Below are 57,671 nucleotides of genomic sequence, written 5' to 3' on the forward strand. Positions count from 1 at the left end.
CCTAGGTCTTATTGCTCCGGCGCCTGCAGGATGCGGGTGTGCAGCCTTTGCCGCAGGACGCGGCGATATTGGGCTGCCTTTCATTAGTGTCGCTCCTTCGCTAGATTTGTTCGTTATACTAGTGAGGTATACCACCTAGTTAATTCTAAATAAATAGTGCCGAATATAAAGACGACTTTCGCACATGCGGAAGTCGTCTTTACTTTTTGTACACAAGTCGCAAACAAGGTAACCACATACAGATTGTGGTACTATACTTTAGTGACACGAAACAGTTTGGAAAGTTGGGATACTTATGGCAGTCAAATCTAATAATTTTGCCTTATACGTTTTAATGTTCAATATGTTCATCGCCATGGCTGGCATCGGTCTTATCATTCCAATTATGCCAGAATACCTGGGCACGTTTGGCGTTGCCGGTCAGGCTCTTGGCTTTCTGATTGCCATGTTCTCATTTGCACAATTTATCTTTTCTCCGATTGCCGGCGATTTATCCGATAAACATGGTCGTAAAAAGTTAATTATTATAGGATTAATCATTTTTGGTCTATCACAACTTGCATTCGGACTATCCACCGAATTATGGATGCTGTATGCCTCACGATTCTTTTCTGGTCTTGGCTCTGCATTTATCGTACCGCCTATGATGGCATTCGTTGCCGATATTACAACCTATGAAAACCGAGGAAGAGGAATGGGCCTTCTTGGCGCTTCCATGTCGCTAGGATTTATGATTGGGCCAGCAATCGGTGGATTTCTTTCAAAGGTTAGCTTACAATTCCCTTTTTACATTGCAACAGCAGCAGCCCTTACGGCAGCGCTCATTTCCATTTTTGCATTACCCAACCCTGTGCCACGTAGCGCAGTCGAACCCGGGAGTAAGAACAAGAGGGAAAATCTATTCAAGCAGATGAAACGCTCAGCGACAACTCCTTACTTTGTCATGCTAATTGTCATGTTCGTCTTTTCATTCGGTTTGGCTAATTTCCAGTCCACAATCTCACTTTACGTAGACCATAAATATGGCTATACGCCAGCTCAAATCGCTGTCATTATTACAGTTGGAGGATTTGTTGGAGTTATTGCTCAGACATTTGTCATCAATAAGCTGTTCAATCGATTTGGAGAAATGCGCGTCATCCAGGTAAATCTTATCATCGCAGCTTTTGCAATGATTGGTATTGTGTTCGTCAATTCATTCTTTATGATTCTTTTCGTGGCAACGATTTTCTTCACTGCCACATCTCTTCTGCGACCAGCCGTCAACACGCTCGTTTCAAAACTTGCCGGTGAAGAACAAGGTTTTGCAGCAGGCATGATGACTGCCTACATGAGTCTTGGAAATATGATTGGACCGGCCCTTGCTGGCATCTTGTTCGATATCAATATCATCTATCCATATATTATTGGTACTGTTATCCTACTCATCTGTTTCACCATTGCATCTTATTGGGCAAAACGGAACGGGGATTTGCTATCAAGTTTATGATGATAATAAAAGCGCTATCACACGGGAAAACTTCCAGTGTGATAGCGCTTTTTCGGATGAAATCTATTAAATCATCGCCTCTTCTTAGCCTTCAATAATTCAGTAATACTTTCCCCCGCTGTCGATGTCTCCTTGACAACTTGTTCACGTACCAGACGTTTCTTCGTAAGCCCTTTAAACATACCAAAACGGCGCAATGTGATATCGATAAAGAACAAAATCATCGATACTAAAATTAGCCATTCTGCAATCCGTATCTTTTCGCCACTTTTAAAAGGATGATCGCGGAATGCTTCTGTCGGTGCTTCCAACACTTTTCCACCTGTTCGTTCGGCAATTTTAGTCATCAGTGCTTGGTTCGGAGCTGTCGGTTTATATTCATCGCTATACGGCACTGACAGACCGGCTTCGAACAATCCGCCTTTATCATCCGATACACCGAAAAATACAAGACCCGGTTTGGCATCAACAGTTACACGTACTTTGCCGGGAGCAAGTGGCTCTGAGGTAAATGGCACTTCTTTCCCCGCTTCATCGACGACGGCTATGTCGAGAAATGCTGCCTTACGAGAACTGTCTGTCACCGTATAGGTGCCGCCTCTTTCGTGCGTGATAATATAAGGGACTTCCTCATAAGACGGCAGTAATCGTGCCACCGCGGTATTCCAAAACGCTGGGTAGCCGGCCCATCTTGCTAAGTCACCCGTCCATTTACCTGTTGAATCAGATGTGAATGCAACTGTCCTGCCAAGCCCATACATCCATTCAGCAATGACAGGGTCATCTTTATGGCTAAGCCCCGCAATCGTAGCCGTGGCCTTCGCTGTCGTCGCTATATAGGCATTCATTTGCGGGACCCCTTCGCTAAACAAAGACGTCCATTCAGGAATACCACCCAGCGTCATATAAAACGGATTATCTTCGATATATGTCCGCGTCATCATCGACGTTTCTCTAGCCAGTATTGCAGGTACTGTCGACTCATCGACTACGTCGTAAAACCTTCCGCCACCATTTTCCGCAAGATCTTCTAATAACGACCAGTCCGCATCTGAACCGATAGCAACCGTCGACATCGTAATATTATTTTTTCGACCTTCCGCAATCACATCTTCATAATCCGAAGGCATCGGTGATTGGCCATCTGTCATCAAAATAATATGCTTCCTTTGCAGTTTCAAATCCGCAAGATCATCATATGCTTTTTGCATGCCTGGAAAAATATCCGTCCCCCCGCCAGCTGGTACAGAGAGGATTTGTTCGACTGCTTCCTTCTTATCTCCAAGCTTACCGATTGGAATGACTTCCCATACTTGATCGTCAAATGCAGTGAAACCAAATGTGTCATCATCACGTAGAAGCTCAACCGAACGGGCAGCCGCTTCTCTTGCCAAGATGATTTTCGAACCAGACATACTTCCCGATCTGTCCATAACAATCATTAGACCGAGCGAAGGAAGCGATTCTTTTCCTTTCACTTCCATCTCAACTGGAAGAAGCCGTTCGATCGGAGACTTGAAATAACCGCCAAGCCCGAAACTTTCTTCTCCTCCGACCATCATGAAGCCTGTACCAAAGTTTTTCACTGCCTGTTCAATGACCGTCATCTTATCTTCACCAACCACATGCCCTGGCACATTATCAAAAATGATTGCGCCGTAACCTAGATAACCCGACAGTGTTTCCGGCAATTGTTCCGCATCGACAACATCTACAGTCATCGCATTTTTATCCAGCAGTGCTGGGATGATTGATGGATTTCGGCTCGTCTGTACAATGAGAACACGTGGGGAACGCTCCATCATCGTAACGGACAGCATTCGGTTGTTTTCTAAAAAGCTATCATCCGATACAAGGAGTTTGGCTTCGTATTTCAGCAGTCCACTTCCGGTTGCCGATGTCCGAAATGAAAAAGTATTTTTACCATGCTCAAGCGTCACCGGTTCTTTGATGATTTCCTTATCATTTTGATAAATGAGCAGTTCACCAGTAGTTCGAGTAGATGATTCCACTTCAACTTGTAGCAGCTGCTTCTCGCCTTCATAAGCAGTTAGTGGCGTATCAAAAATCGAAATCGAGGCGTCTGCACTGCCTGGTCGTTCAAGTAAAACAGTGTCAATGATCACACGGCCTTCATTATATTTAGGCAATAATTCTTCGACCTTACCCACCGTTTCCAAACCATCAGACAGTAACACAATCCGTGTCGCACTATCATTTTTAGCCACTGCAGCAGCAAGGTCAATCGCTTTCGCAATGTCGGTTGCATCTTTTGGTTCCATCTGTCCTATTACCGGAAGCGCTACGTCTGCATCCGTCAGCTGTAAATCTGTTCGGAACGTCTCTGCGAATGAATACAGTCCAACTGACTGATTCTCTTGACGGCCTTTCAAACTTTCTGTAATCCATTTATCCGCCATGTTCCCGGCACTTTCAATAGATACAGAGCGGTCCACGACAAACAATATTTGTTCTTTATCTGCACGAAGCGTCAAAAAAGGAGTTGCCAGTGCAAAAATGAGAGCAGCAATTGCAGTACATCTCAAGATAAAGAGAATGGTCCCTTTTCCAACAAGCCGCATGCCCGATGATTTCCATGTATACGCCATATAGAGAGCGATTGGGATGAATAATAATAGCCATAATGGCTGATCAATTCGGATATCCACGTCTTCTTTGCACCTCCCATTCAATTAGTAGAAGAAGCAAAAGTGGCACAAGGAATAACCAGCCAATCCTATTTTTCCCCTCTTCATTCCCTTTCCCATTTTCCGTGCGTCCGATTTTATAGGATGAACCCTGATCTAGCTCTTTTTCTGACCGCTCAAGCTGAACAGCAAACATCTTTTCGACTCCTCCGTCCAGCGCTTTGTAAATACCCGGACGTGCTGGCGCGATGAAACTCGAACCATTCGCAATTGTCGTTACATATTCATCATCTATCGTATAGATTTCCAATCCATTCTCTGTTCCACCTGAAAGAATTGCTTTGCGTTCATTAGGCACAAATAACCCTAATGAATCTGTTTCAGAACGCAATAATTCAGCGGAACTCCAAACAAATAACGGGAAAGACGGATGAAGAGGCCAGTCGGTCAGTTCAATATCAGCAAGTATGACAATGTCGCCACGCTTGGATTTTTGAATGAACGGTTTATCGCCCACAGTCGCGATTGTCGTATACGATTTAAACGGCGGATACAAGGCACTTACGTAGACGTCACTAATATCTGCAATCGTAAATAGTGGATCTGAGGTATTTCTTACAGCGCCTGCAACTGGTTCAGTGGATTTATCGTCCCTTCCAATAATCACCACCGGCTTCGTTCCCTTTTTAAGGAATGACACATCGTTTGTCACAATAATGGATCCGTCCTGTGCGGCTAGCATTTCATTCGTGGAACCAGTTGTAACGGTTAATCCCACAGCTTCAAATGCTCTCTTTACCAACTCATGCAATTGCCCGTCGACAACGGCCTCCCCAGTCTCATTACCTAATAAAACGTAGGCCGTATTATCGGCTTCATAATCGTCCTCAACAACGATTTCGGCACGTAATAATTTACTTTCAGGTAACTCCTTGAACGATAAAAGTACTTCTTCCTTGCCTTCAATAGAAAAAGTTTCGACTTTCAATAAGTTACCGGTTTGTAGATCCTTAATATGTACGGCCCCGATTTTAGCATCTGTGGAATCATTGGTAATCCTGATAATGGCTTCCGTTCCTTCAGGCGTTTTGACAGCACCGAATTGATCGATGGATACATTGACTTTAGGAAATTCATCACCATGAATCGTCCATGAGATGGCGCTTTCTCCTTCTGAAAAAGTTGCTCGGTCTAGTGAATCCGTATAAATATGAATAGCAGCACCACCTGTTGCAGTGATCGACTTTGCGAACTCAATCGCCCGTTCCATATATTCATGTTCATATGTAACGGCTAATTTGTCGATAGCGGCCGTGATTGCATCACCGTCTGTTTCTTCCCGTATAACTATAATGGGCTCTTTCCCAGTTGTCATAATTGTGATTGGTTCTCCCAGGCGACTCGCGACAAGTTCCTTCATCGCTTCCTGATTGCGCGCAAATAATGTAGTTCCTTCATTGCTAGCAAGCATAGTCGCAGACGTGTCCACTATAAGAATAGTATGACCACCGACCGCCTCTTCTTTAGTAAGATAAGGCCCTACTAAAATAAATACTAACAGCAGAAGTGCCGCCATTTGCAGATAAAACAGGGCATTCCGCTGCAAGTTTTTCAAGTAAGGAGACACCCGTGTTTCCCGCATCGATTGTTCCCAAAATAATGTTGATGATATTGTTGTCGTTTCGTAGCGTTTTCGGAAAAAGTAATAGAAAAGGACGGCCATAGGAAAAACCACCGTCCATCCATTCACTAACTTATCAAATCCCACTTAGCCGCCTCCATCTATCGCACCCATCCTGCGTGCCGCATTTTTTTTGTTACGGTTTCCATGACACCTTCAGCAACTTCTGCACGAATGAGTTGAATACCAAATTTGCGGGCTAGCGCTGTCATTTGTGCTTCATGTATTGATTTCTTTTCCAGGTAATCTTGGACCGCACGCCTCGTCATAGTCACTTCAATTCCGTCACCGCTTTCGATGTCGACAAATCGGATATCTCCCTCGTAATTAGGTGCTTCCTCCGCTTTTGAGTGAATCGTTACAACACGTACGTCACCGCAAATCCCAGGCAGACGGCGAAATAGATGTTCCCACTTTCCGACCTCTTCAAGTCCATCTGTCAGGATGAACAACACCGTTACAGCTTTTGGAATAGACGCAAGTGCTCGGTCAGTGAAATTTTCTGTTGACCCCGGAGCGTCAATCGCCGTGATGAATTTCGTCACAGAAGCACGATGCGCGGTGCCTTTCTTTCTAAAAAAGTAATCCTGCCCATCAGTCCAAGTGGAAAACGACAGGGTATCTCCGCTCTTAAGTGCTAATTGCCCAAGCGCTATTGCCAGTTGACGGGCATAATTCCATTTTCCATCTGCCCCCATGGACTTCGTCGGGTCCAGTAAAATATGAATGCGCATCTCTTGTTCATCTAGGAACTGCTTAATATAAGGTTTATCTGTTCGGGCATAAACATTCCAATCGATATGGCGCAAATCATCACCCGGATGGTATTCTCTGAAATCGGAGAAATCAAGGGAGGAACCCGTCTTTCTTGAACGATGTGTCCCTTTGTGATGTCCGAGGCGACCTGACCGAGATTGAATCGATAATGAACCAAGCCTTTTCGCTAACCCGTTAGGAAATAGTTCACCGTTCATTGCACCGATGCCCCTTGCCGTACTTCTTCAAGCAACTTAACAATTAAACCATCAACGTCAACGCCCTCTGCTTCCCCTTCATAGTTGATGAGAATGCGATGACGCAGTGCAGGTTTAGCAACTGTCTTAATATCTGCAATCGATACATGGTAGCGCCCGGCCACAAGCGCACGCGCTTTAGCGAGTCTGATAATAGACTGAAGTCCGCGTGGTCCGCTTCCGTACTGGACATATTTTGCCCAGTCATCCGAAGATCCGCTATTATTGTGAGTTGCTGAAACAAGATCGACCGCGTAATTAATCATTTCATCCGCAATAACAACTTCTTTGACCATCTCTTGCGCCATGACGATTTCTTCTGCATCCATTACTTTTTGAATATCAATATGTTGCGGTCCCGTTGTACGCAGAATTATTTCCTTCAGTTCTAATTTCGATGGATACGGCAAAATTATTTTACAAAGAAAACGGTCCATCTGCGCTTCCGGCAATGGATAAGTTCCTTCCATCTCAATCGGGTTCTGCGTTGCAAGAACGAAAAACGGACGTGCCATTTGTCGTGTCTCCCCTAGTACTGTTACTGTTTTCTCACCCATCGCTTCAAGCAAGGCACTTTGCGTTTTCGGCGTAGCACGGTTAATTTCATCCGCTAATACCATCTGGCTAAAAATCGGTCCTTCTTTAAAAGCGAAGCGCTGCATCCCTTCTTCATTGCGTTCCAAGATGCTTGTCCCCGTTATGTCAGCCGGCATTAAGTCAGGCGTAAATTGAATCCTGGAAAATGACAAATCGAGCACTTCTGAAATCGTTCGAATGAGCATTGTCTTTCCAAGACCGGGCAGCCCCTCCAACAGTGCATGCCCATCTGCCAATATCGAATAGAGTGAAAACTCGACCGCTTCCTGTTGGCCAACGATAAATTTCCCGATTTCCTCCTTAACTAACCCTAGTTTTCCGCTCATTTCTTCAAACTGCTCTGGTGTAAATGGCATATATACACTCCCATTCTGTCTTCATTCGATTGAGGAAAAGTAATCAGAGAGGATGTGCTGCAAATCTGGCGGCAACTTCATCTTATCCGTACTTTTCAAGTAAGAATCTTTATAATCTCCAACAACTTCTTTGTAAGGACGGATGGTCCCTTTGTCAACGGGACCATTTGTTTCACGTTCCTCGATGAAATCTCCTTCACCAAGTTCCCCTCCAACAACGGACGAATCGCCTTTTTCACCTACACGGTCATTCGGAATTGATAGAAGACTCCTTCCTCCCGAACCTTTACCCGCACCGGATCCTCCTTGCCCTTGACCTTGGCCTTGTCCTTGCCCTTGTCCTTGCCCTTGTCCTTGGCCTTGGCCTTGTCCTTGTCCTTGGCCTTGGCCTTGACCTTGACCTTGACCTTGACCTTGACCTTGACCTTGACCTTGACCTTGACCTTCGCCTTGACCTTCGCCTTGGCCTTCACCTTGACCTTCGCCTTGGCCTTCACTTTCGCCTTGGCCTTCACCTAGACCTTCGCCTTGGCCTTCACCTTCACCATTTCCTTCTGATGCACCTGGTTTAGTGTCACTCGCTGTTGCAGAAGAATTGCTTCCTGAACTTGCAAGCGCAGGTAATGCTGGCGCTTTACCAATTTCATTCAACGCGCTATGTGCTTCTCCTGCATTTTGTGCAAGTTTATCCGTAAGTTCCTTAAGCTCGCTAAGTTCCTTTTCTTCCTCATCACTTAACGAATCCGCAGGATCACCAGATGTCTTAGCTATCTCTTTTTTGTCTACTAGACGTTGTTCTTTCAATCGTAATTCCTTCTGTTTCTTAACAAGTTCCTTCAATGCCTCTTCCGACGTTTCCGCTTTCAAAAGCTTTTCAGCGAGTTCCAACAATTCCTTTTTCACTTCAGGAAGTTGTTCCTTTTTAATCAAATCTTGCACTTCTTTTTTCATCTCTTCAATAATCTCTTTTTCCTTTTCAATCGCTCCCGCTTCCAACTGTGCTTCAGATGGAAACGTGACTAATAGAGCCAGACAAGCAGAGACAATAATAAATCCACCTAGCATTTTTGAATTTACATACCGTTTCTCCCTTTTTTTAAACAGCTCAAATGCATTCGCCACTTTTGACTCGGCTGCAACAATGATTGAAGGAGCAAGATGTGTTTCATTAACCTTGACATCCATCGCTGTAATAAGAAGATTATCTAGCATAAATTCGTCAAGCTGCCTTACCGCATCGTCGTTCTTGTATCTTTTGTAGACAATGAAAACGATTGTCGCAATGAGTAGCAATACTGCACCAACAAGCGCGATACGTCCATAATAAGGAAGGACAAATAGTCGAGAAGCGACAACAATAAGGACCGCGAAAAGGGCGGCAGCAAACATTCCAGTCTGCATCGTATAGATTGCTTTTTCAAAACGTAGCCGGTACAAAGTAGCCAGTATATATTTTTTCAACAATGATTTCCTTTCCATTCGCCCAACTCCCTATTATTTTGAACGTTTCATATTTACACGCAGTTTCTTTACTGAAATAAATAGTGAAATAACCGTAAGTGACAAATAGAAAATAAGATAGCCAATCCAAATCGGGAATTTCACTTGCGTCATTTCCGAAATACTATCCCCCATTCCCTGCGAAAGGAATGAAGCGAAGAGGATCGCCGGATTTATGGACGCAAGAATATGCCCAAGTATTGAAGGTGACGGCGTACCTGTTCCCATGTGATTGAACGCAGTCATTTGCAGTACAATCAAGAAGATAAACCCGGTGACAACCGATAGGAACAGCATTGTTCCATACGTTGCTATCATCGAAACAATCGTCCGGCGAATGAGTGTAGAGAACATAACACCCACACTGCCTATTGCAAGAAGCGTAACAAATAAGAAGAAGAACACTTTAACAAAGTCCAGGGGAGAAATACCGCCGAATAAAAATACTAGACTATAGATCGGTAGTCCCGCCACAATAAGCAGCAACAGGAATGCAATTGATGACGACAACTTTCCTGTAATGATTTGAAATGAACTTTGTGATGTCGTCAATAAAATTGACAGCGTTTGTTTTTCTCTTTCCGAGCTAATTGCTCCAGCCGTCAAACCCGGTGTAATGAATAACACAAGTCCTAATTGGATAAATGCTAACAGCCCAAACAAGATGAAACTTTCACTAGGTCTGAAATAAGACGTCCCTGACATCGTCATTGTCGCAAAGATAAAACCAAAAACAAAAATACACATCGCTATCAAGTAGAATAGGATACCTATGAAACTTTTTGGTGAGCGGAACCTTAATTTCAATTCTTTAAAGAGGACCGGATTATTGAAATTCATCTTCATATTAATCGGCTCCTTTCGTAATTTCCATGAACACATCCTCCAGATTGGTCACATGTTCCATGAATGAAAGGATTGGAATACTATTCATGATAGCTCGCTTCAACAAAATGATTTGGTCTTCTTCTGTTCCTTTATATGAAAATCTGATGCCATTATTAGCATCCAACTTTTCGATATTTGACACGTACGGATCTTCTTCGAAAAATGCGATTGCGCTGTCAAGCTGCCCACCCAAACGGACCGTAATGACTCTTTCTCCTCGCAGTTTATCCTGAATTTCAGCAACGGAGCCATGCGCGATGAGACGACCATTATCTATTACCCCGATTTCATCACACATTTCCGCTAGTTCAGGCAAAATATGCGACGAAATTAAAATTGTCTTGCCCATGTTTTTTAACGTTTTTAGGATGTCCCTCATTTCAACACGTGCACGAGGATCAAGTCCAGATGCAGGTTCGTCAAGAATAAGTACTTTAGGATCATGGATAAGACTTCGCGCCAAGCAAAGTCGCTGCTTCATTCCCCGCGATAAAAGGTCTACGTACGCATGACGCTTATGTGACAGATTCACGAGTTCCAGCAATTGCGGAATAAGCTTTTGCCGCTCCGCTTCTGGAATGCCATAGCTCGCACCGTAAAAGTCTAGATACTCATCCGCCTTCAGCTGATCATAGACACCAAAAAAGTCTGGCATATAACCAATCATTTTTCGCACGGCTTCCGGATTCTTCCGGATATTCACTCCGTCGATAAAGACATCCCCCGCCGTCGGTTGCAATAAGGTCGCAAGAATGAGGAATGTCGTCGATTTCCCAGCTCCGTTCGCACCAACAAATCCGAAAACTGTTCCTTCACTTAACGTCAAATTCAAATTATCAAGCGCTTTGAATTGGCCATACTTTTTTGTAAGTCCTTTTATCTCTATCATTGCGACACCTCCCCATTCAGCTTGAGCATTGGTACACGGCCTTGATTGCCATTCTTTTCATCATGAAATGTGATTCGGACAACAACTTTTCCATCAGGTGTTATATAGTCGTTTATATTTTCCGTCTTAACCAATTTCCCTGACTCTGACTGCTCGAATTCGCCAGTCCGCACATTTAATAGGCTGACATCATAAAGCTGTTTTTGTATTTTCGAAAGTTCTAGCGAAGTCCATTTCATGTTCTTCCCTTTTAATCCCTCTGGTAATTGCCAAGTTTGATTGTACATGGGCTCATTAAAGTAATATTCGTCTGTCCCATAGCCCTGGGAATCTGGCTGAAACTGTCCGTCCTCTGACAGCATCGACATCTCCATCATCTCAGGTTCAACTGTAAACGCATCGGTCAACGTTACATCTACCACTGCCGGTTGGACGAGTATCGTTAATGCTGACACAGAAGGTTTTACCTTAAGTAGATCAATAGGAACAATCTGTGTATCCGTATAACCGATTATGGCCGGACTCGAAGTCTTGTTCATATATTCACCGGAAAACGACAGAATGCTATCTTTCCTCATCTTCGTCAGGTCATCCATATTGACTGGTGCAGGATTCATATAGGAATTGAACATCGCTTTTCTTGGTAACAATGTAGAAGTTTTCAACGTTTCATCCACTTGAGCAGTTTCCCCCGGCCCAAGATCACCGATTGGAATCAGTTTTGTTCCTGACCAAATCGCTACATCCGTCAATGCAAACGGAAATTCATTCGTCACTGAACCCGTTAATCTTTTATCCGTGACATTCAACTGGATAGCATAATTCCCTTGCTTTTCAAGCCTTGTTTCTCCAAACACTGTCCCTACATTCCAATAACCGATATTACGAAGATGCATTGTCGTACCTGCTGCATCCTTTTCAACAATCGCCTTTTTATGGATGATACCTTGAGTAGATGTGAATGGATCATTATTTGGCAACGAAGCACCAAGCGTCGTTTCGGTAGGTGCGGAAAATGTAAAGTCCCCAGATTTATTGGTTAGAATTGACTCCGCATAAAACCCCGTCAAACTACCATCCTGTTCAACATTTAATATTGCAGAATGTTGAATTTGTGCTCTTCCAATTCGATCTTTCGCTCCGTATGCAAATATGGCAATAGACGCCAGTATGGCAATGGAAGGAATAATCCACCAGGCATATTCTCGTTTGTCTTTCCGTTTAAGGATTAAGTAAAGCGCTGGTATAATAAGAATAATATAGAAAATAATTATTCCAAAAATTAATGGCGCAGACACCTTAAATGAGGGAAACAATTCGTTGGTACTACCTACCGAATGGACAATCGCATTACTCGGACTGTCATGAGGATTGTGCCCCCATTGATTTGAACGTCCCGTCGAATCGAATAATGTACCCCAGAATGCCGGCATTCCAACCATTTTAGCTATTGGGTCATCGCCAAACGAGAAAGCCGTCTGGACAATCTTTCCCTGGCCCAAATTGGAATAGGCAACGAGGACATTTCCTTCATCTTCAAGTAGGGACAATGCACCCGGATTTAATTCTGATAAATAGGAAGGGATAGTACCTTCAAATCCTTTTGTTCCCGCCCACTTATTGAAAACCTCAGGATTCGCTTCGGTACTTCCCTTCAACGCCAGAGGCAACTGATCGGAAAATACGCCCGTCTCCGCTTTCACGTTGTCAGAACCCCCGATTACTAAGATGCCTCCTGAACGAACCCACCCTAACAGCGCATTCTGTTTCCTTTCAGATAAATCGGCAAGCGGATATTCATCGATGATGATAAAATCTGCCGCTCCCCAACCTGCCGCTTCTTCAGGAAAATTTGGTTCACCCATTTTCGATGCGCTAATGATTTGGCTAGTCGAAGCATTCAAAACCCGGCTATTTTTCAAAGCGCCTAGACGATCCGGATTATCCGTAAACGTTACGATGAATTTCGAATCATCATAATACATCGTCGTTGTTAACTTTTGTGCACCTTTATGTACAATTTCCTTCCCTTTTTCCCATCCACCTTCGTATAGGAATATCGTTTTCGTGTTCGCCATTCCCCCATACATATTATTCATATCAGTCATATTCGGGATAACAAGCGAAATCGTTTTGGTCTCCCCAGCACCGACATCAAGAGGGATTGCTTCCCCAATTCCTGTCGTGAAATAACTCGGTACATCAATTACTAGATCCCCGCTAAATGCAGTTCCACTGTTTTCGATGACAATTATTATGGGTGCACCTTTTCCTTCCTTCGCTTTACCGTCGATGCCTGCCGAAACACTTACTTTTAAATCTGGAGCTGCAAGAGCATTAACTTCTGGAATGAAGACAATCAATCCAATTAGCAAAACCAAAAACAGCGCAAACTTTCTCCACATACCATTCTCCTCCTGTCATGTAGACTTATAGTTTTCATCTTATTAGTACGAACGAGACAGCCTAAAGTTCCTTTATTTCTCAATAATTGTAATCTTTTTGTAATCTTTCGGCATGACTTTGGACAATTTGTGCGAATGCATCCACTTGTTTTAGTGCAAACGAAGATTCATAGCCGATTAACCATGTATCTCGCGTCAATTCAAATTCCTCTTCATTGTTTAACAGCGGCATTTTATTGACATCTTCATCACCGGTCAATGTAATTGACGGTAATATCGCATAACCAATCCCATTTAACGCCAATTGCTTACAAGTCTCAATCTGATCGACTGTAATTTGACGGCCCGGATTTTGGTCAAAATGACGCTGCCACCAACGTTGAATTTCCATATGGTAATTCGAGTCACTCTTGAATTGAATAAATGGCCGTGTCGTATCTTTCAATTCTTCGATAGACGTAATTTCACGATCTACTAAATAGAGGTGGTCTCGGAATAGATACGTTTTTTTACTCTTCCAATCTACCTGGCCACGCACAATTCCAACATGAGCTTCTCCTTCATATAATGCTTTTACAATTTCTGAACTCCATCCCGTTATCAGCGAGATTTTGGCATCTGGATACACTTCAACGTACTCTTTCAATACTTGTGGCAACCACGTCTGCCCTACGATGGACGCACATGCAATTTTCAATGTGCCGTGCACTTTATCCGCCATTGATGCAATCATTTCAAACGTTTCTTCACGTTTCACAATCGCTTCACGTGCATAAGCGATGACTAGTTCTCCCGCCGGCGTCGGCTCAAGCCCTTTCTGCGAGCGGATGAACAATAACGTTCCCCACTCCTTTTCAATTGATTGTAATCGCTGGGAAAGTGCTGGTTGCGATAAAAAAAGGCGTTCTGCAGCTTTGCGCATATTCCCTTCTTCCGCTAACGCTTTAATGATTTCAAGTTCTGTCGTTGTCATTCATATACCCCTTTCCACGTGGAATTTTTAATATAAGGAGCAAGCTGATAACAGCAAAAATAGCTACAGTAATATACACCCATTGCAACGAGCCATCGAGCGCATTTTGTAACAGCTGTACTTTTGTTACAGGTATAGTTTGTCTCATTTCATCCGTCAGCAGTAAATTGACATCATCTAAACTATAATTCAAATCTTCCTGCCTAAAACGAGTTATTAACATGCCATTTAAAATCGCCCCGAATAATGCCGCCCCTACCGTGTTTCCAAAATTCCGCATGAACATATTGGCAGCCGTCGCGGATCCCCGCGTCTCTCTTGGAACCGCCCCTTGAATTGTGACGGTGAACGAGGTACTTGTAAGCCCCATCCCGATGCCCACAAAAAAGCTTGCCATCGCAGCCCACCACGGATCTGATCCTGCATCCATCATGACAAATAAAGAGGTTCCAAAAACGAGTGATACCCCACCCGCAAAGGATACAAGAAACGTTCCATAGCGGATTAACAAATGTCCTGCAACAGATGAAGCAATCGGCCAACCAATTGACATTGCAGTCAGTGTGAATCCCGCGGTAATCGCTGGCTGTTCCATCACGCCTGTTACGAATGTAGGTAAATAAGAGGACACGCCAATCAAGATGACACCAGTCGTTAACGATACGAGGTTGGCATACAAAATGACAGGGTTTTTCCACAGGGCAAACGGCATCACTGGATCTATTGCACGCCGCTCAACCCTTACAAACAATGCCAAAGATACAAGCCCTATTGTTATAAGAGTAACACCGTAAAATGATATACGACCGAATGCCTGACCACCTTCAACGAGCCAAAATAAAATAGTGGATAACGATAGCGTAAGTAAGAAGGCACCTTTATAATCAATCGAAACTTTTTTCTCCCGCTTTGGTTCATGAAGAAACAGACAGATACCGACCATCGCAAGTATTCCAAGCGGCACATTCACCCAGAAAATAAATTTCCAATTCATATAGTGGACAATCAGCCCACCAATAACTGGACCAGATACAGCCGAAATTCCCCAAACACTGGATAAGTACCCTTGAACTTTCGCCCGTTCTTCCCTTGTATAGATATCACCTATAATTGTCGTAGCAATCGGCATTACGGCACCGGCACCTAGGCCTTGAAGTAACCTGAATACGATTAACTGCTCCATTGAAACGGCAAAACCACATAATATAGATCCAATAAGAAATATCGTCAACCCAATAAATAAAATTGGTTTGCGGCCAAATAAGTCCGCCAATTTACCATAAATGAGTACAGTGACCGTACTCATTAGTAAATACGAAGAAAAAATCCAACTATATCTTGAAAAACCACCAAGGTCCGAAGCAATCGAAGGCATTGCTGTCGTCACAATCGTCGCTTCAACCGCACCGACAAACATTGCCAGCATGACAGAAATGAGCACAAGCGGGCGATTCGTTATTTTATTATTTTTCACTCTCTTCATCTCCTTTTAAACAGAAAAGGGCCCCATCTAGGAGCCCGCAATCAAACCATAATAATTATTCAACCGAATAAATATATCTTTTAAATTGTTTCAGTATTACTCTTCGCGTTAATATGCCTGCAAATGTGCCGTCTTCTTCCGTCACACAAAGAAATGTATGGTCAATTAATAAATCAAGCCCTTTTTGGAATCGATCCGTCGTTTTTATGGATGGCAAATCAGTTTGCATAATTTCATCAACCTTTAGATTGGCTAGACGTTCATATTCAATACGTTCAAGGCCCAAAATAGAATCAGTAATCATCCCCATACTGAGCAACCCTTTTAAACGGTATTTCGCATCAAGGACAGGTATAGCTGAATAACCAGTTTTCGTTAGAACAAGGAGGGCGTGCTCTGCATTATTTCCAACCTGAACATGCGCAACTTTTTCAGACGAAATAATAAAATCCGCTATTGGTGTGAAAAGAAAATCCCTATTGTTTATAGAAATCATGTAATTCTACTCCTTCTGTAGCTATGCTGTTCACCTTAAAACTACATATCTATCATATCATAAGAAGGACTTTCTATCCGTGATAACAAAAAAGAAAACCCCTTCTGTTAAGAAGAGGCTGCGTAATAGAAAATAACAATTCCAATGAATAAGACGGCAACGAGGACGATCCAAATAATTGGATTCAAGGTAAATGGATGCTCTTCAATTGGACCAGAAATCTGATCATTTTGTCCATCAACAGCAACAACAGGCGCCTTGTTCCATTTCTTCACAGAGATAAAACCGATTATACAAATGATCAACACTACGGTAATTAATGGAACTGTCCATACATCCAAACATATCCCTCCTTTTGAAGGTAGGATGTGCAATACAGCTCTATATTATCCTTAAAACGGAGATTTGTTCAACCATTGCCCACCGTCTAATGTCACAATTTCTCCATTCATGTAGGATGCCTTATCTGACATAATAAATGCCGCTAGTTCTGCAATCTCTTCCGGCTTTCCAAGACGGCCCAAAGGTATGGATTCAAGTGTGCGCTTAGCCACTTCATCTGACTGCCATAACTTCTCTGCACCGCCTGTACGTTCAATCGGGCCCGGCGCAATACCATTCACACGGATTCCATATTGACTTCCCCACTCAACTGCCAATGTCCGAGTTAACGACATAACACCCGCTTTGGCTGCCGCGGAATGAATGACGCCCGCGCCCGCATCCCATGCATACGTTGCAAGCATATTCAAAATCGATCCTTTTTGTTCTTTTTCAATCCAGTACTTTCCAACAGCACTTGAACAATAAAATGTGCCATTTAGTACAATATCTATAACAGACTTCCAGCCGTTTGGTGATAAATCTTCTGCTTTGACGATGAAGTTTCCTGCCGCATTATTTACTAATCCATCGATTCGGCCAAACTTTTCATCCGTGAAAGCGATAAGCGCTGCAACTGATTCAACACTCCGCACATCCATCTGGAATGTATGTGCGCGATCCCCAATTTCTTCTTGAGCCGCTTTCAATCTATCTATATCTCTACCTGTAATAACGACTTGTGTACCTTCATCAGCAAATTTCTTCGCCATGTATTTCCCCATCCCATTCGATCCACCTGTTACAATTATGACTTTTCCATCAAACACAGTAATTCCCCCTTGTATTATGAATGAATATTCACTCATAATTGTAACATGTTATCCAGTACATGACGAGAACAAAAGCGCAAGCGCCTGTTTAGGGGCGACAGGCATAAGACGGGCTGGCGAAGCGGCGTTCTTTGCCGCACAGTCGGACCGACAAGTTAAGGAACACAGCCAAAGTACGCCGCGTCCTGCGGCAATGTCTGCGTGACCCACATCTTGTGGGCCTCCGAGCCACTAGGCGCTAGAGTCTAGACGTAAAATCTCTATTTTGCGGCTTATCCACAGTACGAGATTTCATAATTTCCTTAAGAACAAAAAACGGACAACGAATTTTCTCCATTGTCCGTTTACATAATTACGCATTGACTCCTAAATACTTTTCTACAATTTCCTCTACGGGAACTGCCTTACTGTACAAAAAGCCTTGCGCCTTCTGACAATTGGCTTCAAGTAGAATCATTGCTTGTAAATCCTTTTCCACGCCTTCTGCGATAACTTCCATCCCAAGACTATGAGCCAGATTAATTATTGTCTTCGCTATTGCTTTATTTTTCACATCAATTTCAATATCTTTTATAAATGAGCGGTCAATTTTAATGATATCAATTGGATATTGCTTCAAATAACTTAGTGATGAGTAACCCGTTCCAAAATCATCTACAGAGATGAATATACCGATTTCCTTTAGTTCATTTAACGTTGTTAACGTCTCATCTATTATCGTCAATGCCCCTTCTGTGATCTCCACTTCAAGGGAAGACGGTACGATGCCATAGTAGGTAATTTTGCCTTTCAATTTTTCAACAAAGTTCTCCATTCTAAATTGTCTTGGCGATATATTTACAGCTATCCTGACGGCTTTGAACTGTTTATCCTGCCACTCTTTCAACTGTTTACATACTTGGTCTAATACCCAATCACCAATTCCATGTATAAGACCCGACTCCTCAGCAATGGGGATGAATTGCACCGGTGATACAAACCCAAATTTGCCGTTGTTCCATCTAAGAAGCGCTTCGAAACTGCTAATATGCCCCGTTTTCAAATCGACTTGCGGTTGATAATGGATCGTCAATTCATTTAACTCAATCGCCCTGCGTAAATGAGATTCCATCAGTGCTTCATCTGGGAAAGTAGAATTCATCGCTTCTTGATAGAATCGATAATGCGAGCGGCCACGATCTTTTACAAAGGCCAGTGCTTGCTCGGACTTCCGTAGTAAGTCCTCAAGTGTTTTGCCATCTTCAGGATAAACGGCAATTCCGATGGATGCGGAAATGAAATACTCCTGATGATTATGATAAAATGGTTTTCCAAAATCATTCAGTAACTGTTGTGCAAACTTCTCTATTTTCAGCACAGAATGATTTTGCAATGAGACAATAAATTCATCGCTGCCATTACGATATAATCTGGCGGATGCAGGACAAATTACTTTTAATCGTTCCGCAACCATTTTTAATATTTCGTCCGCGCCATTATGTCCAAGTGATTCATTTATTAATTTGAATCGATCAAGTCCTAAGTGGACGAAAGATAGTCTTTTTTCGCTTTTTAAGGCAAAAAGAGAATCCTCTGCAAAGTGCTCTAGCATAGCCTGACGATTCCACAGACCTGTCAAATGATCATGATAGCTCAGGTAAAAAAGTTTTTCATTATTTTTCTGATGAATTGATGTATCCCGTACAATCAATTGAACTTCTTTCACATCTCCATCAACAAAGACGGGAATTGCCTTCAAGTATGCGGGCAATAAGTGTCCCCGTTTATGGAAAAAAGTCGAATCTTCCATATTAATTGATTCCCCTGCAAGGGCGCGGGTTAGGAAGAGCTTGAACTCTTTCATTTTACCTTCCCTTGTAAGATTCAAGATTGAACGGCCGGATAGTTCTTTGAATCGATAGCCGAATCCTAAATGAACTGCGCGATTCGAGTAGATCATTTTAAAGTTTTGATCGATGGTTATGATCGGATCAAGATTATGTTCGATGACAGAATTATATTTATGTTGTAACTCCGTATGAGACTTCCTTTCAGTTTTGGTATCTAGCCTTTCACGCATTTCAATGATGATAATTTCTCGTTCATGCTCTTCTATATGACGTTGAAAATCCAGTTCGAATAATACGTTTGTCGCACCCCGCATCGATTGAATTTCAGTCGTAAAGTTAGATTGATTTTGTAATTTTCGCATCCTGCGTTTGATTGGAATCCACAAATCACAAAAAAAACTAGCTGCTGATTGATCAATATCAGCTGAAAAGTATTGCTTTGCCAATGAGTTGGCGTACAGCACATCAAATTTACCTTGGTTATTTTCCCCGACAAATATGGTCATTTTAAACGAGTGGTTAAATATATACGATTCTATAACTTTTTCTAAACGTTCTTCAATCTTAACGTTTTCCATGTGTGCCTCCGTTTGTTGTGCATTTATCTAAACTTTCATCGAGTAATCCAGGCCAATTTTTACTAGTCGCCCGAGCACTTATAGTCGATAATAAATAGATTGCACTGATATCGAAAAAGTATGTATTAACTAATTAGATGCGTAATTCTTCATAGTAGCAAAATGCGCCTTCAGAAAAATCAATGTTTTCACCAACATTTAAGTCTGAAGTTGTACAATTCTTTCATTCTTGGTATTATATGAAACATATATAATCATTCAATCTTCCAACGAAGGAGGCCTATTTTGAAAAACAAGCATTCTATCCGTCAACTGGCAATTGCCATCTATACTGTAAATCGACATGCAAAAACAGCACCTGACAATAGACAACTTTACGCTTTAAAAAAGATGGCAATAGACAAACTTCTTAGTTCGGGTACTGCCGAAAAAATCGGATTGCATTTTGTCGACAATCCCAAATTTAGCAAGCAGCATTCCACAGTTCTCGTCCGATGTGACGAATTCCTCTTTCATACAATCCCGGAAAAAGAAGACTTCAATACACTTCCACACCTCGGACAACAAGATCCAACTTCTCGCAACCCACAAGAACGAATGAGCTTGAAAACTGCGCGTGAGCTTCTCTCCAAATATGTGGGACCCATCCATCAGGTCGTACCCGTGAAGAAACAAACGGTACCAAAAAAGTCTATCCATAGCATTCAGGGTACACAAAACTTTCGTTCATCTTATTTGGATGGTAAATAAGAAAAGCGCAGGCGCCTTGGTAGACCCGACTAGCGCTGGAAGGCCATAAGATAAAGGCGCTCTTTGCCTTTAACTTATGGACTGAAGCGACTCGAGGGGCTAGGCGCTGGAGTCTAGACAATAAGAAAAGCGCAAGCGCCTTGGTAGACCCGACTAGCGCTGGCCGACTAAATTCGCCACGTCCTGTGGCAACGTCGGCACTAGTACGTCCTGTACGTCGGATGACCTAAAGATAAAGGCGCTCTTTGCCTTTAACTTTAGGACTGAAGCGACTGAGGAAGGCAGCCTAAGATCGCGACATCCTGTCACAACAGCTGCATGACCCACGTCGTGTGGGCCCAGGGGCTAGGCGCCGTAGCTAGACAATATTCCATGTTGAAAAACGTATACTTTATTATCTTTTTAAAAAGGGGTTATTCCTGCTGGCTACCAGCGAGAATAGCCCCTTTTCTCTTCTATTATTTGATTTGCTCCGCGATTACTTTTTCAAAGTCAACGAGAAGAATCATTCCATTATCGCGCTTGATAACTCCCGAAACAGGTACTTTATTACCCATATACATATCAGAAGCAGGTTCAATATCTGAAAAATTGATACGCTGGATTTGGGTGACAGCCGTCACATTTAAGACAACTGTTGTCCCGTCAAATTCCGCAACGATATATTTTGATTCATCACTTTCATTGATATCGGTATTTCCTGTTACTTTCTTCAAGTCAACGACAGGAAGTACTTCTCCCCGTAATTGAATAATCCCTTCGATATACGGGTGCGCATGTGGCAATACAGTAACTACAACGGGTTGAATAATTTCACGGACATGCTGAATGCCAAGTCCAAAATTGCTTTTGCCTACTTGAAATTCTACAAATTCAAAGACTTCATATGTTACTGCATCTGATTTAATTGTATTCACCCACTCAGCTCCCACGTTTAATAATAGTATTATATAAGTATCCATTCGAATCCGCTTCAGCGCTAGGGGATGTCTCCCACCATATGCCAAACGGCCTCGCCGCCAATATTAGGGCTTCGGCTCCACTTAAAAGGCGCCCTCGTTTAGTTTATTTAGGTATTCATCTGGTCAACTTATTTAGTGCTTACTTAAATTAATTGAACACTTATTTCTATTTTCGGCATATTTCTATAACTATTTAGGTTTATTAATAACTTTTATATAGAACTTGTGTACCTTTTTCGCCAAATCCTTTTTCAACAAGTTTTTCATACATTTCATGCGCAAGACTTAAGCCTGGAAGTGACAGCTGCATCGCTTCAGCTTCTGTCAGCGCAATGTTTATATCTTTCAAAAAATGCTTAACATAAAATCCTGGTTCAAAATCCCCTTCTAACATCCGTGGTGCCAAATTGGACAATGACCATGAGCCCGCTGCTCCTGTTGATATAGACTTCAGCACAGTTTCAGGATCCAGTCCCGCTTTTTCAGCGTACACTAGCGCTTCGCAAACACCGATCATATTGGTTGCGATGGCAATTTGATTGCACATTTTCGCGTGCTGTCCTGAGCCTGCCAGTCCCTGATAAACAATTTGTTTTCCAAATACCGACAAAACCGGAGTTATGGCATTGAATACTTCTTCTTCGCCGCCACACATAATTGACAACGTCCCATTCTTCGCGCCAATGTCTCCCCCGGAAACGGGTGCATCGATTGCTGCCATCTGCAACGTAGCACCTGCCTTCGCAATCCGTATAGCCAGGGCCGGGCTGGAAGTCGTCATATCAATTAGAATCTGACCTGCCTTACCAGTTGAAAAAATACCACCATCTCCAAAGTAAATTTCTTCGACATCTACCGGATACCCAACCATTGTGAAGATTAATTCTGCATCCTTCACCGCCTCAGCAACTGTGTCCTCCCAAGCAGCTCCTGCTTCAATTAGAGGCCTCGCCCTTTCTTTTGTACGTGTATATATAGCCACTTCATAATTACTGTCTAAGAGGTGCTTAACAACGCTAGCGCCCATAACACCTGTCCCAATAAATGCGATCTTTTTGATTTCCATTTTAATTCCCCCTATATCAAATGAGCGGACCTACAGGATGTAGGTTGCCTTCCTTTCTTCATTCTGCAGGGGTGACTCCACTGCTGAATGAAGTTAATAGTCGTATTATCTTTTATCCTACCAAAGAATTTGTATTTTTCCATCATTCATTTCTACTTTCATAAAAAAGGAGGACGGAACCCTGTAATAGGGATCCGTCCTCAAAAGGGGGAAATGAGAATGTTGCTGTGTTCTATCTTAATTTCCCCGCTTTTCTTGTTTATTAAACATTGTTTACAAAATATTTTTCTAATTTTATCGAGCTCATCTGTAAAGCGGCTTACTTCTTCATTGACAGGCATAGCCCATTACTCCGTTACCAGTCTTTTCAGCTCTTCGTATTGATCCATAAGATTATCAAGCTTTTTACTGAACTTTATCGTATCAGCAGCAGTCAGTCCTTTTTTTATCGCTGCGTCCATCATCTTTTCGCGTAATAATTCAATTTCTTCTTCTAAATTCCACTCCAAGATAATCCCTCCATGGAATAACACATAGCTATTTTATATTATACAGGAATACTCTCATAATAAGGGAGTTAATTAGCGACATATTCCGACAACTAAAAACAGCCAGCATTAGAAAATGCTTTACGTTATACTACTTTTAAGGCACACTATTAAAGATTCTAAAAAACTAATGTACTATTGATGAAACATTACGGCGTCTCAGACGTCAAATTTAACCAAGGAGGGGTTTACGATGAAAAGCAGATGGAGTTTTATATTCGCAGCAATCGCGACCACTTTATTACTTACCGGTTGTGGTACAAGTCCCGCTAAGGACCAAGAAAGTACAAATGGATCTACTGGTGTTGTTGAAAACGTAGACAAAGGTACAGTAACTGAAGGCAAGGTACCGGATACAGAAGTTGATGACAGTCAAGGAGACATCATGAAAGATGCAAAACTGATAGAAAGCGATGAACAAAATTATGCTATTTCTGTTCTTCCTGACTATTCATTAATAAGCGAAGAACCTGGTAAGGACAGCTTAACTTCAGCAAACAATGAAGCTGTGTTTATGCGCATTGAAACGGTTGCTAAGGAAGACAGCACTTATGATTATTTAGCTGAAAATATGGTTGCTGTACTTGAAGCATCAGGAGACGGTAGCGCTCCAATTGAAGTGCTAGATGAGAAGTCAATTCCTACAGCTGAAGGCATTGAAAACGCAAAAGTTCTGGCCCTAAAAGCTGAAACTGTATCTATTACGGGAATTATTTTTGAACGCGACAATATGGTCGTTAGACTTACAATCTATGATTCTCCAGAGGAAGAATATTTTGAGCAATTCCTTCGTATGGCTGAAACGATTGTTACTAAATAATGGACGACTAAAAAGAGTCAAATGGATAACCATCCATTTGACTCTTTTAACTGTTACAAATACACGTCTGATGATTAACCATTTACTTGCATAAAACACTAGTGAGAAGGCCTTGTGTTTTATAATTTCCAATACAATAAAAAAACGCAGCACCCGTTAGACGAGTTGCTGTGTTTTACGATAAGCTTTTGACCGAGAGTCCTAATTTCCGTACTAATTCAATTGCCAGGTCTTGTTCTTCAACAGAGAGAGAGGACATTATGGATTCGATATTGTTCGCATGCTCTGGGAAGATAGATGTCATTAAATTGACACCTTCCTTGGTTATCGACATATATGTCACCCTCTTGTCTTCTTCGCAAAAGACGCGTTCCAATAATCCACGCTTTTCAAGCTTATCGACAACGTAAGTCATCGAACCACTTCGAAGTAAAATTTTCTGCCCAATCTTCTGGATTGGCTGTCTCCCCCTGTGATGAAGTAATTCAAGGACAGCGAATTCAGTCGGATTAAGCCCATGCTTTTCACTCGGTTTATGCGCTTCTTCTAAAATCACTTTGCTTGCCCTTGAAAGAACGATAAATAATTTCAGTGCCCGTTCAGTATCTTTTGTCATCATTCAGTGCCCCTTCTATACTCCGCTCATTAGTTGCCCCCATTATAACGACAAACACGTCTTCATGTCAAAGGACCAAGAAGACGTTTCGAACTATTAATTACTGCGAAAGTACTCTTTTTTTAGTTGTATCCGCTACCGGGGCATGTCCAATTGCCGCCGGAAATGTTACGATAAAGGTTGTGCCTATGTCAACTTCACTCTCAACTACAACCGTTCCACCATGATCTTCAATATTTTTCAAAACAAACGGCAGTCCAAGTCCAGATCCATCAGACTTAGTGGTGAAGAATGGCATGAAGACTTGCTTTACTTGATATTTATCCATTCCTTTTCCAGTATCTGAAACTCCTAAAATGACTTTTCCGGGAGTATCCAGATTCACAAATATTGAGAGATTCCCTCCTGGGGTCATCGCTTCAATACCATTTTTGAACAAATTTAAAAGAACTTGTTTAATTTTATCTGAATCACCAACAATCAATGAATCTTTAAGAATATTATCTTTTTGTGTAATTGTAATACCATCCATCAAAGCTTTCGGATAGACAACCTGAATCATGTCTGCCACCAGTACACCCAAAGAGAATGTCGTTTTTTCGTTCAGTCCAGGTTTGGATAGGATTAACATTTCATTTAATATAGACTCCATCCTATCTATTTCTTCATCGATAACGGAAAGATATTTCATAGTATCCACTGTAGCAGAAATCTTAAGTAATTGAACAAAACCTTTCAATGTCGTCATTGGATTTCTGATTTCATGCGCTATACTTGCCGCAAGTTCACCAATCGTTGATAATGAATTTGAATGGGCCAAACGCTTCTCCATGGCCATTTCTTCTGTTCGATTGTTCATTCTTATCAAATAGGTTCGTGTCTCGCTATCGTATAATGTGGATATTTGATAATAACTTACCTCATCCATATTTCTTACATACCTGGTTGTTATCTCAGCAAACCCATATAGGTTCACGTCCTCAAAATAATTGGTGAGTAATTCAGAATCCTCTGGAAACAATTTAACGATTGCTTCCACTGATTTACCTACAAAATAGTCTTTCGGCAGGTTAAAAAAAGATGTATGCAAATCGTTGACATCATAAATTAACCCATCTCGATCAATAACAACCATGAAGCTATCCGAATTACGAAAAGCTTGTCTATAGGTTTTACCCACGTTGTCCACACTATTTTGTGGAGCATCGAATATCGCAATTACCTGTTGGACATCGTCAAAATACTCAAGTTGCATTTTCACGACACCTACCCTATCCTGGTTCAATCGAATGTTCACATCGAATGTTTGTTTCTCGATTTTTTTTATTGAACCCGTAACATCATACCAAATGTCGGTAGTTGAACTTATGAAAAACTCGTTGATGTTTTCTTTTCCTTCATAAACGAATTCTTTGCGAAACGAGTCGTTCACATATAAAAGCGTACCATCAAGTTCAAAAACAGCACATGGTTTGATTTGATTGTCCAATAGAAAAGTGATATGTTTCAGTACCTTAACATTTTTATATTTCAAGTGTATTCCTCCACATCCCATTTTTAAACAATATGAAAAATAACACTGATTCATGCAGAAAGGTCAAGTTTATACAAAACTGCTCTTATTCAGATTATTCCATATTTCAGACATAATGGAAATAAGTCCTATTACCTATATCACAAACAGAACAACCTATAAAAACAGCTTCAAAGAAAAGGAGTTAGGTTATGAACATTGTACTTACAACATTAAATGCGAAATACATCCATACAAATTTAGCCATACGCTGTTTGAAAACATATGCAATGCCCGAGTATAGCCCAATCATCACCGAGTATACAATCAAGGATCCGACTATGAATATTGTATCAGATTTATATCAAAAAACGCCAAATGTTGTCGGCTTTAGTTTATACATTTGGAACATTGAAGAATCCATAAAAGTGATACGTATGTTAAAGAAGGTTAAGCCCGACGTCAAAATTATCGCCGGCGGACCAGAAGTAACGTACGATTATGATTATTGGCTAGAACGTGTTCCTGAAATTGATGTCATCGTAATTGGTGAAGGGGAAAGAACATTTAAACATCTCTTGGATGTGTATGCTGGGAAAGATGAACTAACAGCTGTCCAAGGAATTGCTTACCGGAATAATGATCAACTAAAAATTACAGCTCCAGGACCCAAATTGGATTTACGAGAACTTCCCTCCCCATTCCAGTTTTCAGAAGATGTCCCGGAACTCGGAAAAAGGGTTACATATATTGAAACAAGCAGAGGTTGTCCTTTTTCATGTCAATTCTGTCTGTCATCCATCGAAGTAGGCGTCCGCTACTTCAACCGAGAGGCTATAAAAGACGACATTAGGTATTTAATGGCGAATGGTGCAAAAACAATCAAGTTTGTGGATCGCACATTCAATATTAGCAGGAGCTATGCAATGGAAATGTTCCAATTTTTGATTGATGAACATATACCAGGCACCGTTTTCCAGTTTGAAATAACGGGAGACATTATGCGACCCGAAGTCATCCAATTTCTTAATGACAATGCCCCGGCAGGACTATTCAGATTTGAAATTGGCGTTCAATCCACAAACGATTTAACAAATGAATTAGTACAGCGCCGCCAGAACTTCGAAAAACTTTCCCGTACCGTATTGATGGTGAAAGAAGGCGGGAAGATTGACCAGCATTTGGATTTGATTGCAGGGCTACCTGAAGAGGATTATAATTCTTTCCGAAAAACATTCAATGAGGTTTTCGCAATGAGGCCTGAGGAGATGCAGCTAGGATTCCTTAAGTTACTGCGTGGAACTGGCTTGCGTATACAAGCCGAACAATATGGTTATCAGTTTATCGATGAAGCACCTTATGAAATATTTTCAAATAACGTATTAACGTTTGATGATATCCTGCGCATTAAACAGACCGAGGATGTTCTTGAAAAATATTGGAACGACAACCGCTTACCGCGAACGGTGGAATATCTTGTATCAGAAGTATTTGAAACGCCATTCGATTTCTTCCAACAATTCGGCTCCTATTGGGAGAATCGCGGTTGGTCTAGAATCGGACATCAGTTGGAAGACCTCTTCATACGGTTGAATGATTTTCTACTAGAAGATGGACGCGCCGATATGGATATCGCACGTAGTCTAATGAAAATCGATTATCTTGCGCATCACAAGTTCCAACCGCGTAAAGTTTGGTGGAGTGAGGATATGCCAGTTGAAGAACGCTCTGCTATTGAGCAGACACTACTTTCAAATCCTGCATTACTCGGAGAACGATTCAGTTCCTTAGGTTTAACTAATCGAAATATTCGTAAGCAAACGTTCATCACACCGATTGCTGTTCAACCCGAAGATGTGGAAATAGGCATTGTACAAAATGCTGACGGGTATCTTATCACAGTCTTTAGACATGATAATACACCCATCTTTATGTTCCTTGAACAATCTGGAAAAGCGGAAGGCGCCTTCTAGACGCGACAGGCATAAGTCGATCCAGCGACGTGGCGCTCTTTGCCACATAGCTGGATTGCTTATGACCCTAGCGGCTGGCGCCCGTAGCTAGACATGATTCTAAGTCAAAGACCGTATACTTATCTATTGAAATTAGGCTGTCCCACAATTATTATGTGGGACAGCCTTTTATTAACCAATAATAACCCGTTCTTTCGGGTAGTGATATTTCAATTTCCTTGTATTACCTCCTAATGTAAAGAGGAACGAAATAAGTCCGACCCGTCCAATGAACATCAGCAGCATAATGATCACTTTCCCAGCTACAGAAAGATCCGATGTTATTCCAAGTGACATACCACATGTTCCAAATGCGGAAGTTATTTCAAATAACAGCGCAACAACTGGCACACCCGGTTCAGTGATGAGCATAATAAGCAGTGCCGTCATGACCATCAGCAGCGCCAGTATGATGACAGCATAAGATCGGAACACATCTATCAGTTTTATTTGTCGTTTAAAGACATTAATGACTTGATTACCGCGAGCAAAGTTTATAAGAAATAGAACAGCAATCGCAAATGTCGTCGTCCGAATTCCACCGCCTACTGAACTTGGTGACGCGCCAATAAACATTAGTGAACTGATGAAAATATCTGTCGCTTCGCTAAATTCCGTCACATCATGCGTTGTTAAACCTGCCGACCTAGATGACACTGAATGAAATAAAGCTGTAAATAGCTTCTCATGCCATACCATTCCTTTGAAAGAATGCATTGATTCCAAAACAAAGATCATGATTGCACCGAAAACTAGCAGAAATCCGAACGTAGCTGTCGTTATTTTGGTGAATAACGAAAAACGGAAATGAGGTACTTTTTTCGAGAAATAGCTTTTCACTTCGATAAGAACAGGAAAACCGATGGCACCGAGTATGATTAGAATCATCGTCAACGTCTGAACGAAGTAATCATTGAAATACTGCGTGAGTGACGTTCCTGTAATATCAAAGCCTGCGTTAGTTGTTGCAGATACGGACATAAACATTCCGTTAAGGAGGGCTTCACTAAATGAATCATAAAACCGCATAATATATAGTGTAAATAGTAAACCGCCAATAATTTCAATTAAAAATATAATTTTAACGATTTCACGAATTAGATGAACAACCCCAGCGAGACTGTACTGATTATGATCGACCATGATTAGTTGTCTTTCTCGTAAACCTATTCGCTTTTTGACAAGCAGCCAAAAAAACGTACCGATTGACATGATTCCGATTCCACCAATTTGCAACACAAGCATAAGCATGCAAATACCGAAAACCGAATAGGTACTCCCAATGCTAATGGGCGTTAGTCCCGTAACGCTGACGGCACTGACAGCTGTAAACAAACTGTCAATGAAGCTTACCTTTACACCAGGTAAATAAACCCCCGGCAGATTCAACAGTAAAAACGAAAAAGCAATAGCCAAAAAATAATAAAACACAATAACTTGAGCAGGAGTGAACCTGCGTAAATTCTCGCGATTGAATTTCATCGAGTTCACCGTTCCTTTCACCACTGATAGGGTGTCGTACCTATTTTAGAGAAGTCCACTTAAAAAGGAAAGGAAGAACTTTGAACTAAATAGAAAACAGCCGTGCAATTACACGGCCGCTTCTCATATTATGCTTTCTTTCTGTTATTTCTAACCCCAACCAAATAACCACTTAGTGCAATACCAACAAGAACTATCCAAAATGTTACTTGCCATAAAGTTGAATGTGGGAAGCTTTCATCAAGGATACCTAAGCCTGGATGTGACAGTGTTAGAACAGACAATTTGACACCGACCCACCCTACAATTAGAAATGCTGCCGTTTCCAACGAGGGAAACTTTTGCAAAAGACCAACGAATTGACGTGCAGCAAAACGCATGATGACTAAGCCAATAATACCACCTAAAAGCATAACCGTGAACTGTCCGCCGTTAATGCCACCTATGTCGAAGTTACCAAGCTTCGGTAACGTTACAGCAAGCGCAACAGCCGCCAGCATGGAATCGAGTGCAAATGCGATATCCGCAAGTTCTACTTTTACAACTGTCATCCAGAAACCGGACTGTTTACGTTTTTTAGCATCCGGATGTGATTCCTCATTTTTCCGCTGATCCATAATGCTCTTAATGGAAATGAACAAAAGGTATATTGCACCAATCGCTTGAATTTGCCAAATGTTCACAAGGATTGTGATCATGAACAATGCTGCAAAACGGAAGACAAACGCTCCCAACAATCCATAAAAAAGCGCTTTCCGCTGTTGTTCACGCGGCAAATGCTTGACCATTACCGCCATGACAACAGCGTTATCTGCTGCCAGTAATCCTTCTAGTACAATGAGTACAACGAGTACCCATGCATATTCCAATAATATTGCTTCCAAATCGATTCCCCCTATTTTTGCAAAACAAAAGAGACCCTCACCTAATAAAAGGCAAAGGTCTCGCTAAGTCGGAATTAGTGTATTGCAAAATTCCAGCTATCATAACCGATGGCAAAAGCCATGTATTGACGACTATGAAATAGGTTTCCCTATAGCTACTCCCCCTTGACATAAAGTCAAAAGTTATTAAGTTCGGGTTCTTTTGTTTGATTATACCATAGTTGACCAAAAAGTAAATGTGGAACTACCCAATTTTAATATGATAGTCACTATTTTTTTTATTTTCTTCATAAAAAGCGGTCATGGATGGAATCGACGCCAAAAAATCAGCACATTGAATGCCGCTTCCTTTCAGTAGCACTTCCGCAACTGTCGTATCGAATGTGGCATCCCACATCATGTAAGCCAATGTCTCCGCCTCAACACCCAATTTGCGCTGCAATCGAATCGAAGCAAGGCCTTTTTCAGCAAGGAGCCGTGGCAATCTGCCTTTAGGCTTTTTCCCTGTCAATTCTACGACCATTGCGCTGTAAATTTCTTCAATCGGGTGCGGTGAAGGATCCGTTAAGTGGACTGTTTTACCAGCAGCCTCTTCATGATTGGATAAATACACGGAAGCTGCGATTATATAGTCAACCGGTACAACATTTATGCATGCCTTTGTTTTCCCCACATAAGGAATAATTGGCATCCATCGCAATTTGTCAATCATATTCATAAAAAAGTATGGACCGTCAAACTTAATCGTTTCTCCCGTTTTGGAGTGACCACGTACAATCCCAGGGCGGATAATTGTCACAGCGCCATCCTTCTTCAGTTCTTCTACAAGTAGTTCCGCTTCAAATTTGGTTTCTTCATAATGATTTTTGAAAGAAGACGGACGAATCAGCTCAGTTTCAAGCAACTTACCTTCCCGTTTCCCTGCAACATACGCTGTACTAAAATACATAAAGCGTTCGATAGAAGGATGATTCCGGACGAATTCAATCACTTGTCTCGTCCCTTCAACATTTACTTGCCAAGCAATTTCAGCCTTGACCGCGAGATCATATATGGCCGCGAGATGCCACACAGTTAGCCTTTTCTCATGTAAATCACTACTAATATTCTGCGCTATCCCAAGCCCTGGTTGCGTTATATCCCCGATCAGAATTTCAAACGGGAATGCCACATTCATCTCTTTCATAATTGATGTGGCTTTTTCCTTTGCAAGATCAGCTTGACTGGATTGAACTACTACGTATACCTTTTCCATGTCTCCAGCACGTACCAATTCTTTTATCAATTGCGTAGCTATGAATCCTGGAAAGCCGGTAAAAAAATGAGTCCGCATATAATCCCCCCTTATTTTAGTAGTATAGCATTGGACTTAATCAGTTGAAAGAATATTTCGTTTACTATTCAATACGTAACACAGTGCCAGTTCATGACACCGGATTCAATGTGAAAAGAACCTCCCAAGAAAGGGAGGCTCTACGGTTATTTAGTTTCGACTGCACGTTTTCTCGTTTGTCGATCAAATAAACTATAAATGATTGGGACAATATACAGCGTTAACAAGGTCGAACTAAGTAATCCACCGATAACTGCAATTCCCATCGGCTGATTCATCTCTGTACCCTCGCCAATACCCAGCGCAAGAGGTAGCAAGCCAAGAATAGTCGTCAGTGCCGTCATAAGGATTGGACGTAACCGATCCCTCGTCGAAGCAATAATGGCGTCATAAGAGCTGAGCCCCGCTTCTTTTCGTTGATTAATGTAGTCAACTAGGACAATCCCGTTGTTGACCACAATCCCAACAAGGACGAGAATCCCGATTATCGCTGTAACACTGATTGGCGTACTCGTCAGGAAGAGACCTAGCGCTACCCCGATAATCATAAGCGGTACAGAGAACATAATAACGAATGGATATTTAAACGATTCGAACTGCGCAGCCATGACAATGTAAACAAGCACAACAGCTAGCAATATCGCCATGATCATGTCATCGATTGCACTTTCAAAAAGCTCCCGATCACCGCCAAATGTAAGTTCAACTTCCTCCGGTAACTTAAGCCCGTCAATCGTATCATTCACTTTAGCCGTCATATCACCAAGTGACAGGGACGATTCATATTTCAAATTAAATGTAACCGAGTGTGCTTGATCGACTCGTTGGATAGAAACGGGCCCTTCCGCAATTTCGATTTTAGCAACTTCTCCGAGTGTCACAAATGTACCAGCCGGGGTACGGAGTTCCAATCTTTTCAACTGATCCATACTGTTACGGAATTTCTTATCGTATTTCACATAGACAGCGAACACCTCGTCGTTTTTCCCAATAATCTGCGTGGCCAACGACCCCCGTGTAACGCTGTTTACTGTCTGTGCAATTTGATAAGGCGTCAATCCTTTGTCAGATGCTTTTTGGCGGTCCACTTCAATTTGGATCTCTTGAACAGTATTTTGAAGATTATTTGTCACTTCTGTTACAGAATCAAGTTCGACCAGTTCACTGTTCAATTTCGTGACCGCTTCATTCAGGCGTGCTTCATCAGTATCTTTCAATGAGAACGTCAACGTATTCGGACTTGAACCTGCTGCTGTCTGCATAACAAAACCAATTTCCGCAGCGTCGCCGACAGTTTTCAATACTTCGGGTTGGACGTCATCTACGAATTTAAAAATCGAACGTTCCCTATCTGCGAGTGGTACTAGTTTAACGGATATTTCTGCAATATTTGATTTAGAAGTTCCTTGCGCGATATCCTGTTGCGTTCCACCAATAAGGCTAACGTATACTTCCACATCATGCTCAGCTTTCAATTTCGATTCAATTCGTTTTACTACTTCATCTGTCGCAGCTGAAGATGAACCATTCGGTAACTTCACCGTAATGCTGACAAACCCTTCGTCTGTCGCTGGCAAAAATTCTGTCCCGACCTTGGTTAAAGCAAAACTGCTTAACACCAGCACAATTAGTGTAGCTAACAGGACGACAGAACGATGTTTCAGTGCCCATTTCACCGATCTTTCAAAGTTATTCAACCCTTTTGAACGGCGTCTTCGCGCTGCTACATTTTTCGTCGGTTTCTTTAGCATACGGCTCGCCAACATGGGTACAACCGTCAGAGCAACGACTAGAGAGGCAAATAAGCTAAAGGAAATCGTCAAAGCAAATTCTGTGAAAATCTGTCCGATTAGTCCGCTGATGAAAATAACTGGGACAAAAACGGCTAGCGTTGTTAACGTTGACGCAATGATGGCACCACCAATTTCCTTTGAACCATCAGAGGCCGCAACTTGCGGATCCTTGCCCATAGCAAGATGACGTTCGATATTCTCAATAACAACAATCGAGTTATCGACTAGCATTCCAATACCAAGCGCAAGTGCACCTAGAGTCATAATATTAAGTGAGAAATCAGCAAAATACATAAGGACGAATGTCACGATTACCGAATATGGAATGGCAATACCAATAATAATTGGGCTTTTTATGCCACGCAGGAAGAAGAACAACACAAGCATGGCGAAAATACCGCCTAAAATAAGCGACTGACCAATATTTCCTATGGCAAGTTTTACGTAATCCCCTTGGTCAAATAAAATATCTGACGCTACACCTTTGAATTCTTCTTTTTCCAACAGGTTGTCAAGAGCCTCTTTGAAGGCGGTCGAGACATCCGCTGTATTTGCACCAGATTCTTGCAATACAGACATCAGAACAGCCTGCTGGTCATTTGCACGTGTTTCTGTGGCGGACTCCGCCTCTACAAGTGCCACATCCGCCACATCAGCGATTGTTACTGCAACACCATTCAAAGGATTCACACCAACCGTGATACTGCGAATATCTGATATGGTCGTCAATGTACTGATAATACGGGTTGTAAGTTGCTTGCCTGCTGTCGTTTTAATTGGTTCACCAGGCATAGACACATTATTTGCTTGAATCATTTTAACGATATCAGCTTGTTCAAGGCCATTCGCTACAAGTTTTTTCTGATCCACAATGATTTGCACTTCTTCTATCAATTGACCCGAAACGGAAACACTTGCTACACCTTTCGTCCGGCGTAATTCAGTTTCCAGCTGATCCGCAATTTTCCGGATATCTGTATCTTCCGATGTTGCACGCAGTGACAATTGAATAACTGGGAACTGCGATGGATCAAATTTCATAAAACGCGGTTTAGTCGCACCTTCCGGGATTGGAACCTGATCGACCCTTTGCATAATATCGAGCTGGACCTCATCGATTTTCGTTGACCAGTCAAACATAAGTAAGATGAAATTGGCGCCTTCTTGCGAGGTGGATTGCATCGATTTCAATCCAGGCGCAGTAGAAAGACTCGCTTCAAGTGGTTTTGTTAGTTTCTCGCTCACTTCAGCGGGAGATGCACCTGGATAACTTGTCACAACGACAGCAATCGGCGGGTTCAATTCTGGAATAAGCGTCACCGGAATACGAAAGAATGATACTGCCCCTAAAATGATGATAAGAAACATTATGACAATCGTAAATACAGGCCTTTTTATAGAAAAGTCACTAATTTTCATATACACGTTCCTTTCTTATTTGGAAAAGCGGAAGGCGCCGTCTAGCCCCGAGTGGTTGGTGCCTGGAGTCTAGACAACGACCCAAGTAGAAAAAACTTATAATTTCTTATCTTTCCAAAAGCTTCATTCCATTAATCATAATGAAAGATGGAGGCGACTACAAATAAGAACGTCTACTAGCTAAGAAAACCCGACAGGACGGATGAACCGTCTTGTCGGGTTTGAGAATCATAATAGGCTATATAACTCGATTTCCGGATACTTATCATGGAACCAACGCATCGCAAAATCGTTTTCAAATAGGAATACACGTTTGTCGTGACGATCTTTAACAAGCATTGCACGTTGCCCTGCCATTGATTCATTGACGTCGCTTTCGTTAACAATCCAGCGTGCAACTTTCGAACCGACATGCTCCATGCGCACTTCAACGTTATACTCATTCTTCATTCGGTGCTCAAATACCTCAAATTGAAGTTGACCAACTGCACCTAAAAGTACTTCCTCAGTATGGAGCGTTCGGTAATACTGAATCGCTCCCTCTTGCACAAGCTGAAGAATTCCTTTATGGAAATGCTTAGATTTCATAACGTTTTTCGCTGTCACCCGAACAAAGAGCTCCGGTGTAAACTGTGGCAGCGCATCGAATAGGAAGTTCGATTTACCGCCGATTACAGTATCCCCGATTTGGTAGTTACCTGTATCGTGAAGACCGATAATATCACCAGCAACAGCCTCTTCCACTATTTCACGATCATCCGCAAGAAACTGCGTTGTCTGTGTCAGTTTAAATGTCCTTGAAATACGCGGGACAGTTACAGTCATCCCGCGTTCGAACTTACCAGAGACAATACGGACGAATGCAATACGGTCACGGTGCATTGGGTTCATATTTGCTTGAATTTTAAAGATAAATCCTGAAAACTCTTCCGAATAAGGATCGATTTCTGTTTTATCTTTTGTTATTCGTGGTTGTGGTGGTGGTGAAAACTGTAAAAACGTTTCCAAGAACGTCTGAACACCAAAGTTCGTCAACGCACTGCCGAAAAATACAGGCGTCAGTTCGCCAATTGCTATTTTCTCTTCATCAAAATCATTGCCTGCTTCGTTAAGAAGTAGAACGTCCTCGAGCGCTTGCTTATAATAGGATGTTTCCATCATCGGATGTGGTTCTGCAAGCCCTCCGTCTTCGTTTATCGCAAGAAAACGTTTATCATCGTCGACCCGTACCTGTTCAACACGGTGATTAAAACGATCGTAAATGCCTAGGAATTCCTTACCCATCCCAATCGGCCAGTTCATCGCGTAAGACTGGATGCCAAGTACTTCTTCCAACTCTTCCATCAATTCGAGTGGTTCTTTACCTTGACGGTCCATTTTATTAATGAACGTGAAGATTGGAATCCCACGCATACGGCATACTTTGAATAATTTAATCGTTTGTGGCTCAATTCCTTTTGCTGAGTCGACCATCATGACAGCCGCATCGACAGCCATAAGTGTACGGTATGTGTCTTCACTGAAATCTTCGTGTCCGGGTGTATCTAGGATGTTAACACGCTTACCATCGTAATCGAATTGCATAACGGATGATGTTACCGAAATTCCACGTTGCTTCTCAATTTCCATCCAGTCAGAAGTTGCGAATTTTCCTGATTTCTTCCCTTTTACTGTTCCGGCATCGCGGATTGCACCGCCGAAATAGAGTAGTTTTTCTGTGATTGTTGTTTTCCCGGCATCCGGGTGAGAAATAATTGCAAACGTCCGGCGGGATGCAATTTCTTCATGTATTGGTTTTTCCATTATATATTGTCTCCTTCTGTTCTGCTTTTCTTAGCATAGACACTATGGGTGAGGATTTCAACAGTTTTTCATCAGAATTTAGTAACTATATATGTTGAATTAAAGAATACCCTTAAAGCTGCTCCGGCGCTTAGGGGAAGACTTTCGCCATAAGCTACCCCTGTAAGGCGCCTTCGCCCAATATACATAGGTTATAGCATTCCCAATGGCTATGGAGCAAAACTGTGTTGCGGGAGGACATAAATCGGGGTTTATTCAAGGTAATACGGATAGACACCGGTTGGCATTTTCATCATACAAAAAGGAACCCCCTCAACCATTTCCAGTTGAAAGTAGGTTCCTTCTATTGCACACCCGATTTTAAGCATTCTCTCCCACCTCTACAGAAAACTTTGTTTTCTAAATCCTCCTAGTAATGGATCACTTAACACTCTAAACTCAAAATCAAGATGCATGTCTGCCATCCAATTCAAATCAATCCTACGTAGCTTAAACATTGCTCGATTATCGTCCGGGAAAAAAAGTTCTATCTGACATCTGCAATCAAATTGCTGGTCGACATTTTTTATTTTACCAGCTGTTACTCCATCTACTTGTAAATTCAGCCTCAACTTATCAAATAAAATGGCAATTGCTAAATCATGGCTATCATTGCACCATTCTATTTCCTCTTTCGTTAAACAAAAGGATTGACACCAATACGAATAGCTAGCTGTACCATATTGACTAAAAAAGTTAAAATCGCCACGATTAAAATGGAATGTACTTTGCGCCCTTAAAGCTTTATCAATATCTTTATTGGTGAAAATAATGTAATCCTCACCCGAGTTGGAAATCAAAGACTTCGGCATGGAGTAAAATGCCAAATTTAATACAAAGCGTTCCACAAATCCGACAACTCCTTAATTAGTTTTTTAATAGGATTTAAACCCAAAGAATTAAATAGATTTCAGGTGAAATACACCATGTTTCCGAAAAGGGTTTAGTGGGTATGACTTATTTGGGTAGACAATCATAATATGTTTTCAACAACAGTGAAACGACCTTTCTTTAGAAAAGTAGTAGCACCTTGTCTTGGATAAAGAATGAAGAAGGGTGAAGTATAATAAATAAAGAGCCGTCCCACAACAGGACGACTCTCTTTCCAATTATCTTTCAACTAACCCTGTACCAAATTTCTTTTCCGCCTCTTCCAACGCAATTTCTGCGTCCGAATGCGGATATTTCACAGAGCCGATAATTTGATAATCTTCATGGCCTTTCCCTGCAAATATGATGATGTCATCAGGATTTGCAACCGCTATCGCATGGCGCACTGCTTCCGTCCGATCACCTATACATGCATACTGATCATGCTTCATACCCGCTTCCAATTCTGAAAGTATGGATTCATACGGCTCGTCTCGCGGATCGTCCGTCGTTAAGATTACATAATCTGCGACGGATGCTTTATCTGCCATAATCGGACGTTTTATCCGATCACGGTTGCCGCCGGTTCCAATTACGAAGATTAGACGACTTTCTTTCTTCTTATAAGGTAGGACTGCATCAATCGCTTTTTCAATGGCATCAGGTGAATGTGCATAATCGACATACATTGTAATCGGCAATTCTGTCGGTACTTGTTCCATTCGTCCTTTGACGGCTGAAATCTTCCCTAAATAGTTAATGACATCTTCAGTCATCATTCCTTTTGCATACAAAGTAGCGATGACCGCGAGCGCATTATAGACACTGAATTCACCAATGAGGCTCATGTCAACCCGGAATTCACCATCGGGCGCAGTAAGCCTGAATGTCGTACCATTTGCCCGTAACTCAATCTCTGATCCACGAAAGACTGCTTTATTTCGGATGCCGTATGTGAAAACTGGATAAGACGTCATTTCCAACAACTTATTGCTCCACTCATCATCTGCATTGACGATAGCAAACTTACGCTTCTCTAAGTCTTGTCCAAGCTGTGAGAACAACAGTCCTTTAGCTTGTCCATAATTGTCCATCGTGCCATGGAAATCGAGATGATCATGCGTTAGATTTGTAAAAACAGCGATATCGAATTCGGTACCAGCTAGACGACCTTCCACTAGTCCATGTGAAGATACCTCCATCGTCATCGTTGTACATCCTTCTTCCACCGCTCGAGCAATCATCCCTTGTGTTGTCAATACATCAGCCGTCGTGTTCTCAGTCCCATAAAGAGTTCCATCCAAATCGAAGCCGATTGTTCCGGTAACGGCAGATTTCTCACCCGCTCGCTGAAGAATCGCTTGGATGATGCCACTTACACTTGTCTTGCCGTTCGTGCCCGTCACACCAATCATTGTCATCCGTTTCGATGGATAATCGTAAAAACGGGACGCCAACAAACTGATGGCCCGTGCCGTATTTTCAACCATAACGACCGCGACTTTATCCAAATCGACATCGACTGGCTTCGATGCAACGATAACCCTCGCTCCATTTTCCACTGCTTTTCCAACGTAATTATGACCATCCACCGTAAATCCTTCGATACATACGAAAATTCCTCCCGCATTCACCGCGCGTGAATCAATCGCGATATCCGTCACAGTTGGAGGGACGACCCCAATTACCTGTTTAACTGGCAACATTGAAAGCAACTTTTCTGTTTTCATTATAACCCTCCGTTCAGTCCATCATTGCTGAAGTTACGTATGCGTGAAGCAACTGCGCTGATGCTTTTAGCGAATCGATATGTGTCCGTTCCAATGCATGTGATGATTCGATGCCTGGACCAAATAAAGCATGTTTCACGTCAAAGCCCGCTCGGATTGCGGCAGATGCGTCTGAACCGTAAAACGGGTAAATATCAAGTTTAAACGGAATGTTACCTTCTTTGCAAAGGCCCGTCAAATGTTGTGTCAATGCATAATGGTATGGCCCGCTTGAATCTTTCGCACATATCGACACTGTATATTCATCCGAGGTTTGTCCATCACCAATTGCTCCCATATCGACCGCGATATACTCAACAGTCTCTTCTGGAATATTAGAGTTACCCCCATACCCGATTTCTTCATTGTTAGAAATATAGAAATGCGTCGTATGTGGAAGTCTAACCTCTTCCTCTTTCAATGAACGAATTAATCCAAGCAAGAGTGCCGTACTCGCTTTATCGTCAAGATGACGAGACTTAATGAAACCGCTGTCCGTCGCTTCAAAACGCGGATCAAATGATACAAAATCGCCCACTTCAATACCTAGTGCATGTGTTCCCGCTACATCGGTTACTTTCTCGTCAATACGCACTTCGATATTTTCCGCGCTTCGTTCTGCGGTTCCAGCGTTTTTATAAACATGAACCGTAGTCTGATGCATTAGGATTGTTCCACGTAATTCTTTCCCTGACGCTGTATGAATAAGACAGTATTCCCCTTCAACCGCATTCCAATTAAAGCCGCCAATCATCGTCAACTTCAGGCGACCGTTACTTTTAACTTCTTTCACCATCGCGCCAAGTGTGTCCGTATGTGCTGTAAGCAGACGATGGCGCGTTGAATCCGCTCCCTCAAGCGTTGCAATGATGGCTCCTTTGTTTGTTTTCTTATGCGTCACGCCGATTTCATCGAGTTCCTTCGCTATCAGCTGCATCACTTTCTCCGTATAACCTGATGGACTTGGTGTTTCAACAAGCCTTTTAAGTAGTTCAACAATACGTTTTTCATCAAATTTTGTTGTCATCTCTATTACCCCTCTCCCTCGTCGAAATATGTCGTTTTATACCTACCCGGAATCATGTATGATAAGTATAATGAGAATTCAATGAGGTGCCTTATGAAAAATTCGACAGTCGTCCATTCTCGTAACATGTTCATTATACTTTTTTTTACCACTAGCGTCATCGTACATCTTTTCACTTCACTTTTTTTAGGTTTTTATAGCGCAATGATTTCAGCCCTTATCGGATTGTTCATCATTACCGTGCTGCTTGTCCTTTATAAATCAGGGATGAATTCTTTTACTTTTCGAATCCCCCTAATAATTGGGTACATTATATATCTATTTATTGCAAACTTAGTAAATCCTGATTTACTACACTTATTTTATCTTATCTTCCCTGTCGCCTTAGTGGCAATCTACAATATCACCTGGTTAAACATACTGATTATGGTCATGACGGGTATAGAAGTGTTTGTTTTATTCTACTTATTCAGTCCTATTTATAGATCTGTGGATGAAGCTCAATTACTCCCCAATATAGCTTTCATTTTTAGCTTGGCAGTGGTCCTTTGCCTACTGTATACGTTCAGAATCACACCTGAATGGAACAATATCTTTAAGGAAAACAAGAAATTGGATGTTTTACTTACATCTAGAGAAAGCTATCTCGACCTTTTTATTGAGCATTCAGAAGACGCAATTGTCATGTTCGACCTAGACCAGAACATTGCCGCTATCAATCCTGCGTTTGAAAAAATGTATGGCTGGAAGCGTGAGGAATGCATTGGGCGTTCGCCGCGACTATTCCCTTTATCCGAAGTTGCAATGACATCCGAAAGGACCCAGAATCTATTGGATGGAAAAAGCTATCATTTCCTGCGGACGAAAGAAATGAGGAAAGATGGTACTATATTTGATGCTGAACTGACATTAGCGCCCATCTATGATGTCGAGAAGAAATTGGTCGCCACGTCCTTCATTGCACGCGACATCACACTTAAAATACAAGCCGAACAACTTAAAATCGAAACAGAAAAAATAAAAGCAATTGGCGAGATTGCAGCAAGTGTCGCCCATGAAGTACGCAACCCGATGACGTCAATTTCTGGATTCGTACAGATAATGAACAACGATCCCGCTAATCCATATCGTGCTTACACCGAAATTATGTATAGCGAAATAAACCGTGTGGATTTGATAGTCAGCGAGTTTCTCGTCCTATCCAAACCGAATTTAAAAAATTGCACTGAGTTCAATATAGAAAAGTCAATTCTAGATGTAGTATCGATATTCGAAACGGAATTTATAAATCGATCTATTTTTTGCGATGTTCTGATTCCAAAGAATGATGCAATCATTAAGGGTAATGAAGATGGTATGAAACAAGTTTTCATTAACATTCTCAAAAACTCGTATGAAGCGCTTGTGAAAAGCGGCACAATCACTATTGTTGTCACATTTCAAGACGAAACGGTTTCCATCGTCATTGGCGATGACGGTCCTGGAATGGATCCTGAAACAATTGAAAATCTATTTGAACCATTTTACACGACGAAAACGGAAGGTACGGGCCTCGGGATGCTCATTACCAAAAAAATCATCGTCGATCAAGGCGGTACAATAACCGTGAACAGCAAAATAAATCATGGAACCGAAACAACGATTATACTTCCACTATATAAATGAGAACAAAAGCGCAAGCGCCTGTTCAGCCCCGACTAGCGCTGGAAGGCTTGTAGATAAAGGCGCTCTTTGCCTTTACCTACAAGACCGAAGCGACTCTAGGGGCTAGGCGCTGAAGTCTAGACGTAAAATCTCTACGTTACAACTTATCCACAGTACGAGATTTTATAATTTCCTAGACAACAAGAAAACCGCCATCCATTATCGGATGAGCGGTTTTACTAGTTTTAATTTATTGCCGTATGGCGGAAATGCAAGTGTCATTGGTATTGTCGTACTTTTTTTCATCATGGATTTTGCATGAGTGAATGTATCGAAACTAGCTTTTCCGTGGTACGCACTCATACCTGATGAACCGACTCCACCAAATGGTAAATTGATGTTTCCGACATGTGAAATCGTATCGTTAATGCATCCCCCGCCAAACTGCAAGTTTTCAATGAAAAAGTCTGCCGCTTGCTCGTTTTCAGTAAACATATATGCCGCGAGTGATTTGGGCAATTGACGAATTTTGTGAACCGCTTCACCGAGATTATCATACGTTAAAACCGGTAAAATCGGACCGAAAATCTCATCTTCCATCGAAGCGTTATCCCATGAAACATCGTCAAGTAGTGTCGGTTCAATGAACAGTTCTGAACGGTCAGAAGAACCACCGCTTACTAAATGCATACGATCCTTTTCAATGATTTCAACAAGGCGATTGAAATGATTATTACTGATAATTCTACCGTAATCTGGGCTTAACGATGCATCTTCCCCATAAAACTTACGGATCACAGTAAGCATTTCTTTGACTAGTTTATCTTTAATAGAATGGTGGGCAAGTATATAATCTGGCGCAACACATGTCTGTCCTGTATTGACAAACTTGCCCCAGACAATCCGTTCTGCCGCCTTTTGAATATTTGCTGTTTGGTCTACAAGAGCGGGACTTTTTCCGCCAAGCTCTAGCGTAATCGGCGTTAACCGTTCTGACGCCGCCTTCATTACGATTTTCCCTACCGCTACACTGCCTGTGAAGAAAATATAATCGAATGGGGCGTGGATGAGCGCTGAAATCTCCTCGCGTTCACCTTCTACAACACGGATATAATCGGATGAGAACGTTTCAGTCAATATCTTTTTAACAATTTGTGCCGTGTGAACAGCTGTCTCGGATGGTTTGACAATTGCGCAATTGCCCCCCGAAATCGCACCGACAAGCGGCTCCATGACAAGTTGAAACGGATAGTTAAATGGACCAATGATAAGCACGGATCCGTATGGTTCACGAACAATGAAGCTTTTCGCAGGTTGCAGATGAACAGGCGTTTTTACCTTTTCATCTTCCATCCATCCTTCTAGATGCTTAATCATATGTGAAATGCTTGAAAGAACGAAACCGATTTCCGTTACATATGACTCGAAAGGACTTTTACGAAGATCTTTATGTAACGCTTCCGTAATTTCCACTTCATTTGCGACAATCGCTTCTTTCAATTTCAAAAGCATTTCTTTGCGGAATGCAAAACTCCTTGTTTGGCCCGAAAAATAATAGGCGTGTTGGGAAGCAATCATCGTTTCAACGTCTTGTGCAGTAAAGTTCAACTTATTCCCTCCATCCCTTAGTACCTTCAATCATAGTTAGATTTGTTGCGGGATGCAAAAGTTAGCACTGTATTCCATTATCAAGTCAATAGAAGATCAATCAGCTTTTGTATTTCAAGTCCTTCATCAAATGACACCAGCAGCGCGGTTTCACCGTTAGCCGCCGCTATACACTCATCCGTAAGCGTTTTCACTGTATCGAAGGAAGTCAATATCTCAAAAGGACTGTCTTTTTGTGCCACAGTAAGTTCCGACCAATTGCGCAGTTTCAGAACACCTTCATCTCCATATACTGTATAGGACAGTTCTTCTTGTTGACCGATTCCCGAAACGCCGTTCAAGAAGACCGGAATGTCATCTACAGTTTTTCCGATTGCAAGGACACTCGTTTCCGCAAGCGTTTCATCTTCAGGATAAACGGTTTGGTGGGAAGTAATCGCAAGTTGACCAAACATCCTGTACATAAGCTGAAGGTAATGCGGGAATACTTCTCGTGTAAAGCCACCTTGTTCACGCGAGGCAATCCATGGATTTCGTTGCCATACACGTGGCCAGTGTGGGAAATAAGTTTGCAGTTCGATTCGAACGATTTTACCAATTTCACCTTCATTAATAAGTTTCATCATATGCCGAACGGACGGACTGTACATCAACGGAAAATGCATTGCAGTTTGAATTTCATTGTTCTCTGCAGCTGAAGCCATGACTAATCCATCTGAAGCGTCGTGTGCAAGTGGTTTTTCACAAAGTACATTCAAACCTTTTGAAATCGCAGCCGTACTTAGTGCAGCATGCGATACAGGTGGAGTTCCAATATAGATCCAGTCGGGTTTCATCGCCAAAACCTCTTCATAAGAGGATGCCGCAAATAATTGGTATGTATCCGCCATTTCAGTAAGACGTTCATCATTTTCATCAAACAAGGCAATAATTGTTGCAGATTCGTTGTTGCGTAATTGATTGATAATTCGCTCGCCAACAATACCTGTACCAACGAGAGCAAATGTAGTTTTTTTCACCGAAATAACCCCTTTTTTACGGATAGTTTATTAAAGGCAAAAGGATAGGTCGAACGATCCCTTTACAACCTTTGACGTTTTGTATTATAGCATTGAAGGGAATAGAATGTTCAAATAACACAGAATTTAAAAGGAGGAAATGGACATGACAACAACTGATACTTGGTGGGAAAAGATCTTTGAAGGAAATCTTTCATTGGGAATTAATAAAGAACGTCTTGTTGAACTTGAAGAAGAAAATTTCCTTTATTTTGATGAAGAGAAGCAACTGCAGGTGCCTGCACACTGATAATTAGCGTAACTAACTCGACAACGTCGCCCATTTCCAACGGACCCTAAAAACAGCTTTTCCATGAATTTATAATGGGAAAGCTGTTTTTTCATGTGTCAAAATGGTGCGTAGTGTTTTTTGGAGCTGCGTTATTCAGTATTCCTCAAACTTCACTCAATACTGTGCCACAGATAAAGTGCTGCATAACTTAAGTACGGTGACCACTCTGGAAAACGGGTACGCATTTCATCTTGAGATGGCTTGCGATCCATATTCCATACCTTTTTCAACGCATTTTGCAAACCAATATCCGCAAGAGGAAATAAATTCGGACGTCCAAGCCCAGACATAAGAAATCCTTGTGCCGTCCAAGGTCCCACACCGCGGTAAGCAACCAATTTTGAAGTTACTTCATCGTCATCCATTCCGATGAGCTGCTCAAGGTCGAGCGTCCCCTCTGCAATCGCTTGCGACAAGCCAATGACATATTCAGCCTTTCGTGTGCTAAACTGCAGATCGCGAAGCGCTAGGACATCTAGCGCCGCAATACGCTCTGGGGATGGATAACGCCAAACGTCATCCACCATCTCTCCAAATGATTCAACAAAGCGCTTCGTTAGCGTATGTGAAAATGACAAATTGAGTTGTTGGTGAATGATACTTTTCATAAGAGTTCCATATAATGAAAAACTTTTAATAAGCGGAGTGCCTTCATATTCCATAAATAATGATCCTAGATCTGTTCCGGCAAAATGCAACCCGATTGCATCCAGCGGTTTATCAAAATGAAAGATCGATTTAACTTTTTCAATTTGAATGGCATCAATTGCATTTCCCACTATAAATGAAGGTAGTTGTTTCGTGCCTATACTTTGCAGCGTGACACAATTTCCTTCTTCCATGGGAATGCGTATTGTACGACTTTGCAAATCCACCGAATTGACCGGATCCCCCGCCAACCGAACTATTGCCCGATCGAAGTCATAGACATAAGGCAATGTAAATTGAACATCGATTAGAAACACCCCTTTTTACACCGTTCTAGTACCTATTATACTTGTTTTTAAAAAACTTTTCATAAAGGTGTTGACTTCTATTACAGTTCCGCTATAATAGAAAATGTGCAGTAAGCAGAAACACAATTTAATTCCCGGTTCCGTAGCTCAGCTGGGAGAGCACTACCTCGACAAGGTAGGGGTCGCTGGTTCGAGCCCAGTCGGGACCATTGGGTGCCAAACCCGAGAAAACCTTTAGGAACAAAGGTTTTTCCAAAAAAAGACGTTCAAGCCTTGTGCTTGGAGGTCTTTTTTTCTTTGAATTTTCATCTATTTCTGACATTACTCATATTCAATTTTAAAGTGTTTTTTAATAAATGTTCTTTCTTCTTCTATAGATAACAATCCACTTGCTTTTCCAACATTCCCTTCTTGCAAATCCCATATGGCGTTATGATCTTTATCTGCTCGAGAAAAGTCATTGTTTGCCCAACGATTAAGAATATCCAAATACACTGGAGCGCTGATATAATTATTATCATTTGCTTCAACAACTTCAATTAAACGTTGCACGCGGTCCTGAGTTAAAGGAATGAATCCCCATTTGTCATCTGCACGGACTTTCTGATGGCTCATCCCATGTATGGCATCTTGTACACCATATTCCTCCATAGAAAGCAGAAATTCTTCTTCAACTGGTATTGTTCTTTTCTCATCAATTTCAATTACCGGTATTACAACTCCCGCTTTTGGAACTCCGGGTTTTTCCTCGATTGTTACGCTCCCTTTATTCCATTGATTGAAAACTAGGTACGCACTTAAACCCAATGCTACAATTCCAGTTGTTATTAGTATTGTTTTTTTAAACTTCATTAAATTCACTCCCAATTACATATTCCCAATTACATTGTACAATTGGGAATATCTGCTTGCAACTTATATACGAGCCGGTCGTATTTTAGGTAACCAACGAAATACTGTACAATTTTATTTAGTAAATGGTAAACAACATTCGTCTGGTTATCGTTTCTTATATGGTTTATAAATCTCTTGAAGTGTTCAGATCATGTGAGTCAATGACGTTTCAGAAGCAACGGAATGCTATGGTATCTACGTTTGTACACTATCAGAATTTGATTGTTTGCGGAGTGATTCTACAAGGTAAGGGCGCTGGTTCGAGCCCAGTCGGTACCACATTGGGCGCCTAGCCCACAGAGAACCTTTAGGAACAAAGGTTTTTCCGACAAGTATTACTTCTTCGGAAGTGATACTTTTTTTGTACTTTTCATTTAACCATCAATTTAATACGTTTATACTAATTGGTCCGCCGCGATAATCGTTCGGTGGCAAGCTTATATGCTCGGTTATTCGCCAATTCTTTAAACTAAAAATCCCTTCGCCTGATAAAACTCATAGCGAAGGGATTTCAACATTCTATTAAGCTACAGAAACCTTCTTACTATCGTCATCTTTCTCCCGTGTCATCCACTGGATTGCGACCATTACCACGAACAATACTAACCCGACAATGTCGGTAATAGTTTCTGGGAAAATAAGAAGCATTCCTGTCGCTAAAGCGAACAGGCGCTCAATCCAATTACATTTTCGATACCAGAAGCCAATCATCCCTGCACCAATCGCAATCATCCCAATAATGGCGGTGAAAACGACCCATATAATCTCTGTAACAGGGGCGCCCATCATGAGCATTGCGGGATTGAATACGAACATGTACGGAATGATAAATGCCGCGATAGCGAGCTTCGCAGAGGTGACACCTGTTTTAATTGGATCCCCGCCAGAAATACCTGCTGCCGCGAATGCTGCAAGTGCAACAGGTGGTGTAATGTCTGCAATAATACCAAAATAGAATACAAATAGATGTGCGGACACAGCCACAACGATCGGAACAGTTGCACCAGGGTTATCAAGCATAAGAAGCGTGATAATCGCAGGAGCCGCGATTGTTGACGTGATGACATAGTTCGCTGTTGTCGGTGAACCCATGCCCAAAACGATTGCAGCAATCATTGTAAAGAACAGAGTCAGGAAGACGTTCCCACCTGCCGCCGAAATCAATCCAGTAGCAAGGCTTAAACCTAAACCTGTCTTCACAACAACACCAACGATAATACCTGCACAAGCCGTTGCTGCCGCAACACCAAGCGCTGTACGCGCTCCATCAACCAGTGCTTCGATCATGTCTTTAAATCCAAGACGCGTTGACTTATCGAATGAGCTGACGATAATTGTTAAGACGATTCCGAGCAACGCTGCTTTCATCGTAGGAATACCAATTAATAAAAACACGATAATACCGATAATCGGTAGGAGTAAATATATTTTCTTTAATGTCTTTTTACGGTCAGGAATTTGGTCTTCAGTCATTCCTTTCAAACCTACACGCTTCGCTTCAAAGTGTGTCATAATCCAAACGCCTGTGAAATAAAGGAGTGCTGGAATCGCTGCCGCTTTTGCAATTTGCCAGTAGGTAACGCCGCCTATGAATTCAACCATAAGGAAAGCGGCTGCTCCCATAATCGGAGGCATAATTTGCCCACCCGTCGACGCTGCCGCTTCAACTCCGCCAGCAAACTCCTTTTTATAACCGAGTTTTTTCATCATCGGAATTGTATATGAACCTGACCCAACAACGTTGGCAACCGAACTTCCTGAAATCGTACCTTGTAAAGCACTCGAGAAGATGGCAACTTTAGCCGGTCCCCCGACTAAACGACCCGCCAACACAACCGCCAGATCGTTAAAATAGGCTCCAACCCCTGTTTTGACAAGGAATGCTCCGAATAACAGGAACACGAAGATGAATGTAGAAGATACACTAATTGGCGTACCTAAAATTCCATCTGTCGTGAAAAACATTAATTGAACGACACTTTTTAGATCTTGTCCACGGTGTGCAAGGAATCCCGGGAAATGAGGTCCAAAAAATGCATAGACTAAAAACACAGCTGAGATAATTGTAATCGGCATTCCGACCGCTCGTCTTGCGGCCTCCATCGTTAAGAGAATGGCTATAACCCCGACGACCATATCAAGTGTCGATACACGACCAACACGTAACACCAAATCACCAATGAAAAGCGGCCAATAAAGTCCGACTCCTATTGCAAGAAGCGCCAAAATCATATCGTAAAACGGTACTTTATTTCGTTCGCCCTTAATTTTTTTCTTAGCTGGAAACAGAATAAAGATTAAAGATAATGCAAACCCTAAGTGAATTGAACGTTGAATGTACGCCGTAAAAGGAGTCCCAATCGCTGTATACAATTGAAATATGGAAAATGCCAGTAAACCAAAAAATACAATTTTCTTAAATATGCCTGTAACATCACGTGTATTCGATTCTGGGTCAAACTTTTGAAGAATTTCAAGTTGTTCTTCTTCTGACAGCATTTTAAACTCTTCTGTTTGCGTTTCTAGCTCTAGTTCATCGTTCCGTTTTGGTTGTTTTTCCATTCATATTAACTCCTTTAAGCATTTGATAAAGAGAGAGTTTCGCAACACGAAATGTGTAGGATTTCCCCCTCACCAACTGTTTCTTTAAATTTAATTCATTGCCTAAGTATCGAAAAGCTAATTCTGCATCTACATCGCCAATTAACATGACAAATGATTCAATTACATTACCCTCGTATGTAAGCGTGTACAAACCATCTTTCATCGTGAAGGTTTCTCCATCTTCCGCGTTACCCGGTAGCCCGATAGCAAAATCTTCATATTGCATTGACAAGAGCCGAATTTCATTATCCTTAGTCGCTTCATATGATTCTATGACGTTAGACAAATGAATGGAGTGGACATATCTAATTTGAAATTCATTGTCACTTTCTAAAGGTACATAAAATACTTTTGGATTCTCCACACGATGTTCAGTAAATGTAAATGCTGTTTTTATCGGAATAAATAAAACTAGTAATATAAAACAAAGAATTAGCGGTACAACTTTTTTTTTGTTCACCCGCCTCTTCCTTTCTGATTATATAAAAGAATGGGCGGCTGAAGCATAAAGCCTCGCCGCCCCGCTAAAAAACATTAATTATTACTTTAGTTCATCAAAGTATTTCTGAGCCCCTGGGTGAACCGGTATTCCGATACCATTAAGACCATTTTCAGCTTTGATTAATTTCCCTTTTGCATGTTGAAGTTTAGAAGCGTTATCGTAAATTGCTTTTGTAATTTCATAAGCCAAGTCTTCAGGAATCTCATTTTGAATAACCAACATAGCACCAACTGAAACCGCTGGCGTTTCAGTTGCCATTCCGTATGTGCCTGAAGGTATTATTTCTTTAGCATAGTAAGGATACTTTTTGATCAATTCATCCGCTTTTGCGTCTTCAACCGGAACAACATATACAGACGCAACGGCATTTAGGCCTTCAACCGCCCCTGTTGGCGTTCCTGCTGTTATGAAAGCAGCGTCAATTTGACCCGCTTGTAAACTTTCTGTAGATTCACCAAAGTCAAGACTTTGTGCCTTGATATCATCCATTGTTAGTCCATGGATTTCCAGTAACTGTTCTGCATTTGCGTAAGTACCAGAACCTGGCGCACCTACGGATACTTTTTTCCCTTTTAAATCAGCGTATGTTTTGATTCCGCTTTTTTCAAGTGTTACCAATTGAACAGTTTCAGGGTACAATGCACCAATTGCCGAAACATTGTCAATCTTTTCTCCGTCAAACATCAACTCACCTTTAGAGGCATAGTAAGCGATATCCGTTTGAACAAATGCAATATCGCCTTCACCATCTTGAAGTGCTGTCATATTCGCAGCAGATGCTTGTGAAACTTCAGCAGTTGTTTTAACGCCTGTTGCTTCTGTAATATAGTCAGCAAATGACCCACCAAGCGGATAATATGTTCCTGTTGTTCCCCCAGTTAAAACACTAAGAAACTTGTAATCTTCTTTACTTTTACCAGCGTCAGCTTCTTTCTCAGTAGTCCCTGTATCGCCTGAGTTACATGCTGATAGTACTAGTAATGCAATCATCGTGATAAATGCAAACAATCGCAATTGCTTTTTCTTCATTTTATTTCATCCCCTTAAGTTTGATAGTTCTTCATAATCCCAAAATACATCTTACCATGAAGTCTCTCTATTTTGTCAATAAACTTTAAAATTAATCAGATTCTTGCAAGCGTTTACAGTTCTTTCTACTTACTATCTTCTCCAAATTCAAAAAACCCAAAAGGACGAATCCTTTCAGGTGTTCATAAGTCGTCACTAAATTTGTGCACCGTTGACTTTCGTTTCAGGCATCGTTTCATCGGGTGAAATATCTCCGAATGTTTCCCCCGCTTCTTGAAGATCCCGTGTTCTATGTGCGATTCTTGAGGCTGCACAAGCAGCAACACTGGCAACCAGGTCATCTAGAAACGTATGGATGGCTTTACCTTTTTTTGTGTCTAGCTCGTTAATGATACCCATTTTATTTTTATCGAGATGACCGAATGTCGTTACCGCAATAGAACCATATGTAAACACGGCACCCAGTGCGATCGTTTCATCAACCCCAAATAGACCTTCGTCAGACTCAACAATTTGTTGTAATGGCGCGGACAGTTTCCCCTGTTCTGCCAACTCATCTAATTCAATTCCCACAAGAATCGCATGCTGAAGTTCTCGTTTCCGGAGTACACCTTCAATAGATTCAATACAGTGAGCCATTGTTAGACCATCGTTATACGGGTATTGCAGTTCATAGACGATTTCAGCAATGGCTTCCAGTGTCACACCGCGGCGTTTCAAAGCCGCTTTCGTCGCTTCTGTCACAACTTTTGAATGAACAATTTTTGTATCATCATGCATTTCTGTCCAACCCCTTTTATAGTTAGTATATAAACAGAACACAACCATTATACCGGACCTTTACGTTATGATACAATTTCAATATACATGCAATTTAAGGAGGCAACCAGAGTGAAATACGGAAAAATAGAAGATATTACAATTTACAGTAAAGCACTTGATGAGGAAATGCAGGTGCTCATTCATTTGCCCCACAATTTTTCGCCTCTCTATAAATATTCGGTGCTAATTGCATCTGATGGCAAAGATTATTTCCAGTTCGGGCGTATAGGACGGGTCGTTGACGAATTGATCGACGCGGAAGAAATTGAAAATGTTATTGTGGTAGGTGTTCCTTATAAAAGCGTCAAAGAACGCAGGCGCATGTATCATCCGGGTGGTGACCGTCGCGAAGCCTATACTCGCTTCCTGGCTCATGAACTTGTACCGTATATTGACGACAATTATCCAACTTATCAGATTGGGGCAGGCAGGGCCCTTATCGGTGATTCCTTGGCAGCCACGATTTCTCTTCTAACTGCAACCAAGTATCCTAATATATTCGGGAAAGTCATTCTGCATTCCCCTTATGTCGATGATTTAGTACTTGAAAAGGTCGAAGCTTCACAAGACCCTTCCCGTTTCTCGATTTATCATGTTATTGGGAAGGAAGAAACCCAAGTTAATACGCAAATTGACGGCGTTCAAGACTTCCTTACACCTAACCGGACTTTAAACGAATTAATTGAAAGAAAAGGTTTCCCTTATTTCTATGATGAATTCGATGGAGACCATACCTGGAAGCATTGGCAACCCGATGTCCGCCGCGCGATTCAAATGGTTTTTGGTCATTAATTCAGACAAAACGGACATATTTTCAAGTATTCTGCTATAATCAAATTTATAAAGTAAAAACAATTATTCTAGGAGGTTTTATTTATGAAATACGGCGTCGTAGCATTCCCATCAAAGAAACTTCAAGACTTGGCAAACGCTTACAGGAAAAGATACGATCCACATTATGCACTAATCACGCCGCATTTAACGGTTAAAGGTGTATTCGAAGCCAATGACCAAGAGATTGAAGAAGTTGCAAAGGCAATTAGAGAAATAACTAAAAAACACAGCCCGTTTGAATTAAGCGTATCAAAAGTGGGTACATTCGCTCCAATTACGAATACAATTTACTTTAAGGCTACTCTTAACGATGAACTAGCTGCTTTGCATAAAGATCTGAACAACGACTTTTTCGGTGAAAAACCTGAATTCACATTCGTTCCCCACGTGACGATTGCGCAAAAACTTTCTTCTGGCGAACACGATGATATCATTGGTCAACTAAAAATGATTGGTGTCGATCATACTGAAACAATTGACCGTTTGCACCTTACTTATCAACTCGAAGACGGCTCTTGGACGGTATATGAAACATTCCGCCTTGACGAGGATAACTGAACATTGTTCGAAGTAAGATTCGCAAATTCTGACCTTGAACAAGAAGATGCATTTTCTGTCAGAAGGAAAGTGTTCGTGGAAGAACAAGGCGTACCACTAGACCTTGAACTAGATCATTTCGATAAAACTGCAGCACATTTCGTCGTTTATTCATCAGAATCTCCAATCGGCGCAGGCCGTATCAGGGAAATCAACGATGGAATTGGGAAAGTCGAACGTGTTTGCATTTTGGAAGAATTTCGGGGGAAACATCTCGGAAATCTTATCATGCATGCACTTGAAGAGCATGCTGAAACAACAGGCATGAACAAAATTATTTTGAATGCACAATCATATGCTGTTCCTTTCTATGAAAAGTTAGGGTATGTCATTACTTCACCCGAATTTATGGATGCGGATATTCCGCATCGCGCAATGGAAAAAAGTATGGCGTGAAAAGCGGAAGGCGCCTTCTAGACGCGACAGGCATAAGTCGATCCAGCGACGTGGCGCTCTTTTCCACATAGCTGGATTGCTTTCAAGGAACGTAGCCTAAGTACGCCGCGTCCTGCGGCAATGGCTACGTGAACCCACATCCTGTGGGCCTCCGAGCGGCTGGCGCCTGGAGCTAGACACTATTATAAGTAGAAAAACACTTTCACTTTTTTCATTAAAAAAGGTTCGCATTGCTTAAAAGCAACGCGAACCTTTTTATTCTAATCAATTATACATAGGCATTTACCGCGATACCTTTCCCTACTACTTTGGCTATCGCCGGTGATAGATTAACTGGATTGGGACGGATAAACCCTTGATATGCAGAAGGAACTGATACAATAGGCTTACCTTCCTCTTCCTCCTTTTCCCGTTCTTTATGCGAGGACTCTTTAAACTCATCCAAGAAGTCTGAATTTAACTTAACTTTGCTCACTCGTTCAATATATGCAAAGTTATAAGCTTCCATACTTAATCGATTTGCATAGATCTGAGATTGGATTGGTTGAATTGGTAGAATATATCCCATTGTAAACACCTCCATTTTCACTAATACTATTACTATATCCATAGGTTGGTATTATTAAACCTATTATTCTGTTTTTTCGTAAAGTTTTTTTATTGTCGGCCAAGCATATCTGTAATATCTTTAATATTAACCGCTTTGCCATTTTTTACGATAGAATTAACAAGCTCATCTTCAGTCTGCTGAGGTACTTCTTTTTTCGCCAGCTTCCCGACTTTACGAATAATTTTCCTTACTTGCCGTTCATCATTGAAATCCGCATATTGGATTGCATTTGCAAGTGCAAAAACTTCTTCCATCGGGACGCCTGTTTTTGATTCGATTTTCCGGAAAAATGAATCATTCATCTGTTATCTCCCCCTTTTTATACACAAAAACTGCGGCCCACAATGATGAGCAAGATGAAGAGAACAACGATTAATACGAATGTCGATCCGCCATAACTCGCTCTTTCCGGTTCACATCCACCGCCGTACCCGCCTCCATAAGGATTGCATCCTCCATACATAATAATACCCCCTTCCTTTCTTCGTATCCTATGCGGACACTTGAAGAAGGAAGAGGGCGCATGACTATTAAACCTTTCCTTTCGATTTAAAAATAAGCGATGCAATGAATCCAAATATTATTGCTGCGCTAATTCCTGAACTAGTCACTTCAAACATTCCTGTCATAACACCGATTAGACCATGTTTTTCAGCTTCTGCCATTGCGCCATGCGTCAAGGCATTACCGAAAGAAGTAATTGGTATCGTTGCCCCCGCTCCTGCAAAATCGATGAGCGGTTCATACAGACCCACCCCGTCTAACACGGAACCCACGACGACCAAAATGCACAATGTATGCGCAGGGGTTAATTTTGCCACGTCAAACAACAGTTGTCCCACAACACAAATGAGACCCCCCACAATAAATGCTGTAATGAACATCGAAACCATAATCCACACTCATTTCATTGTTAATTCGATTGCATGCGCAATGCACGGAATCGTATCACCTTGTTGAAATGATAACGGAGATAATAGCGCGCCCGTCGCAATTAGAAGGACCCGTTTATAGTCACCCGCCCTCATTTTATCAATTACTTCCGATAGGAAAATGGCGGCTGAACAACCTGCACCACTTGCCCCGGATAAAAAAGCTTTATCAGCACCGTAAAATTCTTTGCCTGCATCCCTAAAATTTTTGGTCACGTCAATACCTTGATTGCCTGCAAGGGTTTTATATAACTCAAAACCAGTTTTTCCGAGGTCGCCTGTCATGATCACATCATAGTCTTTCACGTCTTTGTTGTGACCTTTTAGATGGCGGCTAAGCGTATCTGCGGCTGCCGGTGCCATCGCCGCCCCCATATTTAGTGGATTGGTCATTCCGAGATCGATTACACATCCGATTGTTCCACACTCTATAGAAGGAAATCCTTTTTTATAAGGTGTAACAGCTGCTACCCCCGCTGCTGTGACGGTCCATTGAGCAGTTCCAGGTTTTTGTGCGCCATACTCGTTTGGATAACGAAATTGTCGTTCCACTGCATTATGCTGACTAGATGCTCCCGCAATAGCACATTTCGACATACCGGTTTCGGTCAGCAGCGCTGCCATTAAGAGCGAGGACACTGAAGTTGCACAAGCGGAAAACAGACCAATATACGGAATTCCCACCGTTGTAGCGGCAAAGTTTGAGGGGGTCATTTGGTTAATAAGATCGCCAATTAACAGGAAATCGGCGTCGCTTGGTACAGAATCCACTTTGCTTAACGCAATCATGCACGCATCTTCCATCATTTTTGCGTGAGCATGCTCATTCGTTTTCATTCCACAGCGCTCATCTTCGTACACTTTATCAAATTTATCGACGAACAGGCTTTTCTTCTCTAGCGGGCCCGCTGTAACCCCAGTTGCCACAATGGATGGTGTCGTTTTGAATGTCAAGAGACCGCGCGCTACCATGATACAACACCTAACTTTACAAGTATCGTTTTAATGAGTGCAACGACAAATGCCGAAAATACGCCGAAGAGAATGACCGAACCCGCGAGTTTGAACATATTTCCACCAACTCCAAGAACATACCCTTCGGTCTTATGTTCAATTGCTGCTGAAATGACAGCATTGCCGAAACCTGTAATCGGAACTGCACTCCCCGCTCCTCCAAATTGGCCAATTTTCTTATACAATCCAAAGCCAGTTAACAGCATCGCGAAAAATATCATTGTTGCGACAGTCGGATTACTGGCCGTCCGTTCCGTGAAGTCAAAATATGTCATATAAAACAGCGACACAAATTGGCCTACTAAACAAATTGTGCCTCCCGTCAAAAATGCAAAAATCATATTTCGCATTAATGGGATTTTAGGAGATGTATCTTTTTCTAACTTTGCATATTTTTTTTCGTCCATTATGTCTCTTCCTTTATAAGCGATTTCAATTTCTCAATCTTTTTACCTTTATCCTTCTTATCTTCCAAATCAATGAGCTTGTTCATTTCCATCCATATTTTACTGTCCGCTGAAACCATAACGTCCAACCCTGGGTAGCCATTTTCTAATTTTTTCTTAAGCTCCTTTTCAATCTTTTCTTTTTTGAAGCGTGAAAAAGTTTTAAGCGTAACGGCTGTTATCAAGTTATTTTCATGAAAAGTAGTGACTGCTGATGTGAGACGTTTGTCATTTTTCAATACTTCTTCCACTTTTGCATGATCCTCGCTGGAATTGTTGTCTATCCGGAATCCGCTTCCTGAACAACCGGATAGAATGATAACTGCGAGGACTACAAGGCTAAGTTTCCGGATATGCGTCCCCTCCATTTTTATACAGTATGCCTTTTCATACGTAACTTTATTCATAATCCACCTATGCGCCCTATCACAGTGAACTTTGTCGCATAAAGTATAAAGAATTAAGAAAAGGAGGTGGAATTAATGGGATGTGGAAGAAATGAAGAATGTAGTGAAAGAAAGCACCAAGATGACTGCGTATGTGAGGTTGTCAGGTTCATCAAGCGTTTACAGGATGCTGGAACAGACGATGACTGCGTAGAATGCGAAACAGATTGTTTCATGGCTCCGCTCGGTAGCATATCCAGCCCTGCACGTCACCGTGTCAATACACGCGTATTCATGCTATTGACGAAGAACGGTGATCCGTTCAAAGCAATGTTCCGTCCGGAAAGCCAAAAATATTACCT

General features: G+C 41.8%; 53 protein-coding genes and 1 tRNA gene (1 of these 54 running past the window's edge). 11 read left to right on the top strand and 43 right to left on the bottom strand.

Features of this window, described 5'->3' with window-relative positions; all coding sequences use genetic code 11:
- The first annotated feature begins 295 nt into the window (after positions 1-295).
- The gene (locus tag I2483_RS07080; protein WP_207174820.1) at positions 296-1,489 is read left to right on the top strand and encodes an MFS transporter; all 1,194 of its coding nucleotides are present in this window, start codon (positions 296-298) and stop codon (positions 1,487-1,489) included.
- Between the two features lie 71 nt (positions 1,490-1,560).
- On the opposite strand, the gene I2483_RS07085 is transcribed toward I2483_RS07080, so the two are convergent.
- From I2483_RS07085 to I2483_RS07150, 14 genes are all read right to left on the bottom strand, one after another.
- The gene (locus I2483_RS07085; protein ID WP_207174822.1) at positions 1,561-4,158 is read right to left on the bottom strand and encodes a VWA domain-containing protein; all 2,598 of its coding nucleotides are present in this window, start codon (positions 4,156-4,158) and stop codon (positions 1,561-1,563) included.
- Positions 4,142-5,905, bottom strand: a complete 1,764-nt coding sequence (locus I2483_RS07090) for a VWA domain-containing protein (protein WP_207174824.1) — start codon at positions 5,903-5,905, stop codon at positions 4,142-4,144. The genes I2483_RS07085 and I2483_RS07090 overlap by 17 nt, the downstream gene beginning before the upstream one ends.
- A gap of 14 nt (positions 5,906-5,919) precedes the next feature.
- Positions 5,920-6,792 (bottom strand): DUF58 domain-containing protein, encoded by an 873-nt coding sequence (locus tag I2483_RS07095; RefSeq protein ID WP_207174826.1) that lies wholly within the window; start codon positions 6,790-6,792, stop codon positions 5,920-5,922.
- The gene (locus I2483_RS07100; protein ID WP_207174828.1) at positions 6,789-7,784 is read right to left on the bottom strand and encodes an AAA family ATPase; all 996 of its coding nucleotides are present in this window, start codon (positions 7,782-7,784) and stop codon (positions 6,789-6,791) included. The genes I2483_RS07095 and I2483_RS07100 overlap by 4 nt, the downstream gene beginning before the upstream one ends.
- A gap of 21 nt (positions 7,785-7,805) precedes the next feature.
- Complete coding sequence (locus I2483_RS07105) at positions 7,806-9,263, bottom strand: hypothetical protein (protein WP_207174830.1); 1,458 nt, start codon at positions 9,261-9,263, stop codon at positions 7,806-7,808.
- Between the two features lie 15 nt (positions 9,264-9,278).
- Positions 9,279-10,130 carry an ABC transporter permease gene (locus I2483_RS07110; protein ID WP_207174832.1) on the bottom strand — a complete coding sequence of 284 codons (852 nt, stop codon included), beginning with the start codon at positions 10,128-10,130 and terminating at the stop codon, positions 9,279-9,281.
- A 1-nt stretch (position 10,131) separates the two neighbouring features.
- Positions 10,132-11,061 carry an ABC transporter ATP-binding protein gene (locus I2483_RS07115; protein ID WP_207174834.1) on the bottom strand — a complete coding sequence of 310 codons (930 nt, stop codon included), beginning with the start codon at positions 11,059-11,061 and terminating at the stop codon, positions 10,132-10,134.
- Complete coding sequence (locus tag I2483_RS07120; protein WP_207174836.1) at positions 11,058-13,466, bottom strand: hypothetical protein; 2,409 nt, start codon at positions 13,464-13,466, stop codon at positions 11,058-11,060. The genes I2483_RS07115 and I2483_RS07120 overlap by 4 nt, the downstream gene beginning before the upstream one ends.
- 79 nt (positions 13,467-13,545) lie before the next feature.
- Positions 13,546-14,439 carry a LysR family transcriptional regulator gene (locus I2483_RS07125; RefSeq protein ID WP_207174838.1) on the bottom strand — a complete coding sequence of 298 codons (894 nt, stop codon included), beginning with the start codon at positions 14,437-14,439 and terminating at the stop codon, positions 13,546-13,548.
- Positions 14,420-15,922, bottom strand: coding sequence for an MDR family MFS transporter (locus I2483_RS07130; protein ID WP_207174840.1), 1,503 nt, complete (start codon positions 15,920-15,922; stop codon positions 14,420-14,422). Before I2483_RS07130 ends, I2483_RS07125 begins: the two co-directional genes overlap by 20 nt.
- 55 nt (positions 15,923-15,977) lie before the next feature.
- A complete protein-coding gene (gene cbpB / locus I2483_RS07135; protein ID WP_207174842.1) occupies positions 15,978-16,418 on the bottom strand; it encodes a cyclic-di-AMP-binding protein CbpB in 441 nt (146 codons plus the stop codon).
- A 107-nt stretch (positions 16,419-16,525) separates the two neighbouring features.
- Complete coding sequence (locus I2483_RS07140) at positions 16,526-16,759, bottom strand: hypothetical protein (RefSeq protein WP_207174844.1); 234 nt, start codon at positions 16,757-16,759, stop codon at positions 16,526-16,528.
- Positions 16,760-16,810: 51 nt separating this feature from the next.
- A complete protein-coding gene (gene fadH / locus I2483_RS07145; RefSeq protein WP_207174846.1) occupies positions 16,811-17,569 on the bottom strand; it encodes a 2,4-dienoyl-CoA reductase in 759 nt (252 codons plus the stop codon).
- A gap of 355 nt (positions 17,570-17,924) precedes the next feature.
- Positions 17,925-19,979 carry a sensor domain-containing protein gene (locus I2483_RS07150; protein WP_207174847.1) on the bottom strand — a complete coding sequence of 685 codons (2,055 nt, stop codon included), beginning with the start codon at positions 19,977-19,979 and terminating at the stop codon, positions 17,925-17,927.
- 285 nt (positions 19,980-20,264) lie between these two features.
- Between I2483_RS07150 and I2483_RS07155 the strand changes: the two genes are divergently transcribed.
- Positions 20,265-20,729: a YkyB family protein gene (locus I2483_RS07155; protein ID WP_218624890.1), complete on the top strand. Its 465-nt coding sequence runs from the start codon at positions 20,265-20,267 to the stop codon at positions 20,727-20,729.
- A gap of 458 nt (positions 20,730-21,187) precedes the next feature.
- Here the strand turns inward: I2483_RS07155 and I2483_RS07160 are convergent, their stop codons facing one another.
- The 3 genes from I2483_RS07160 to I2483_RS07170 form a co-directional block, all read right to left on the bottom strand.
- Complete coding sequence (locus I2483_RS07160) at positions 21,188-21,646, bottom strand: chemotaxis protein CheW (protein ID WP_207174849.1); 459 nt, start codon at positions 21,644-21,646, stop codon at positions 21,188-21,190.
- Between the two features lie 247 nt (positions 21,647-21,893).
- On the bottom strand, positions 21,894-22,757 hold the full coding sequence (locus tag I2483_RS07165; protein WP_207174851.1) for an NAD(P)-dependent oxidoreductase: 864 nt from the start codon (positions 22,755-22,757) through the stop codon (positions 21,894-21,896).
- Positions 22,758-23,104: 347 nt separating this feature from the next.
- Positions 23,105-23,266: an aspartyl-phosphate phosphatase Spo0E family protein gene (locus I2483_RS07170; protein ID WP_207174853.1), complete on the bottom strand. Its 162-nt coding sequence runs from the start codon at positions 23,264-23,266 to the stop codon at positions 23,105-23,107.
- A 232-nt stretch (positions 23,267-23,498) separates the two neighbouring features.
- Between I2483_RS07170 and I2483_RS07175 the strand changes: the two genes are divergently transcribed.
- Positions 23,499-24,125 carry a hypothetical protein gene (locus I2483_RS07175; RefSeq protein ID WP_207174855.1) on the top strand — a complete coding sequence of 209 codons (627 nt, stop codon included), beginning with the start codon at positions 23,499-23,501 and terminating at the stop codon, positions 24,123-24,125.
- A gap of 175 nt (positions 24,126-24,300) precedes the next feature.
- Here I2483_RS07175 and I2483_RS07180 read toward each other — a convergent pair whose 3' ends face one another.
- Both I2483_RS07180 and I2483_RS07185 read right to left on the bottom strand, forming a co-directional pair.
- Positions 24,301-24,744, bottom strand: a complete 444-nt coding sequence (locus I2483_RS07180; RefSeq protein ID WP_207174857.1) for a MarR family winged helix-turn-helix transcriptional regulator — start codon at positions 24,742-24,744, stop codon at positions 24,301-24,303.
- Positions 24,745-24,841: 97 nt separating this feature from the next.
- On the bottom strand, positions 24,842-26,275 hold the full coding sequence (locus tag I2483_RS07185; protein WP_207174859.1) for an ATP-binding protein: 1,434 nt from the start codon (positions 26,273-26,275) through the stop codon (positions 24,842-24,844).
- A 191-nt stretch (positions 26,276-26,466) separates the two neighbouring features.
- Here I2483_RS07185 and I2483_RS07190 point away from each other — a divergent pair, with 191 nt between their 5' ends.
- Positions 26,467-28,227 (top strand): B12-binding domain-containing radical SAM protein, encoded by a 1,761-nt coding sequence (locus I2483_RS07190; RefSeq protein WP_207174861.1) that lies wholly within the window; start codon positions 26,467-26,469, stop codon positions 28,225-28,227.
- 171 nt (positions 28,228-28,398) lie between these two features.
- Here the strand turns inward: I2483_RS07190 and I2483_RS07195 are convergent, their stop codons facing one another.
- The 8 genes from I2483_RS07195 to I2483_RS07230 all read right to left on the bottom strand — a co-directional run bounded on the left by I2483_RS07195 (position 28,399) and on the right by I2483_RS07230 (position 40,685).
- Positions 28,399-29,748, bottom strand: coding sequence for a TrkH family potassium uptake protein (locus tag I2483_RS07195; RefSeq protein WP_186669652.1), 1,350 nt, complete (start codon positions 29,746-29,748; stop codon positions 28,399-28,401).
- Positions 29,749-29,876: 128 nt separating this feature from the next.
- Positions 29,877-30,632, bottom strand: coding sequence for a TerC family protein (locus tag I2483_RS07200; protein ID WP_207174863.1), 756 nt, complete (start codon positions 30,630-30,632; stop codon positions 29,877-29,879).
- A gap of 244 nt (positions 30,633-30,876) precedes the next feature.
- The gene (locus I2483_RS07205; RefSeq protein WP_207174865.1) at positions 30,877-31,965 is read right to left on the bottom strand and encodes an SDR family oxidoreductase; all 1,089 of its coding nucleotides are present in this window, start codon (positions 31,963-31,965) and stop codon (positions 30,877-30,879) included.
- A gap of 146 nt (positions 31,966-32,111) precedes the next feature.
- Positions 32,112-35,177 carry an efflux RND transporter permease subunit gene (locus I2483_RS07210; protein ID WP_207174867.1) on the bottom strand — a complete coding sequence of 1,022 codons (3,066 nt, stop codon included), beginning with the start codon at positions 35,175-35,177 and terminating at the stop codon, positions 32,112-32,114.
- Positions 35,178-35,405: 228 nt separating this feature from the next.
- Positions 35,406-36,980 carry a peptide chain release factor 3 gene (locus I2483_RS07215; RefSeq protein WP_186669367.1) on the bottom strand — a complete coding sequence of 525 codons (1,575 nt, stop codon included), beginning with the start codon at positions 36,978-36,980 and terminating at the stop codon, positions 35,406-35,408.
- A 380-nt stretch (positions 36,981-37,360) separates the two neighbouring features.
- A complete protein-coding gene (locus I2483_RS07220; RefSeq protein WP_207174869.1) occupies positions 37,361-37,867 on the bottom strand; it encodes a hypothetical protein in 507 nt (168 codons plus the stop codon).
- A gap of 261 nt (positions 37,868-38,128) precedes the next feature.
- A complete protein-coding gene (locus I2483_RS07225; RefSeq protein ID WP_207174871.1) occupies positions 38,129-39,619 on the bottom strand; it encodes a UDP-N-acetylmuramoyl-L-alanyl-D-glutamate--2,6-diaminopimelate ligase in 1,491 nt (496 codons plus the stop codon).
- Between the two features lie 13 nt (positions 39,620-39,632).
- Positions 39,633-40,685, bottom strand: coding sequence for a M42 family metallopeptidase (locus I2483_RS07230; protein ID WP_207174873.1), 1,053 nt, complete (start codon positions 40,683-40,685; stop codon positions 39,633-39,635).
- Positions 40,686-40,778: 93 nt separating this feature from the next.
- Between I2483_RS07230 and I2483_RS07235 the strand changes: the two genes are divergently transcribed.
- Positions 40,779-42,350, top strand: coding sequence for a two-component system sensor histidine kinase NtrB (locus I2483_RS07235; protein WP_207174875.1), 1,572 nt, complete (start codon positions 40,779-40,781; stop codon positions 42,348-42,350).
- 198 nt (positions 42,351-42,548) lie between these two features.
- Here the strand turns inward: I2483_RS07235 and I2483_RS07240 are convergent, their stop codons facing one another.
- Both I2483_RS07240 and I2483_RS07245 read right to left on the bottom strand, forming a co-directional pair.
- Positions 42,549-43,937, bottom strand: a complete 1,389-nt coding sequence (locus I2483_RS07240) for an aldehyde dehydrogenase (protein WP_207174877.1) — start codon at positions 43,935-43,937, stop codon at positions 42,549-42,551.
- A gap of 80 nt (positions 43,938-44,017) precedes the next feature.
- Positions 44,018-44,956 (bottom strand): Gfo/Idh/MocA family oxidoreductase, encoded by a 939-nt coding sequence (locus I2483_RS07245; RefSeq protein ID WP_207174879.1) that lies wholly within the window; start codon positions 44,954-44,956, stop codon positions 44,018-44,020.
- Positions 44,957-45,101: 145 nt separating this feature from the next.
- Here I2483_RS07245 and I2483_RS07250 point away from each other — a divergent pair, with 145 nt between their 5' ends.
- Entirely contained in the window at positions 45,102-45,245 is a 144-nt protein-coding gene (locus I2483_RS07250) for a hypothetical protein (RefSeq protein WP_186669358.1), read from the top strand.
- 152 nt (positions 45,246-45,397) lie between these two features.
- Here I2483_RS07250 and I2483_RS07255 read toward each other — a convergent pair whose 3' ends face one another.
- A complete protein-coding gene (locus I2483_RS07255; RefSeq protein WP_481886322.1) occupies positions 45,398-46,252 on the bottom strand; it encodes a DNA-3-methyladenine glycosylase family protein in 855 nt (284 codons plus the stop codon).
- Positions 46,253-46,379: 127 nt separating this feature from the next.
- Here I2483_RS07255 and I2483_RS07260 point away from each other — a divergent pair.
- Positions 46,380-46,452: transfer RNA gene (locus tag I2483_RS07260), tRNA-Val, on the top strand.
- Positions 46,453-46,564: 112 nt separating this feature from the next.
- On the opposite strand, the gene I2483_RS07265 is transcribed toward I2483_RS07260, so the two are convergent.
- The 5 genes from I2483_RS07265 to I2483_RS07285 form a co-directional block, all read right to left on the bottom strand.
- On the bottom strand, positions 46,565-47,095 hold the full coding sequence (locus tag I2483_RS07265; RefSeq protein WP_207174881.1) for a DUF6241 domain-containing protein: 531 nt from the start codon (positions 47,093-47,095) through the stop codon (positions 46,565-46,567).
- Between the two features lie 564 nt (positions 47,096-47,659).
- Positions 47,660-49,699 (bottom strand): TRAP transporter permease, encoded by a 2,040-nt coding sequence (locus I2483_RS07270; protein WP_207174883.1) that lies wholly within the window; start codon positions 49,697-49,699, stop codon positions 47,660-47,662.
- Entirely contained in the window at positions 49,671-50,201 is a 531-nt protein-coding gene (locus tag I2483_RS07275) for a DUF1850 domain-containing protein (protein WP_207174885.1), read from the bottom strand. The genes I2483_RS07270 and I2483_RS07275 overlap by 29 nt, the downstream gene beginning before the upstream one ends.
- Positions 50,202-50,282: 81 nt before the next feature.
- Complete coding sequence (locus tag I2483_RS07280) at positions 50,283-51,272, bottom strand: TAXI family TRAP transporter solute-binding subunit (protein WP_207174887.1); 990 nt, start codon at positions 51,270-51,272, stop codon at positions 50,283-50,285.
- 195 nt (positions 51,273-51,467) lie between these two features.
- Positions 51,468-52,052 (bottom strand): phosphatidylglycerophosphatase A family protein, encoded by a 585-nt coding sequence (locus tag I2483_RS07285; protein ID WP_207174889.1) that lies wholly within the window; start codon positions 52,050-52,052, stop codon positions 51,468-51,470.
- An 87-nt stretch (positions 52,053-52,139) separates the two neighbouring features.
- On the opposite strand from I2483_RS07285, the gene I2483_RS07290 reads away from it, so the two are divergent.
- The 3 genes from I2483_RS07290 (at position 52,140) to I2483_RS07300 (ending at position 53,921) form a co-directional block, all read left to right on the top strand.
- Positions 52,140-52,886, top strand: coding sequence for an esterase family protein (locus I2483_RS07290; protein ID WP_218624891.1), 747 nt, complete (start codon positions 52,140-52,142; stop codon positions 52,884-52,886).
- Positions 52,887-52,970: 84 nt separating this feature from the next.
- Entirely contained in the window at positions 52,971-53,486 is a 516-nt protein-coding gene (locus I2483_RS07295; protein ID WP_207174893.1) for a YjcG family protein, read from the top strand.
- Positions 53,487-53,489: 3 nt separating this feature from the next.
- On the top strand, positions 53,490-53,921 hold the full coding sequence (locus I2483_RS07300; RefSeq protein ID WP_207174895.1) for a GNAT family N-acetyltransferase: 432 nt from the start codon (positions 53,490-53,492) through the stop codon (positions 53,919-53,921).
- Between the two features lie 17 nt (positions 53,922-53,938).
- Here I2483_RS07300 and I2483_RS19360 read toward each other — a convergent pair whose 3' ends face one another.
- The 8 genes from I2483_RS19360 to I2483_RS07335 all read right to left on the bottom strand — a co-directional run bounded on the left by I2483_RS19360 (position 53,939) and on the right by I2483_RS07335 (position 57,330).
- Positions 53,939-54,061 (bottom strand): hypothetical protein, encoded by a 123-nt coding sequence (locus tag I2483_RS19360; protein WP_255550324.1) that lies wholly within the window; start codon positions 54,059-54,061, stop codon positions 53,939-53,941.
- Between the two features lie 128 nt (positions 54,062-54,189).
- Positions 54,190-54,489, bottom strand: a complete 300-nt coding sequence (locus I2483_RS07305; RefSeq protein WP_207174897.1) for a hypothetical protein — start codon at positions 54,487-54,489, stop codon at positions 54,190-54,192.
- An 89-nt stretch (positions 54,490-54,578) separates the two neighbouring features.
- Positions 54,579-54,833 (bottom strand): stage VI sporulation protein F, encoded by a 255-nt coding sequence (locus I2483_RS07310; protein WP_186669340.1) that lies wholly within the window; start codon positions 54,831-54,833, stop codon positions 54,579-54,581.
- 17 nt (positions 54,834-54,850) lie between these two features.
- Complete coding sequence (locus I2483_RS07315) at positions 54,851-54,994, bottom strand: YjcZ family sporulation protein (protein WP_207174899.1); 144 nt, start codon at positions 54,992-54,994, stop codon at positions 54,851-54,853.
- Between the two features lie 67 nt (positions 54,995-55,061).
- Positions 55,062-55,424, bottom strand: coding sequence for a stage V sporulation protein AE (spoVAE, locus tag I2483_RS07320; protein ID WP_207174901.1), 363 nt, complete (start codon positions 55,422-55,424; stop codon positions 55,062-55,064).
- Between the two features lie 9 nt (positions 55,425-55,433).
- Positions 55,434-56,435, bottom strand: a complete 1,002-nt coding sequence (locus I2483_RS07325; protein ID WP_207174903.1) for a beta-ketoacyl-[acyl-carrier-protein] synthase family protein — start codon at positions 56,433-56,435, stop codon at positions 55,434-55,436.
- A complete protein-coding gene (spoVAC, locus tag I2483_RS07330; protein WP_207174905.1) occupies positions 56,429-56,884 on the bottom strand; it encodes a stage V sporulation protein AC in 456 nt (151 codons plus the stop codon). The genes I2483_RS07325 and spoVAC overlap by 7 nt, the downstream gene beginning before the upstream one ends.
- On the bottom strand, positions 56,884-57,330 hold the full coding sequence (locus I2483_RS07335; protein ID WP_207174907.1) for a hypothetical protein: 447 nt from the start codon (positions 57,328-57,330) through the stop codon (positions 56,884-56,886). The genes spoVAC and I2483_RS07335 overlap by 1 nt, the downstream gene beginning before the upstream one ends.
- Positions 57,331-57,405: 75 nt before the next feature.
- Between I2483_RS07335 and I2483_RS07340 the strand changes: the two genes are divergently transcribed.
- A protein-coding gene (locus I2483_RS07340; protein ID WP_207174909.1) for a CotY/CotZ family spore coat protein crosses the window boundary here: on the top strand, positions 57,406-57,671 show its 5' portion. Its footprint extends 256 nt past the window's final position; 266 of the gene's 522 nt are visible here — the first part of the coding sequence; it begins with the start codon at positions 57,406-57,408; the stop codon falls past the right edge of the window.

This window comes from Sporosarcina sp. E16_3 (genome assembly GCF_017347125.1).
Lineage (GTDB): Bacteria > Bacillota > Bacilli > Bacillales_A > Planococcaceae > Sporosarcina.

Bases quoted from the DNA above. Each gene is read 5' to 3' on its own strand.
- I2483_RS07080 (WP_207174820.1), top strand. From the start codon at position 296: ATGGCAGTCAAATCTAATAATTTTGCCTTATACGTTTTAATGTTCAAT.
- I2483_RS07095 (WP_207174826.1), bottom strand. From the start codon at position 6,792: ATGAACGGTGAACTATTTCCTAACGGGTTAGCGAAAAGGCTTGGTTCA.
- I2483_RS07100 (WP_207174828.1), bottom strand. From the start codon at position 7,784: ATGCCATTTACACCAGAGCAGTTTGAAGAAATGAGCGGAAAACTAGGG.
- I2483_RS07105 (WP_207174830.1), bottom strand. From the start codon at position 9,263: ATGGAAAGGAAATCATTGTTGAAAAAATATATACTGGCTACTTTGTAC.
- I2483_RS07110 (WP_207174832.1), bottom strand. From the start codon at position 10,130: ATGAAGATGAATTTCAATAATCCGGTCCTCTTTAAAGAATTGAAATTA.
- I2483_RS07115 (WP_207174834.1), bottom strand. From the start codon at position 11,061: ATGATAGAGATAAAAGGACTTACAAAAAAGTATGGCCAATTCAAAGCG.
- I2483_RS07120 (WP_207174836.1), bottom strand. From the start codon at position 13,466: ATGTGGAGAAAGTTTGCGCTGTTTTTGGTTTTGCTAATTGGATTGATT.
- I2483_RS07125 (WP_207174838.1), bottom strand. From the start codon at position 14,439: ATGACAACGACAGAACTTGAAATCATTAAAGCGTTAGCGGAAGAAGGG.
- I2483_RS07130 (WP_207174840.1), bottom strand. From the start codon at position 15,922: ATGAAGAGAGTGAAAAATAATAAAATAACGAATCGCCCGCTTGTGCTC.
- cbpB (WP_207174842.1), bottom strand. From the start codon at position 16,418: ATGATTTCTATAAACAATAGGGATTTTCTTTTCACACCAATAGCGGAT.
- I2483_RS07150 (WP_207174847.1), bottom strand. From the start codon at position 19,979: ATGGAAAACGTTAAGATTGAAGAACGTTTAGAAAAAGTTATAGAATCG.
- I2483_RS07165 (WP_207174851.1), bottom strand. From the start codon at position 22,757: ATGGAAATCAAAAAGATCGCATTTATTGGGACAGGTGTTATGGGCGCT.
- I2483_RS07175 (WP_207174855.1), top strand. From the start codon at position 23,499: ATGAAAAGCAGATGGAGTTTTATATTCGCAGCAATCGCGACCACTTTA.
- I2483_RS07180 (WP_207174857.1), bottom strand. From the start codon at position 24,744: ATGATGACAAAAGATACTGAACGGGCACTGAAATTATTTATCGTTCTT.
- I2483_RS07190 (WP_207174861.1), top strand. From the start codon at position 26,467: ATGAACATTGTACTTACAACATTAAATGCGAAATACATCCATACAAAT.
- I2483_RS07195 (WP_186669652.1), bottom strand. From the start codon at position 29,748: ATGAAATTCAATCGCGAGAATTTACGCAGGTTCACTCCTGCTCAAGTT.
- I2483_RS07205 (WP_207174865.1), bottom strand. From the start codon at position 31,965: ATGCGGACTCATTTTTTTACCGGCTTTCCAGGATTCATAGCTACGCAA.
- I2483_RS07210 (WP_207174867.1), bottom strand. From the start codon at position 35,177: ATGAAAATTAGTGACTTTTCTATAAAAAGGCCTGTATTTACGATTGTC.
- I2483_RS07215 (WP_186669367.1), bottom strand. From the start codon at position 36,980: ATGGAAAAACCAATACATGAAGAAATTGCATCCCGCCGGACGTTTGCA.
- I2483_RS07225 (WP_207174871.1), bottom strand. From the start codon at position 39,619: ATGAAAACAGAAAAGTTGCTTTCAATGTTGCCAGTTAAACAGGTAATT.
- I2483_RS07230 (WP_207174873.1), bottom strand. From the start codon at position 40,685: ATGACAACAAAATTTGATGAAAAACGTATTGTTGAACTACTTAAAAGG.
- I2483_RS07235 (WP_207174875.1), top strand. From the start codon at position 40,779: ATGAAAAATTCGACAGTCGTCCATTCTCGTAACATGTTCATTATACTT.
- I2483_RS07250 (WP_186669358.1), top strand. From the start codon at position 45,102: ATGACAACAACTGATACTTGGTGGGAAAAGATCTTTGAAGGAAATCTT.
- I2483_RS07265 (WP_207174881.1), bottom strand. From the start codon at position 47,095: ATGAAGTTTAAAAAAACAATACTAATAACAACTGGAATTGTAGCATTG.
- I2483_RS07270 (WP_207174883.1), bottom strand. From the start codon at position 49,699: ATGGAAAAACAACCAAAACGGAACGATGAACTAGAGCTAGAAACGCAA.
- I2483_RS07280 (WP_207174887.1), bottom strand. From the start codon at position 51,272: ATGAAGAAAAAGCAATTGCGATTGTTTGCATTTATCACGATGATTGCA.
- I2483_RS07285 (WP_207174889.1), bottom strand. From the start codon at position 52,052: ATGCATGATGATACAAAAATTGTTCATTCAAAAGTTGTGACAGAAGCG.
- I2483_RS07290 (WP_218624891.1), top strand. From the start codon at position 52,140: ATGCAATTTAAGGAGGCAACCAGAGTGAAATACGGAAAAATAGAAGAT.
- I2483_RS07295 (WP_207174893.1), top strand. From the start codon at position 52,971: ATGAAATACGGCGTCGTAGCATTCCCATCAAAGAAACTTCAAGACTTG.
- I2483_RS19360 (WP_255550324.1), bottom strand. From the start codon at position 54,061: ATGTGGGTTCACGTAGCCATTGCCGCAGGACGCGGCGTACTTAGGCTA.
- I2483_RS07305 (WP_207174897.1), bottom strand. From the start codon at position 54,489: ATGGGATATATTCTACCAATTCAACCAATCCAATCTCAGATCTATGCA.
- I2483_RS07310 (WP_186669340.1), bottom strand. From the start codon at position 54,833: ATGAATGATTCATTTTTCCGGAAAATCGAATCAAAAACAGGCGTCCCG.
- I2483_RS07315 (WP_207174899.1), bottom strand. From the start codon at position 54,994: ATGTATGGAGGATGCAATCCTTATGGAGGCGGGTACGGCGGTGGATGT.
- spoVAE (WP_207174901.1), bottom strand. From the start codon at position 55,424: ATGGTTTCGATGTTCATTACAGCATTTATTGTGGGGGGTCTCATTTGT.
- I2483_RS07325 (WP_207174903.1), bottom strand. From the start codon at position 56,435: ATGGTAGCGCGCGGTCTCTTGACATTCAAAACGACACCATCCATTGTG.
- spoVAC (WP_207174905.1), bottom strand. From the start codon at position 56,884: ATGGACGAAAAAAAATATGCAAAGTTAGAAAAAGATACATCTCCTAAA.
- I2483_RS07335 (WP_207174907.1), bottom strand. From the start codon at position 57,330: ATGAATAAAGTTACGTATGAAAAGGCATACTGTATAAAAATGGAGGGG.